Below are 56,348 nucleotides of genomic sequence, written 5' to 3'. Positions count from 1 at the left end.
GCCGGCCTGCTGGACGGCGGCGCGACCGAGATCAGCTCCTTCCACGCCGCCCCGCTGCGCGACGGCCTGAAGTCGCTCCAGCTCGCCTTCCGCGAGGCGTCGGTCGTGCCGGACGAGCCGGGCCAGGGGCCGGGCGAGAAGTACACCGGCCCCGTCTACGGCTAGATCCCCAGAGCAGCCACACAGGCCCGTAGCGCCAGGCGCCCCCTCGGGCGCCCGATTCATCCCCGCACGTACAAGGGCTCGCCCGGAGGCGTCGTCCCGGCCGGCAGCAGTGCCAGGTCGAGGCCGCGCACCAGGCGGGCCCTCAGTGTCTCGTCGGCGGCGAGCCGGCCCGCGATCGCCTGCGCGGTCTCGGCGGGCGGCGCGGACGGGTCGAGGACGAGGGCGAGGGTGCCGTCGGCCGGGCCGGGGACGAGGTGGGCGCTGCGGACCGCGGGCTCGGCCGCCACCGCCGTGCGCACGGCCCCGGTCACGGCCGGGTCGGTGAGCGGGTCGGTGCTGGTGCGGCCCTCGGCGAGGGCGAGCAGCGCGGGCCCGGTCAGCTCGAACGGCACCGGCCCGGCGAGGTCCAGCACCACCGTGTCGGCCTTCTCGTGCGCTGCGGCCTGGAGCGCCTGGTGCAGGGGGACGGCGACCGGGCGGGCCTCGGGGTCCCAGCGGGCGAGGGAGTCGGTGGAGGTGAACGCGGGCAGCGCGGTACGGCCGCCGGCCTTCAGGGTCGGTACGGCCATGTCGCTGGTCTTCTCGCGGCGCAGCCCGCCCACCCGTCTCCCACCACCACCCTTGTGACGAGCTTCGCGCCCTTCTTGATCGCCCTCCTCGACCTCGCCGAGCACGGCGACGACAGGCACCAGCAGCCGGGCGCCCTTCAGCGCCTGGAGGACCGGTCCGACGGCGGTGCGGTCCTCGGCCCACGCGGCGAGCGCGGCGCCGAGCCGGGGGTCGGCGGAGCCGTCGTCGTCGGAGTAGCCGGGGTCGGGGATGTTCTTGTTCGCCACGGTCACCGACCCTATCGGGGGAAACCACCCGGCGGAGCGGCGGGCCGGTGCGCACCCCGGCAGGGCCGGCCGCGCGCTCACCCGGCCCCGCCCGGAAGGACCGCCGGCGGCGGCGCCGCCGGAACCCCGGCCCGTCTCAGAACGGCTGCCGGCGGCCGCGCCACAGGATCACGCCCGCGACCAGCAGCACCCCGCCGACGCTGCCCGCCAGGGGCGCCGCCCAGTCGGTGGCGGAGCCGGTGGCCTTGGGGGCGTCGGGTCCGGGGCCGAAGTACCGGCGGGGGTACGACGCCGGGCTCAGCTTCCGCGGTCCGAGCCGGTCGGCCGCGGCGAGGGCGGCCACCGGGTCGATCGTGCCGTAGCCGCGGGAGTCGTCGCGGCCCCCGGCCGGCGGGTCGTCGGCGGTGTCCTCCAGGAGCGTCTTGATCTGGGCCGGACTCAGCCCCGGACGGGCCGACTCGATCAGGGCGGCCACGCCCGAGACGTAGGCCGAGGCGGCGGAGGTGCCCCAGCCCTCGTAGTACTTGTGGTCGGGGTCGGCGATGACGACGTCGACGCCGGGCGCGCTGACGGCGGCGTACCAGCGGCGGGTGGAGAAGCCGGCGCGGGTGCCGTAGCGGTCCACGGCGGTGGCCACGATGACGCCGGGGTAGGCGGCCGGGTAGGAGACGTGGTCGCCCTTGTCGCCGCCGTTGCCCGCGGAGGCGACGACGACCACGCCCTTCTTCAGGGCGTACTGCACGGCCTCGTCCTCGCCGGGTTCGGGGTGGGCGGAGGCGGAGTCGTCGCCGAGGGAGAGGTTGATGACGCCGGCGCCGTGGTCGGCGGCCCAGCGGATGCCGTCGGCGAGGGCGGTGCCGCGGGTGGTGCGGGCCCTGGCGCGGGCGGGGTCGCCGTCCTCCAGGATCACCCGTACGGGAAGGATCTTCGCCTCGGGGGCGACGCCCATGACGCCGTCGGAGTCGCCGGGGCCGTGGCCGTGTCCGGCGATGATGCCGGCCATGGCGGTGCCGTGCCGGCCCCAGGTCCGGTCGCCTGGCCGGGCACCGAAGCCGATCATGTCCTTGGCGGGCAGCACATTGCCGACGAGGTCGGGGTGGTCCTCCTGGACGCCGGTGTCGAGGACGGCGACGGTGACGCCCTGGCCCCTGGTGGTGCGCCAGGCCTCGTCGAGGCGGAGGGCGGACAGCCCCCACTGCTGGGCCCGGATGCCGTCGGCGTGGGCGGCGGCGGTGGGCAGCAGGGTGAGGGCACCGGCGAGCAGGGCACTCACCGCGGCCCCGCAGGCACGCTTCATGAGGAACTCTTCGTGGTGTTCGGGGCGTTCGTGGCGGCGGAGCCGACGGCCTGGCGCAGCCGCCGTGTCAGCTGTCCGGACAGCCCCAGCGCCTCGTTGCCGAGGCCGGACTGGGCCTGCGCGGTGGCGGCTCCGGCCCGTACGGCGTCGGCGGCGGGCTGGGGAGTGTCCACGCTGCGGCCGTCGGCCCAGCCGGAGACGGCGTACACGACCACGGGGGCGTCGGTGCGCACGGAGATGGTCCAGGTGGCGCGCTGGGCGTCGCCGAAGCCGGCCGCGGGGGTGTCCGGCGCGGCATACGCACGGGGCATCAGGTCGGTGCGTCCGGCGAGGTGCTGGGTGCGGAAGCGGGTGGCGAGCGCGGCCATTTGGGCGGGGTCGGCCGTGGTGAACAGCAGGCCGACGGTGGTCACATAGCTCTGGGTGGCGTCCGTGTAGGTGGCCCGCAGCAGCCGCCGGCAGCCGGTGCCGGCGAGGACCCGCCACAGCAGCGGGTCGAACGCGCCGGCGCAGCCGCTGTCCGGGGCGACGGCGACCCGTGTCCAGGTCCGGTCCGCCCCGCCGGGCCCCTCCCCCGCCCCGTGCACGACGGGCGGGAACAGCGTGTCGACGGGCACGCTGTGCCAGGCGGGCGCGGCCGCGGCGAACCCGCGCGCGGCGCTGTCCTCGTGCTCCTCGGTGAGCCAACTCCCGGCCACGGCACCGCCGATGAGTCCGATCCCCAGCACCAGGCAGATCGCGGCGGCGACGGCCCGCCCCCGCCTGCGGGTCCGGAACAGGTCGGGTTCCCCGAAGGTGACACGGGGCCGCCCGGCGCCCGGCCGGGAGTGGGCGGGGCCGAACGCGGGCGGGGCGGGCGGCTGGTGGTGCCACCGGGTGGCGGGCCGCGTCGCCTGCGAGGGCGCGCTCGCCGGTGGGCGCGCGGAAGCGCCGGGGACCGGACGTCCGGACTGGCGGTCCGACGGTGCGGAACCGCCCGCTCCTGCGCCACCGCCGGTGCCGCCACCCCGCGTCCCCGCACTCCCCCCGTCGGCGGACCCGGCGCCGCCCCCGGTCGTCTCCTCGGTGTGCGCGAGGCGCGGTGCGCCCGTGCCCGTGCGCGCCGTGCGGGGCGGGGCGTCGGGGAAGCGGGCCGACGCGGGGGGCGGCGGGGGGCTCACCGGGCCGGTGGCCTCGGGGACGGGAACGCGCCGGGGCGTCCCGCTCGCCGGGCCGGTGGCCTCGGGGACGGGAACGCGCCGGGGCGTCCCGCTCGCCGGGCCCGTGCCACTGCCCGGCACGCGCCGGGTGAAGACGGACGGCTCGTCGCCGGGGTCCTCCCCCGCAGGCATGTCCGCGCGCGCGGCGGCGGTGGCCCGCGTCCCCTCGGCGCGTCCCGCGCCGGGGCCGAAGGAGGGTGAAGGGCTTGGCGGTACGGAGGAGTGGCGTGCTTCCGTGGTCATGCGTTCCCCGTTTCCTCGCGACCCGGGCCGTCTCCTCGTACCCGTGCGACCGGGCCCGCATCCCAGGGCGGGTCCGCCGTACGTGCGCGTCACTCTACGGGTTGCCGGGGGCCGGGGCGGAACCGGTACGGCAGGCCGGGGCACTTGCCCGGAACGTCCCTCTACCCTGCGGTAATCCGTTCTGGCAGGCTTCCGGCATGACTGCGCGTGCCGCCGACCGGGCCCGGTACGACCGGGCCACCGCCCATCTCGAAGCGCCGCTGGCGCTCGTGGACCTGGAGGACTTCGACGCCAACGCGGCCGATCTGGTCCGCCGCTCCGGCGGCAAACCGGTACGGGTCGCGAGCAAGTCCGTGCGCTGCCGTGCCCTGCTGGAGCGGGTGCTGGCCATGGACGGCTTCCAGGGCATCATGTCGTTCACCCTCGCCGAGTCGCTGTGGCTGGCGCGTTCGGGATTCGACGACATCCTGCTCGCCTACCCGTCCGCCGACCGCTCCGGGTTCGCCGAACTCACCGCGGATCCCAAGCTCGCCGCCGCCGTCACCGTGATGGTGGACGACCCCGCGCAGCTCGACCTCATCGACGCCGCCCGCGACGGCGGACGTGAAGTGGTGCGCGTATGCCTGGAGTTGGACACATCGCTGAGGCTGTTCGGCGGTCGCGTGCGGGTCGGCGCCCGCCGCTCCCCGCTGCACTCCCCCGCCCGGCTCGCCGAGGTGGCACGGGTGGTGACCGGGCGCCCCGGCTTCCGGCTGGTCGGGCTCATGGCGTACGAGGGTCATATCGCGGGCGTCGGGGACGCCGTCGCCGGGCGGCCGCTGCGCTCGCGGGCGATCCGGCTGATGCAGTCCGCCGCGCGCCGGGAGCTGGCCGAGCGGCGCGCGGCGGCCGTGCGCGCGGTGCGGGCCGTCGCACCCGGCCTGGAGTTCGTCAACGGGGGCGGTACCGGCAGTGTGCAGCACACCGCGGCCGAGTCCGCGGTCACCGAGATCGCGGCCGGTTCCGGGCTGTACGTACCGCGGCTGTTCGACAACTACACGTCGTTCAGCGGCCGTCCGGCTGCCCTCTTCGCGCTGCCGGTGGTACGGCGGCCGGGTGTCGGCGTCGTCACCGTGCTCGGCGGCGGTTATCCGGCCTCCGGCGCGGCGGGCCCCGACCGCTCGCCGGTGCCGTACCTGCCGGAGGGGCTGCGGTACGACCCGCAGGAGGGCGCCGGCGAGGTGCAGACCCCGCTGCTCGGCTCGCCCGCCGACGATCTGCTGATCGGCGACCGGGTGTGGTTCCGGCACGCCAAGGCGGGCGAGCTGTGCGAACGGTTCGCGTCGCTGCACCTCGTCGAGGGCGACGAGGTGACGGCGACGGTGCCCACGTACCGGGGTGAGGGGCACACCTTCCTCTGAGCCACCGCGGCGGCGGGCCTACAGGGGCGTGACGTACGCGCCCGCGATCCCCCCGTCCACCAGGAAGTCGGTGGCGTTGACGAAGGAGGAGTCGTCGCTGGCCAGGAAGGCGACCGCGGCGGCGATCTCCTCGGCCTCGGCGAACCGGCCCACCGGGATGTGCACGAGCCGGCGGGCGGCCCGCTCCGGGTCCTTGGCGAACAGCTCCTGGAGCAGGGGGGTGTTGACGGGTCCGGGGCACAGTGCGTTGACCCGGATGCCCTCCCGCGCGAACTGCACGCCCAGTTCACGGGACATGGCGAGGACGCCGCCCTTGGAGGCCGTGTACGAGATCTGGGAGGTGGCGGCGCCCATCCGGGCCACGAAGGACGCGGTGTTGATGATGGACCCCTTGCCCTGGCGCCGCATGTAGGGGATCGCGGCCTTGCAGCACAGGTACACGGAGGTGAGGTTGACCTCCTGGACACGCTTCCACGCCTCCAGGCCGGTCTCCAGGATGGAGTCGTCGTCGGGCGGCGAGATGCCCGCGTTGTTGAAGGCGATGTCGACGCTGCCGTAGGTGTCGTACGCCGTCCGGAACAGCGTCTCGACCTGCTCGGAGTCGGTGACGTCGACCTTCACGAAGAGTCCGCCCACCTCGTCCGCGGCGGCCTTGCCGCGGGTCTCGTCCACGTCCGCGCAGACGACGTGGGCGCCCTCGGCGGCGAGGCGGCGGGCGGTGGCGAGGCCGATGCCGCTGCCGGCTCCGGTCACGACGGCGGTACGGCCGACCAGGCGGCGGCAAACACTGGTGTCGGTCACTGTGCGGGGCCCTCCGTGCTGATGAAGACGTTCTTGGTTTCGGTGAAGGCGGTCAGGGCGTCGGGGCCCAGTTCCCGGCCGAGGCCGGACTGCTTGTAGCCGCCGAACGGGGTCCAGTAGCGGACGCTGGAGTGGGAGTTGACGGACAGGTTGCCCGCACGCACTCCCTCGCAGACGCGCAGGGCGCGGCCGAGGTCGCGGGTCCACACGGACCCGGACAGCCCGTAGGGGGTGTCGTTGGCAAGACGGACCGCGTCCCGTTCGTCGGCGAAGGGGAGCAGGACGGCGACGGGTCCGAAGATCTCCTCGCGGGCGGCCGGGCTGTCGTGCCGCTCCCCGGTGAGGACGGTCGGCGGGAACCAGAAGCCGGGCCCGTCGGGGGCCCTGCCGCGCAGGGCCGGGGCGCCCTCGGGGACGTACGACCGTACGCGTTCGCGCTGCGCCGCGGAGATCAGCGGGCCCATCTGGGTCTTCTCGTCGGCCGGGTCGCCCACGACGACGGCGGCGAGCGCGTCGGCGAGGACGTCGCGGGCCTCGTCGAGGACGGCTTCCTGGACGAGGATCCGGGTGCGGGCGCAGCAGTCCTGCCCGGAGTTGTCCAGGAAGGAGAACGGATCGAGGGCGCTTCGCAGGTCGGCGTCGGCGAAGACGATGTTGGGGCTCTTGCCGCCGAGTTCCAGCGTGACCGGTTTGACCAGCCGGGCGCAGCGCTCCATGATCTCGCGGCCGGTGCGGGTGGACCCGGTGAACACGATCTTGGCGATGTCCGGGTGGTCCACCAGGGCGCGTCCGGCGGTGTGGCCGTGGCCCGGCAGCACCTGGAAGAGGTGCTCGGGCAGGCCCGCGGCCAGGGCGAGTTCGGCCAGGCGCAGGGCGGTGAGCGGGGTGGTCTCGGCGGGCTTGAGGAGGACGGCGTTGCCCGCGGCGAGCGCCGGGAAGGAGCCCCAGGCGGCGATCGGCATGGGGAAGTTCCAGGGGGCGATCACCCCGACCACGCCCAGGGGCTCGGAGAAGGTGATGTTCCAGCCGCCGGGTACCGGGATCTGCTTCCCCAGGAGGCGTTCGACGCCGCCGGCCGCGTATTCCAGCAGGTCGCGGGCGTTGCCGGCCTCCCAGCGGGCGTTGCCGAGAGTGTGCCCGGCCTCGCGGACCTCCAGGCGGGCGAGTTCCTCCAGGTTCGCGTCGACGGTGTCGGCGAAGCGGCGCAGCAGCCGGGCCCGGTCGGCGGGCGCGAGCGCGGCCCACCGCCTCTGGGCGCGGACGGCCCGTACGACGGCGGCGTCGACGTCCTCGGCGGTGGCGGCGGGGACGGTGGCGAGGACCTCTTCCGTGGCGGGGTTGAGGATCTTCAGCTCGTCGGAGTCGGACACGGATCGGCCTTTCACGGGCGGGCGAAGGGGCGGGTGAGCGGACGGCTGAGCGGACCGGACACCGGCGTGCTCACAGGCGTTCGAAGGAGCGGCGCAGCTCCCAGTCGGTGACCGCGGCGTCGAACGCCGCCAGCTCGACGCGGGCCATGTTGCGGTAGTGGTCCACGACCTCGGCGCCGAAGGCGGCCTCGGCGATCGGGCTGTTCTCCCAGAGCTCGGCGGCCTCGCGCAGGCTGGTGGGCACGTGCGCGAAGCCGGCGGTGTAGGCATTGCCGGGGCAGGGCTCGGGGAGTTCGAGCCGGTTCTCGATGCCGTAGAGGCCGGCGGCGACCAGTCCGGCGACGGCGAGGTAGGGGTTCACATCGCCGCCCGGCAGCCGGTTCTCGAAGCGTGTGGAGCGGCCGTGGCCGACCACACGCAGGGCGCAGGTGCGGTTGTCGTGGCCCCAGGCGACGGCGGTGGGGGCGAAGGAGCCGGGCTGGAACCGCTTGTAGGAGTTGATGTTCGGCGCGTACAGGAGGGAGAAGTCGCGCAGCGCGGCGAGCTGTCCGGCGAGGAAGTGCCGCATCACCGGGGACATCCCGTCGGGCCCGGCCATGGCGTTGGCGCCGTCGGCGTCGGTGAGGGAGAGATGGATGTGGCAGGAGTTGCCCTCGCGCTCGTTGTACTTGGCCATGAAGGTGATCGAGACGCCCTCCTGGGCGGCGATCTCCTTGGCGCCGGTCTTGTACAGGGCGTGCTGGTCGCAGGTGGTGAGCGCCTCGTCGTAGCGGAAGACGATCTCGTGCTGGCCGGGATTGCACTCGCCCTTGGCGGACTCGACGGTGAGCCCGGCGCCCGCCATGTCGTTGCGCAGCCGGCGCAGCAGGGGCTCGATGCGGCCGGTACCGAGGATGGAGTAGTCGATGTTGTACTGGTTGGCCGGGGTCAGCCCCCGGTACCCCGCGTCCCACGCCTGTTCGTAGCTGTCCTTGAAGACGATGAACTCCAGCTCGGTGCCGACCTGGGCGGTGTAGCCGAGTTCCGCGAGCCGGTCGAGTTGGCGGCGCAGGATCTGCCGGGGGGCGGCGACGACCGGGGCGCCGTCGTTCCAGGCGAGGTCGGCGACGAGCAGGGCGGTGCCGGGGTGCCAGGGGATGCGGCGCAGGGTGGCGGTGTCGGGGCGCATGGCGAAGTCGCCGTAGCCGCGCTCCCAGGAGGACATCGCGTAGCCGTCGACGGTGTTCATGTCGGGGTCGACGGCGAGCAGGTAGTTGCAGCCCTCGGTGCCGTGTTCCAGGACCTCGTCGAGGAAGAAGCGGGCGGCGAACCGCTTGCCCTGGAGGCGCCCTTGCATATCGGGGAACGCCAGGACGACAGTGTCGATCTCACCGCTTTCCACGAGGGCGCGGAGTTCCTCGACGGGGAGCGGGGCTGTGCGGTCTGCCACGGAAAAGCCTCCTTGGGCGCCTTCGCGCTTCTTCGGCCGGGCCGGGAGCCATAAGGTATTGCTCAGAACCATTGCTTGGGAAGGGGGTACGGCGGATGTCGTCTCGGACGGAGTGGCACGGGGTGGGCGACCGGCTCGCCCCGGTGCTGCGGCCGGTGCGGGCGGGCAACGGCTTCGAGGAGGCCCTGGAGCAGATCCTCCAGGTGGTACGGCTCGGTCTGGTGCCGGGCGGCGAACGGCTGCCCGCGGAGCGGGAGTTGGCGGAGCGGCTGGGGATCAGCCGGGTGACGCTGCGCGAGGTGCTGAAGGTGCTCCAGGACCAGGGCCTGGTGGAGGCGCGGCGCGGACGGTACGGCGGAACGTTCGTGCTGCCCCGCGCGGACGCCGCCGGCGAGGACGAGCTGCGGCGGCGGGTCGCAGCGGTCGACGTCGAGGACGTGCTGCGCTTCCGCGAGGTGCTGGAGGTGGGCGCGGCCGGGCTGTGCGCGGCGCACGGGCTGACGGGCGGGCAGGCCGAGCGGCTGCGTACGGCGCTGGCCGAGACGCACGAGGCGCCGCTGGCCGACTACCGGCGCCTGGACACGCTGCTGCATCTGACCCTGGCCGAGCTGTGCGGCTCACCCTCCCTGACCGCCCAGTACGCGGCGGTACGGGCGCAGGTCAACGAGCTGCTGGACTGCATCCCGCTGCTGGTGCGCAACCTGGAGCACTCCCAGCGGCAGCACACCGCGCTGGTGGAGGCGGTGCTCGACGGGGACGCCGACGGCGCGCGGGAGATGATGCGGGAGCACTGCGCGGGGACGGCGGCGCTGCTGCGGGGCTTCCTGACGTGAGCGCGGGGCTTCCTGGCGCAAGCGGATTCTGCAAAGGTATGAACATATACCTTTCGGGGAGGCTGGCATGGGCGGACGACCGCTGATCGGTGTGAGCACGTATCTGGAGGCCGGGGCCCGCTGGGGGGTCTGGGAGCTGGAGGCCGCGCTGCTGCCGGCCTCGTACCCCCGGCTGGTCCAGCGGGCCGGGGGCCTCGCGTGCATGCTGCCGCCGGACGCGCCCGAGCTGGCCGCGGCGGCGGTCGCCCGGCTCGACGGCCTGGTCGTCGCGGGCGGCCCGGACGTGGACCCCGTGCACTACGGCGCCGAGCGCGATCCCCGCACCGGCCCGCCGGCCCCGGCCCGCGATGCCTGGGAACTCGCCCTGATCCACGCGGCGCTGGCCTTGAGCACACCGCTGCTGGGCATCTGCCGGGGGATGCAGCTGCTGAACGTGGCGCTCGGCGGGACGCTGGTCCAGCACATGGAGGGGCACGCGGAGGTGGTGGGCGTCTTCGGCGGGCACCCGGTGAAACCGGTGCCGGGCACGCGGTACGCCTCCCTCGTCCCGGAGACGGTGTCCGTCCCCACGTACCACCACCAGTGCGTGTCCCGCCTCGGCCGCGGTCTCCTGCCGTCGGCCTTCGCGGAGGACGGCACGGTGGAGGCGGTGGAACTGCCGGCCGAGCGGGGGTGGGTGGTGGGGGTGCAGTGGCACCCGGAGATGGGGGAGGATCCGCGAGTGATGGAGGGACTGATCTCGGCGGCGAGCTGAGCCGACGCGCCACGGAGGCCGGGACCGGCGGACGGCGGACGGCTGCGGGACCGCCGGGGCCGCTCGCGCAGCTCCCCGCGCCCCTTACGGGGCGTTGCAGCCACCGACAATCGCGCCGCCGGTCCCCTCCGGTCGGCGGCAGCTCACGCCCGTGTCAAGGCCAGCAGATCCCGCGCCGGCCCCGTCGGCCGGTGCCCCGTCGGCCACACCGCACGCAAGTCACGCCGTAGCGACACCCCTTCCACCGGCACCGCCACCAACCGGCGCAACGCCAGCTCCTCCCGCACCGCCAATTCGCTGAGCACCGACGGCCCCGCCCCACTCACCGCCGACGCCTTCACCGCCGTCGTGGAGGACAGCTCGATCAACGGCCGGGCCAGCCCCCCGAGCGCCGCGTCCAGCACCTGCCGCGTCCCCGACCCCCGCTCGCGCAGGATCAGCGGCGTCCGCCCCAGCTCCTCCGGCGAGAGCGGCCGGCGGCGCCGCGCCCACGGATGCCCCGGTGCCGTCACCACGATCAGCCGGTCGTGTCCGATCACCACCGCGTCGAGCCCCGAGGGCACGGACAGCCCCTCCACGAACCCCAGATCCGCCTCCCCGGCCAGCAGCAGCTCCGCCACCCTCGCCGAGTTCCCGGCCAGCAGCGACACCGCCGTATCGGGACGCTCCGCGTGCAGCGCGAGCAGCCAGCCCGGCAGCAGGTACTCGGCGATGGTCATGCTCGCCGCCACCCTCAGCCGCGAGTCCCGGCGGTCCCGCAGCGCCCGCGCGCCCGCGTCGAACGCCGCCGCCGCCTCCACCACCCGCCGCGCCCAGTCCGTCACCAGCACCCCCGCGTCGGTCAGCCGGGACCCCCGCGGCGAACGGTCCACCAGCGCGACCCCCAGCTGCCGTTCCATCGACCGGACGCGGCTGCTCGCCGCCGGCTGCGTGACCCCGACCTCCCGCGCCGCCGCGCCGAGGCTGCCGAGCCGCGCCACCGCGAGCAGCAGTTCCAGCGCCGCCAGATCCGGCACCCGGTGCGCCAACGACCCCGTGCCCTCGCGCCGTCCTCCGGACCCCTCCACCTCGCTCATAAGACCAGCTTATGCCCTCATAGAGAGGAACTCCCTGGTCAGGGGCGATGCGCGAAGGCACGGTGGATGTCATGGTCACCGCTGCCCCGCCCCTCCCCGTCGCGCGCGCACCCCGCGCCGCCCTGGTCCGCCACCTCGGACCCAACTGGTACGCCTCCGTCATGGGCACCGCCGCCGTCGGCACGGCCGGCACCGCACTGCCGGTGAGCCTGCCGCCTGGCGCGCACACGCTCCTCGCGGCGGTGTGGGCGCTGTCGCTGCTGATGCTGGTGACCCTGCTGGCGGCCCGCGCCCTGCACTGGATCCACCACCGCGACCAGGCCCGCGCCCACCTCCTCGACCCGGCGATGGCCCCGTTCTACGGCTGTCTCGCCATGGCCCTGCTGGCCGTGGGCGGGGGCGCGGCGACCGCGGGCCGCGACTGGCTCGGCACGCGCACGGCCGTCGCACTGGACGGTGTGCTGTACACGGCGGGCACCGCGATCGGTCTGGGGGCCGCCGTGGCCGTGCCGTACCTGATGTCCGTACGGCACCGCGTCGAGCCCTCCCAGGCCTCCCCCGTGTGGCTGCTGCCGCTGGTCGCGCCGATGGTGTCGGCCGCGCTCGGCCCGCTGCTGGTGCCGCAGCTGCCGCCGGGCCAGCCCCGCGCGACCCTGCTGCTGGCCTGTCTGGCGATGTTCGGGCTGAGCCTGTTCGCCACGCTGCTGATGCTGCCGCTGGTCCTCGGCCGGCTGATCACCTCGGGCCCGCTGCCGCTCGCGCTCACCCCGACCCTGTTCCTGGTCCTCGGTCCGCTCGGGCAGTCCACCACCGCCCTCGGCTCGGTCGCGAACGCCGCCCCCGGTGTCGTACCGGCCTCCTACGCGCACGGCCTCACGGTGTTCTCCGTGCTGTACGGCGTGCCGGTGATGGGCTTCGCGCTGATGTGGCTGGCGCTGTCCCTCGCCCATCTGCTGCGGGCCCGCCGCCGGGGCATGGGGTTCGCGATGACCTGGTGGGGCGCCACCTTCCCGGTGGGGACCTGCGTCACCGGGGCGGCCGCCCTCGCCCGGCACACCTCCCTCACCGCGTTCCAGGCGCTGTCCGTCGCGCTGTACGTCCTGCTCGTGGCGGCCTGGCTCGCGGCCGCGTCCGGCACGGTGCGCGGGCTGCTCAGCGGCGAACTGCTCGCAGGGCCTCGCCCAGCGCCCGCGGCGCCCACGCCAGGGACGGGCCGTACCACGTCAGATCCCGCCCGCTGACCAGGGCGCAGGCCAGTCCGGGGAAGGCCTCCGGGCCGTCGTCGGCGGTGAAGCGGTAGGGCTCGTCCGGCAGGACGACCACGTCCGGGGCCGCCGCCCGCAGCTCGTCCAGGGGTATGCGGAGGTAGCGCTCCGGGTGGTCGGCGTACAGGTGGTCGACGCCGAGGCGGGCCAGCACATCGCCCGCGAAGGTGTCGCGGCCGACGACCATCCAGGGCCTGCGCCAGATCGGCACGACCGCCGTCCGCCGCTCCCCCGGCTCCGGCAGCGCGCCCCAGGCCGTCTCGGCCTCCCGCAGCCAGGCCGGCCGCTCGGGCGCCCCGCACGCGGCCAGCACCCGCGCCAGCTCCGTGAAGGCCCGAGACACGGTCCGCACCTCGGTGACCAGCACCTCGAGCCCCGCCGCACGCAGCGCGTCGAGGTCCGGGACGCGGTTCTCCTCCTCGTTGGCGATCACCACGTCCGGCGCGAGCTCGACGATGCGCTCCACCTTCGGGTTCTTGGTCCCGCCGATCCGGACGACGTCCAGCTCCCCCGGATGACTGCACCAGTCCGTGGCGCCGACGAGCGCGCCGGGCAGCGTCTCGGCCACGGCCTCGGTGAGCGAGGGGACCAGGGAGACGACGCGCTTCACCGGGTCCGGTCCTGCACGGCCTCGATGTGCTCGGCCACCGCCACCACGACGATCCGGGTGTCCGGCACGGTCGCCCGCCAGCGGTGCCTGACCCCGCCGGTGAGATAGAGCGTGTCGCCCCGGCCGAGGCGGTAGGCGCGGCCCTCGGCCTCGATCTCGACGGCGCCGTCGGCCACGTACATCAATTCGTCGTTGCGGTGCTGGAACTCGCGGCCCGCGTCGTGGTCGCCGGTGAACTCGGAGGCGTGCAGCTGGTGGTGGCCGCGGACCAGGTTGCGGGTGCGGGGGGTGAAGTCGTCCTCGGGGAGCGGCTCGGCGCGCACCAGGTCGACGCTGGCGGCCGGGTCCGCCGCGGCGAGGAGCTCGACGGCGGTGGTGCGCAGCGCGTCGGCCAGCTTCTCCAGGGAGGTGCTGCTCGGCCGCGCCCGGTCGTTCTCCACCTGGCTGAGGAAGGGCACGGACAGGCCGGTGCGCTCGGCGACGACCGCGAGGGTCAACTCCAGCGCACGCCGGCGCCGCCGGACCGCCGCGCCCACCCGTACGGGCTGCTGCTCTTTGTGGTCGCCCATCGCTCCGGCTCCCTCCCCCGCTCGTCGTGCTCTCGTGCGTTTCGTGAATGGCTTCACTGCACCCTACGCATGTTCGGCAAACGGTTTCATGCGCGTGTCACATCCCCGTCTCACCGAATACCCCCTACCCTCGCGTTCTCGCCAGGTGTCGGCGTCCCGGAGGGCTCCGCCGTGAACGTCCTCCCTGGGGATGAACATGCCCTGCGACCGGAGTCATCACGCTGGGTGATTGGCCGGATTCCTCCCGTAAGGGAAGCGGAGGCGTCCCCCGAGGGGAAAACCGCCGGAAAACCCGAGGGGCGGACGGCCCCGTACCCCATTGTCGTACGGTGCCGTCCGCCCCTCGGGTGGCGGTCCGGGTGGTCAGGTCACCCGGCCGCCCGGCGGCGGGTCACCCCGCCGCCTGGCTCTGGGCGTGCTCGCCGGAGACCGGCGCCCACGTGTCGACCAGGCCGGGGTTCTCCCGCAGCCAGGAGCGGACCGCGTCCTGCTCCTTGCCCTTGCCGGCCCCCTGGATCTTCGCCTCCAGCCCGGTGAGCTGCTTCTCGGTCATGGAGAAGTCCTTCAGCCAGCGGGCGACCTGCGGGTTGTCCCCGGCGAACCCCTTGCGGGACAGGGTGTGCACGCCGTCGCCCCTGCCCCAGGCGCCCTTCGGGTCCTTGAGCTTCTTCAGGCCGTAGCTGCTGTAGGCCCAGTGCGGGGACCACAGGGTGACGAGGACCGGCTGCTTGCGGGCGTAGGCGCGCTTGAGCTCGGCGAGCATGGCCGGGGTCGAACCGTCGATCACCTGATAGGTGCCGTTGAGCCCGTACTCCTTGAGGACCTTCGTCTTGAGCAGGCTCATCTCGCCGGCGCTGGGCTCGATGCCGACGATCTTCCCGCCGAACTCGGATGCGTGCGCCTTGAGGTCGGCCAGGGAATCGACGCCCTTCACGTAGGAAGGCACGGTCAGCTCCAGAGAGGTGGGGCCGTACCACTTGCCCAGGTCGTCGAGCTGCTTGCCGTACTTCTTCCAGTACTCGGCGTGCGTGGTCGGCAGCCAGGAGTCGGTCTCGAAGTCGATCTGCCCGGTGGCGAGGCCGGTGTAGAGGGGGCCGGCCGCGTACTGGGTAGTGGTGACCTTGAAGCCCCGCTCCTGGAGGATCTCCTTCCACAGGTAGGTGGAGGCGATGCCCTCGTCCCAGGGGATGTAGCCGATCTTGATCTCCTTGCCCTTGCCGACGTCGGTGCCGGAGGCCTCGGAGGTGGTGCCGTTGGGACCGAAGACGCCGATCCCGCCCGCGGCGAGCGCGAGGGCGACGATCCCGGCGACCGCGACGACCGGGCGCGGCCGGTACGACCACGCGCGCCGGGGCGCCTTGGCGGCGGCCCTGCGCCCGGACGGGGAGAGCTGGGTGCCCAGGGCGCCGGTGACGCGGTCCAGGTAGATGGCGAGGACGACGATGCCGACGCCGGCCTCGAAGCCGTACCCGATGTCGAGCTGGCCGATGGCCTCGTTCACGGCGCCGCCGAGGCCGCCGGTGCCGACCATGCCGGCGATGACGACCATGGACAGGCCCAGCATGATCACCTGGTTGACGCCGGCCATGATGGTCGGCAGGGCGAGCGGCAGCTGGACCCGCCACAGGATGTCGCGCGGGCTCGTGCCGAACGCCTCGGCGGCCTCGACCAGTTCGGGGTCGACCTGGCGGATGCCCAGTTCGGTCATGCGGACGCCGGGGGCGAGCGCGAAGATCAGGGTGGCCACCACGCCGGCCGCGGTGCCGAGGCCGAAGAACAGCATGGCCGGGATCAGCAGGACCATCGAGGGCATCGTCTGGAGCAGGTCCAGGACGGGCCGTACGGCGGCGCCGACCGCCTTGGAGCGGGCCGCCCAGATGCCCAGCGGGATGGAGATCACCAGGGCGATCACGGTGGCCACCAGGACCAGGGCGAGCGTGGACATCGCCTGGTCCCACAGCTGGAGCGAGTCGACCAGAGCGAATCCGGCGAAGGCGAGGACACCGGCGAGCAGGCCGCGCAGCCACCAGGCGAGGACGGCGAGGATGCCGGCCATGAGCAGCGGCGCGGGGGCGCCGAGGACGGCGTCGATGCCGTTGTACATGCCCTCCATGACGGCCTTGACGGCGTCGAAAAGCCAGGAGAGGTGGCCGACCAGCCAGTTCACACCGGAGTCGACCCAGTTGCCGAGGGGCAGCCTAGGCACGGCCGATCACCTTCTTCCCGTCCCGGTCGAAGCCGTCGCAGGCGGCGGGCTCGCCCTGTTCGTCGCCGAGGAAGCCCACCAGGCGCTGCCGGCGCACCACGCCGACGAGGGTGCGGTCGGCGTCCAGGACGGCGACCGGGTGCGGCAGCCGGGCGCTGATCGCGCACAGCTCGGTGAACGGCGTGTCGGGCGTCGCCGTCTCGCAGCCGCAGTCGGCCTCGTCGCCGCGCGGATCGGTGTCCATGACGGCGGCGGCGGTGAGCACCCGCGAGCGGTCGACGTCCTTGATGAAGGAGGCCACGTAGTCGTTCGCGGGGCGCAGCAGGATGTCCTCGGCGGTGCCGGTCTGCACGATGCGGCCGTCGCGCATGACGGCGATCCGGTCGCCCAGGCGCATGGCCTCGTTGAGGTCGTGGGTGATGAAGACGATGGTCTTCTTCAGCGTCTTCTGCAGTTCCAGGAGCTGGTCCTGCATATCGCGCCGGATCAGCGGGTCCAGGGCGCTGAAGGACTCGTCCATGAGCAGCAGATCGGCGTCGGTGGCCAGGGCGCGGGCGAGGCCGACGCGCTGCTGCATGCCGCCGGACAGCTCGTCGGGCCAGGACTTCTCCCAGCCGGCCAGGCCGCACAGAGCGAGCGCCTCGTCGGCGCGGCGTTCGCGCTCGGCGCGGGGCACGCCCTGCACTTCCAGGCCGTAGGCGGCGTTGTCGCGGACGCTGCGGTGCGGGAACAGCGCGAAGTGCTGGAAGACCATGCTGATCTTGTTCGAGCGCAGTTCGCGCAGGCCGCGGTCGCCGAGCGCGGTCAGCTCCGCGCCGTCGAAGCGCACGCTGCCGGCGGTCGGCTCCAGCAGACCGTTGAGCATCCGCAGCAGGGTGGACTTGCCGGAGCCCGACAGGCCCATGACGACGAAGATCTCACCCGCCTCGACCCGGAAGGAGGCGTCGATCACGGCGGCGGTGGTGCCGTCGGCGCGCAGCTCCTCCCGGTCGGCACCCTTCCTCAGGCGCTCCACTGCGTCGTCCGGTCGTCTGCCGAACACCTTGAACAGGTGCTCCGCCTCAAGCCTGGCTTGCACGCGAACCTCTTGTCTCGGGAACAGGGGACGGGAGACGAAGTCCCGGCGACCGCCGGAAGGCCGGCGACAAAGGCCACCGACCGGTTGAAAAGCGCACTACTTCGCTCCCGACGGCGCCCCTGCCCAGGTCAAGCAGAGGCAAACTCAGAGGTGGCCGGGCTCACTGCGATGCGCAGCACGCAACACGTTCCAGGACGAAAGGTGCGCGAGGGTGACGCGGGAGTGACTGTCAGTGGCGTACGGCATGATGCGAAGCGTGACCGGACGACTGATGCTCCTCGACACCGCCTCGCTGTACTTCCGCGCCTACTTCGGCGTACCCGACTCCGTGCGGGCACCGGACGGCACCCCGGTGAACGCGGTGCGCGGACTGCTGGACTTCGTCGACCGCCTGGTCAGGGACCACCGCCCCACCCACCTGGTGGCCTGCATGGACGCCGACTGGCGGCCGAAGTGGCGGGTCGAGCTGATCCCCACCTACAAGGCGCACCGGGTCGCCGAGGAGCACACCGGCGCCCCGGACGCGGAGGAGGTGCCGGACACCCTCGCCCCACAGGTGCCCGTCATCGAGTCCGTGCTGGACGCGCTCGGCATCGCCCGCGTCGGAGTCGCCGGCTACGAGGCGGACGACGTCATCGGCACCTTCACCGCCCGCGCCACGGGCCCGGTCGACATCGTCACGGGCGACCGCGATCTGTACCAGTTGGTGGACGACGGGCGCGGGGTGCGGGTGCTGTATCCACTCAAGGGCGTGGGCACCCTCCAGATGACCGACGAGGCGGTGCTGCGCGAGAAGTACGGCGTCGACGGACGGGGGTACGCGGACCTGGCGCTGCTGCGCGGCGACCCGAGCGACGGACTGCCGGGCGTGGCCGGGATCGGCGAGAAGACGGCCGCCAAGCTGCTCGCCGAGTTCGGCGACCTGGCCGGGATCATGGCGGCCGTGGACGACCCGAAGGCGAAGCTCACCCCCTCGCAGCGGCGGCGGCTGACCGAGGCGCGGCCGTATCTCGCGGTGGCGCCGAAGGTGGTGCGGGTGGCCGGTGACGTACCGCTGCCCCGTGTGGACACCGCGCTGCCGGGTGCCCCGCGCGATCCGGCGGCCCTGGAGGAACTGGCGGCCCGCTGGGGCCTGGGCGGCTCGCTCCAGCGGCTGCTGGCCACGCTGAGCGCGTAGGACTGCGGAGACCGGGCCGTCAGGTCGGCAATATTCGGGCAAAGGGCGGCGGTTGAATCACAAAGGAAGATCGGGCCGAAAGGAGAGATGTTAACTTAGGTATACCTAACCCAGTTCGCAGGAGGCCGTGATGGCAGAGCGTCCGGAACGAAAGCCGCGCAAGGTCCACGCCGCCCGTGTGGTGCGCACCGAGCGGCTGACCCCGCACATGCAGCGCGTGGTGCTCGGCGGCGACGGGCTCGCCGGGTTCGCGGCCGACACCTGCACCGATCACTATGTGAAGCTCCTGTTCGGTCCGCCGGGCGTGACCTATCCGGAACCCTTCGACCTGGAGCGGATCCGCGCCGAGTTCCCGCGCGAGCAGTGGCCGGTGACCCGCACCTACACCGTGCGCGACTGGGACGCCGAACACCGCGAGCTGACCCTGGACTTCGTGATCCACGGCGACGAGGGCCTGGCCGGTCCCTGGGCGCTGCGGGCACAGCCCGGCGACACCCTGCGCTTCATGGGCCCCGGCGGCGCCTACGCCCCCGACCCGGACGCCGACTGGCATCTGCTCGTCGGCGACGAGAGCGCGCTGCCCGCCATCGCCCGCGCCCTGGAGTCCCTGCCCGCCGGCGCCCCGGCGCACGCCTTCGTGGAGGTCTCCGGGCCCGAGGAGGAGCAGAAGATCGACTCCGCCGCGGAGATCGTCTGGGTGCACCGCGGGGACCGCCCGGTCGGCACCGCCCTGCTGGCGGCCGTCCGCGCGCTGGAGTTCCCCGAGGGCCGCCCGCACGCCTTCGTGCACGGCGAGGCCGGGTTCGTGAAGGAGCTGCGCCGGCTGCTCCGGGTCGACCTGCGGCTCCCGCGTGAGGACCTCTCGATCTCCGGCTACTGGCGCCTCGGTCACAACGAGGACGGCTGGCAGGCGTCCAAGCGCGAGTGGAACGCCCGCATCGAGGCGGAGCAGGAGGGCGGCGCGCAGGCCGCCTGAGCCCCGCGGCCCCGAGCCGGTCCGTCCGGACCGGCGTCAGCGCGCGTTGATCCGGCCGAACGGCACGTGCACGCTCGGCGTGGTCCGCGCGGTGCTCTCCAGGTGCGTCACCTGGTCGTCGAAGAAAATGTGCGGATCCAGCACCTCCATCACGGCGCCCTTGTCGACGCCGCCCAGGAAGAACGCGCCGTTGACCCGCACGCCCCACTGCTTGAGGCTGTTCACGGCCCGCTCGTGCGCCGGGGCGTTGCGCGCGGTCACGATGGAGACGTGGACCCGCAGCTCGTACTCCGGGTCCGCCCTGCGCCGTTCCTCCTCCCGGTTCTGGATCCGGTTCACCCCGGCCAGGAAGTCGCGCAGCGGCCCGGCGTCGTGCGGGGTCGCCGCGTTGCGCGCCTCGTGCGCCCGGAACTCCTCCAGCCCCTGCGACTGGTAGACCTGTTCGGCCGCGTCTCCGGCGAGCACCCCGTCGAAGTCGAACGCGATCCGCAGCTCCCGGTCCGCGGCGTCGTCCGGATACGCCGCTCCCAGCACATGCCCCGCGGGCAGGCCCGCCGCGACGGCCTCGCGTACGTCGTCGCCGTTCGCCGACAGGAACAGCGACATGTTCAGCGCCGGCATGAACCTGTACGGGGAGCGGCCCTGCATGAACACGGCCCGGCTGATGGGCAGTTCGCGGGCCTGTATCGAGCGCATGACCCGCAGCCCGGTGTCGGGGTCGTTGCGGGAGAGGATGATGACCTCGACCAGCGGATCGCCCGGCTCCCCGAGGTCGTTGAGCGACAGCAGCCTGCGGATGAACGCGAACGCCACTCCGGGACGCAGCGTGTCGTCCCGCTTCTCCTCCTGGTAGGCCCGGTACGCCTCCTCGCCCTGCTCCCTGAACACCGCGTCGGATTCCCGCAGATCGAACAGGGCGCTGGAGGCGACGCCGACGACGAGCCGGTTCGCGAGGTCATAGGCAGGCATGCGCCCATCTTCACACCGGCCCGCACCGGCACGACGGCGCGGCCGCCCGCTCGGAGTTCAGTCCCCGCGCACCCGTGCGTGCAGATGCATGTCGTGCCAGCCGTCCGGGTGCAGGTACGCCTTGCGCCGGGTGCCCTCCGCGGCGAAGCCGGCCTTGGCGGCGACCCGGCAGGACGCCTCGTTGGCGGTGGAGTGCATCAACTCCAGCCGGTGGAAGCCGATCTCCTCGAACGCCCAGTGCGTCAGCGCGACGGCGGACCGGGTCGCCACACTGCGGCCGCGGGCCTGCGCCACGGTCCAGTAGGCGAGTTCGGCCAGCCCGTCGGCCAGCTCGATCTGCCGCAGCGCCACCCGGCCCATCAGCCGCCCGGTGTCCTGCGCCACGACCGCCCACTGCGGCTCCCGCTCCCCGGCCCACGCCCGCCGCCACCGCGTGATCCATTCGGCGGCCTCCGCCTCCGACTCGCAGGACTTGCCGTGGAAGCGGTGCATCAGCGGGTCCTGGAACGCCGCGTGCACGGCGGGCGCGTCCCCCTCCTGCCAGGGACGCAGCACCAGCCCGTCACCGGTGGGGATGACGGGCTGCTCGGTACGGGCGAGGGCGCCGGGGGTCAGCACCGGACGGGTGAGAACGGGCATGATCCCCATACTGCCGCGCCGGCGGCCCGCTTCCCCGGCCCGGGCACGACGACCACCCCTCGCACCCCTGACCGTCACCTCACCCGCCGCCCTCGACCGCTCCCCCCGGCCCCCTCGTACCCTTGACCGGGTGAGACGCCGTACGCCGCCCCCACCCGCTCCGCTCCCCCAGCGCGACGGGGTCGATCCCGTACGGGTGCGGCTGCCCGCGGACGGCGGGTGGACCACCGTGCGTGAGCACCTGGTGGCGCGGCTCACCGGTGCCGGGCCCGGCGTGATCGAGGAAATGTTCGCGGCCGGGCGGATCGTGGGCGCCGACGGGCGGCCGGTGCCGGCGGACGCGCCCTATCGGCCGGGGATGTTCGTCTGGTTCCACCGCGAGCCGCCCGCCGAGGTACCGGTGCCGTTCCCGCTGCCGGTGGTGTACCGGGACGAGCACATCGTCGTGGCCGACAAGCCGCACTTCCTCGCCACCACCCCGCGCGGGGGCCATGTCGCCCAGACCGCGCTCGCCCGGCTCCGCCACACCCTGGGCATCCCGGCCCTGACCGCCGCGCACCGCCTGGACCGGCTCACCGCCGGGCTGGTGCTGTTCACGGTACGGCCCGAGGAACGCGGCGCGTACCAGAGGCTGTTCGGCGAACGCCGGGTGGCCAAGGAGTACGAGGCCGTCGCCCCCTACGACGCCGCGCTCGCCCTGCCCCGGACCGTGCGCAGCCGGATCCTGAAGGAGCGCGGGGTGCACGCGGCCCGCGAGGTCGAGGGCGAGCCCAACGCCGAGACGCGGGTGGAGCTGGTGGAGCGGCGCGGCGGGCTCGGCCGGTACCGGCTGCTCCCGCGCACCGGGCAGACCCACCAGCTGCGGGTGCACCTGAACGCGCTCGGCGTGCCCATCCTCGGCGACCCGCTCTACCCGCGGGTGACCGCCCCGGTGCCGCCCGGCGACTTCCGCCGCCCCCTGCAACTGCTCGCCCGCAGGCTGGAGTTCACCGACCCGGTCACCGGCGTCGCGCACACCTTCACGAGCGGGCGTACCCTTCAGGCCTGGTCCGCCTACTCCGAGTGGGCGGCGGACTGACCCGGCCCGCTCACTCCCCGCGCCACCAGCGCAGCAGCCGCTGCCAGAGCCCCCGCACCGGGACCGAGACCGGGACCGGGAGGACCGGCGGCGGCACCGGGCGGGCCGGCGGCACGGCCGCGGGGAGCGCCGTGCCCTGTGCCTCCCGGCGTTCGGCGGCCAGCCGCAGGTCGGCGGGGAGTCCGGGGCTCGCGTAGGCGCGCGGCGGCATGTCCGTGTCCTGCTGCGGCTTGGGTTCGAACCGCACCGGCAGCGCCACCAGGTGCCGGGAGGCGATGGAGGAGCGCCAGCGCAGATCGTCCTCGGCGCAGGCCAGCTGCACGTCCGGCAGCCGGGTCAGCAGGGCGTCGACGCCGACGTCGGCGATGGCACGCCCGATGTCCTGTCCCGGACACTCGTGCGGGCCGCCGCCGAAGGCGAGGTGGGAGCGGTTGCCCTGCATGCTCGCGGCCAGGTCGGGCCGTACCCTCGGGTCGATGTTGCCCGGCGCGGGCGCGAACAGCAGCCCGTCGCCCCTGGTGATGCGCTGCCCGCCCAGTTCGGTGTCCTGCTTGGCGTAGTAGCCGAAGACGGTGCTGAACGGCGGTTCGTCCCACAGGGACTGCTCGATCGCCTCCGGTACGGTCATCTGCCCGCCGTTGAGCCGGGCGCGGAAACCGGGCTCGGTCAGCACCATGCGCAGCGCGTTGGCGAGCAGGTTGGCCGTGGCCTCGTAGGCGGCGAACAGGACGAGCCGCAGGTGTTCGCGGACCTCGTCGTCGGTGAGCCCGGCCTCGTGCAGGACGAGGTGGCTGGTGAAGTCGTCCTCGGGCCGGGCGCGGCGGCGCAGGGTGAGCCGGTTCAGCGCGTCCATGACGTAGGCATGGCTCTGGATGGCGGTCTCGGTGCCCTTGAGGGCGTCGCGGGCGGCCTGCACCATCCGGTCGTTGTACTCCTCGGGCATGCCGAGGATCTCGCACAGCACCGCCATCGGCAGATGCTCGGCGAACTGGGCGACCAGGTCGGCCCGGCCGCGCTCGCAGAAGCCGTTGACCAGGTGCTGGGTGTGGCCGCCGATGTGCCGGCGGACGCTGCGGTGGTCGATGGTGGCCATGGCGGAGGTGACCGCGTTGCGCAGCCGCAGGTGTTCGTCGCCCTCCACGTGGGAGCAGATGGGCTGCCAGGCGATGTGCGGCATCAGCGGGTGGTCCGGCTTGACCCGGCCGTCGAGCAGCGGGGCCCAGATCCGGCTGTCGCGGGTGTACTGCGAGGGGCTGCGCACCACCTGGAGGTTCTCGGCGTGCCCGAGCACCACCCACATCGGTACGTCGTCGTGCAGCAGTACGGGGGCGACCGCGCCGTACTGTTCGCGCAGCCGTTCGTAGAGGTCGTCCAGGTCCTCCGCGCCCGCGCCGTAGAGCCGGTGCAGTCCGCCGGGGCCGAGGCCGTGCGCGGGGCAGCCGGGCGGCGGGCCTGACAGGGGGGCGTCGGGGGCCGAGAGGGCGGTCGGAGGCTGGGGTTCAGGCGTCACAGTGATCGCTCCGGAACGGAAAAGGGAGTGCGGGTGAGTCAGGTGAGGGCGCCGGAGAGGGCGAGGGAGTGCAGGAACCGCATCAGGGTGAGCAGCACGTCCTTGCTGGAGGCCCGGCGGCGCACATCGCATTCGATGATCGGGATGTCCGGGGTCAGGTCGAGCGCGGTGCGCAGTTCCTCCAGGGGGTAACGGGGCGCGTCCGGGAAGGAGTTGACGGCCACCACGAAGGGCACGCCGCGTTCCTCCAGGCGGCCCATGACGTCGAAGCTGACCTCCAGGCGCCGGGTGTCGACGAGGACGACCGCGCCGAGCGCCCCCTCGAACAGTCCGTTCCACAGGAACCAGAAGCGCTCCTGGCCGGGGGTGCCGAACAGGTAGAGCACCAGCTTGTCGGTGATGCTGATCCGGCCGAAGTCCATGGCGACGGTGGTGGCCGTCTTCGACTCGGAGCCGTAGTTGTCGTCGATCCCGATGCCGGCCTGGGTCATGGTCTCCTCGGTGGTCAGCGGTTTGATCTCGCTGACGGAGCCGACCATGGTGGTCTTGCCGACGCCGAAGCCGCCCACGATCACGATCTTCACCGCGGCCTGGGCCGTGTGCGGCAGCTGGTCCGCGGCGCGCGGTCCGGGGATCGTGTCAGAGCCGTTGAAGTCCATGCATCACCGCTTCGAGGAGGGAACGGTCGGGAGCCGTGCGGCGGGTGACCGGGGCGCGCGCCTGCACCAGCTCGGCCGTGATCATCTCCGTGATCAGTACCGTCATCGCGCTGAACGGCAGGGAGAGGTAGGCCGACAGCTCGGCCAGGGACAGCGGGGCGGTGCACAGATCGAGCACCGCCGTGTGCTCCGGCGAGGCGCCGGGCGGCGGGGTCCGGCGGGCCACGATCAGGGTCACGAGGTCGAGTTCGGCGCGTCCGCCGTCGGCGGTCCCGGTGACGGCGTAGAGCCGCTCGGGGTTGCGGGGCGGCGGCTGGCCGTCCGGGGTGCCGTGTGCGCCCGGTCCGTCCACGGCGCCGTGCGGGGTACGGCCGTCCGCCGCACCGGCGTGCAGAGGGGGCCGTAACCGCGGTGCGGAGGGGGACGGTGACGGCGAGCCCGGCGGGTTCGGCAGGCGCCGTTGTCGTCGTGGAGGGGTCATACGGTCTGCCCGTCCCGCCGGGGCGGACTGGTGAGGTGGGCGCCGATCCGCACCACGAGATCGCGCATCATGCCGCTCATCCGGCCCGGTTCGCAGGTGACGTCGGCGAGCACGGCGAGGTAGGCGTTGGCGCCCGCGTTCATCAGGTAGAAGTAGCCGCCCTCGATCTCCACGACGACGACCTTCATCTCGCCCGCGCCGGGGATCTCCTGGATGATGGCGCCGGCCAGGCTCTGCACGCCCGCGCAGGCGGCGGCCACCCGGTCGGCGGCGTCGGGGTCGCCGCCGTAGCGGGCGATGCGCAGGCCGTCGGAGGACAGCACCACGATCATCTCGATGCCCGGCACTCCGTCGTTGAGCTGCTTGAGCATCCAGTCGAAGTTGCCTCGCTGCTGGATCACTGGACGGTCCCCTCGTCGTCGGCCTCGGTGGGGGCGGCCGAGTCATCGATCAGATGCAGGTACTTGGTGGGGTTGAGCGTGAAGTCGGTCAGCTCGGGGGCGGTGGCGCCCTCCGGCATGCCCTTGCGCAGTCCGTCGAAGAAGTCGTCGATCCACATGCCCGGCGGGCGTTCGATGAGCTTCTTGCGCTCGGGGTCCATCTCCGGCTCGGGCTCGGGCTCCCGGCGGGTCTGGGACCAGATGGTGGGCCGGCCCTCGCGTTCGGCCCGCTCGATGGCGGCCTCCTCGGCCCAGCGCTGGCTCAGCGGGACCTTCACCCGGCTGCGGCGCTGCGGCAGTCCGCCCGCCGTCCACTCGGTGACCTCGGGGACGTCGTCCTCCATGGAGATCCCGGCGGGGATCTTGGGGCTGGTGGGGCGGCGCGTCTTCGGCCGCCGCTTGGGGCCCTCGACGGCACCGAGTTCCGGCATCGGGATGCCGGTCGCGCCGATGCCGTGGGCGACGCCGACGCCGGGCTCGGTGGTGGTCATCACGCGCGGCACGATGAGGATCGCGCGCAGCCCGCCGTAGGCGGAGGTGCGCAGCGAGACCTCCATGTCGAACTGCTTGCACAGCCGGCCGACGACGGCGAGCCCGAGGCGCGGGTTGTCGCCGAGGTTGTGCGCGTCGTCGCCGTTCTTGGCGTCCTCGATCATCTTCTCGATGCGGATCCGGGACTCCTCGTTGAGGCTGACCCCGGCGTCCTCGATCTCGATGACGATGCCCGTCTGCACCTCCACGGCGGTGACGTGCACCTTGGTGGTGGGCGGCGAGTAGCGGGTGGCGTTGTCGAAGAGTTCGGCCGCCGCGTGGATGACCGGCTCGACCGCGGTGCCCTTGATGTTGATGTTGCAGATGGACGCCAGGTGGATGCGGTGGTAGTCCAGGATCCGGGACATGGCGCCGCGCAGGGTGCTGTAGAGGGACACCGGCAGCGGCCACTGGCGGCCGGGCCGGCCGCCGCCGAGGACGCCGATGGTGTCGGCGAGCCGCCCGATCAGCGAGCTGCCGTGGTCCAGGCGCAGCAGGTCGTCGAAGACCTCGGGATTGCGGCCGTGGTCCTCCTCCATCTCCCGCAGTTCCACGGCCTGCTGGTGGACGATGGCCTGGACGCGGCGGGCGATGCTGACGAAGGAGCGCTCGGTGGCGATCCGCATGGTGATCTCGTGGTCGGCGCCGCGCAGCGCGACATGGGTCAGCTCGCGGTAGACGTCGGGCAGGACCCGCAGGTCGGGGTCGGCGTCGTAGACGTTCGCCATGACGTCGCGGAGCATCTCGCCGCGGGCGAGCCGGGCGAAACCCCACGGCAGGATGTCCTTGGCGAAGCGGTGGACCAGCGCCTGGTGTTCGGCGAGCCGCTGCTCCAGGGCGGCGCGGTCGCGGGCGCGCGCGGCCTGCTCCTCGCGGAGCAGGCGGCCGCGGCGGGCGGCCTCGGCGCCGGTGACCAGGACGAGGAGTACGGCGAGGGCCCCGCACAGGCCGACGGCGACGCGGGCCGGCTCCGGCACCAGGGCGACGGCGGCCCCGCTCGCCACGGCCATCACTATGGCGGGCGGCAACAGGACGCGGGCGTAGGGACGTTCCCGGCGACCGGGCGGCTTCGGAACACTCACCATGGATGCCTTCTGGGACGGATCGGCTGGGTGTCGGGAGGGTTGTCGGGGGGAAGATGCATGGCACAGACCGGATCTTCGGCATGTTTGGGAACAGGCGCGCGAATCAGCTCAACGTGGTGCGCCGCGGGCGAGCTTAGTCCGACCGGATCATCGCCGTGTCATATTCAGCGACCGCCTGAAATCACCCCGACACCAGGAGTACGCTCGACCCCATTTGCACGCAGCGCTTCTGTTCGAACACGTTCGGTCATGGCGTACGGACATACGAAAACCGGCCCACCCCGAAGGGTGAGCCGGTCGATCTCCGGGATGCCGGTCAGGCCACCGACGAGTAGGCCACCACGCCCCGCAGCAACTGATCGACGGCCTTGCGCGCCGCCTTGGCCACGGTCGACCCCTCGCCCGGCGCCGCCGCCGAGATCTGCCCCAGTACGTCGATCACCTGCTTGCACCAGCGCACGAAGTCGCCCGCGGGCATCTCCGCTTCCCGCAGCACCTCGTCCAGGCCCTTGCCCGATGCCCACATGTAGGCGGCCCAGGCGAACCCGAGATCGGGCTCGCGCTGGCCCACGCCCTCGGTCTGGCTGATCCGGAAGTCCTCCTCCAGACCGTCGAGCCGGCCCCAGATCCGCACCATCTCCCCCAGCGCGGCCTTCGCCTTGCCGGAGGGCACCTTGGGCGCCATGGCGTCGTCACTGAGCCGCGCTTCGTACACCAACGCCGATACGCACGCGGCGAGTTCGGCGGGCGCGAGGCCCTCCCAGACGCCCTCGCGCAGGCATTCGCTGGCCAGCAGGTCCAGTTCGCCGTACAGCCGGGCGAGCCGCCGGCCGTGCTCGGTGACCTCGTCGCCCCGCAGGTAGTCCAGCTCGGTCAGCAGGGCGACGATCCGGTCGAAGGTCCGCGCGATGGTGTTCGTACGGCCCTCGATCCGGCGCTCCAGCTGCGAGGTGTCGCGCAGCAGCCGGTGGTAGCGCTCGGCCCAGCGGGCGTGGTCCTCACGGTCGTCGCACCCGTGGCAGGGGTGCGCGCGCAGGGCGGTGCGCAGCCGGGCGATCTCCCGGTCGTCGGCCGCCTGCGAGCGCTTCTTGCGGGCCCGCTCCGGCGGGATGTGCCCGGCCTTGGAGCGCAGCGCGGACGCCAGGTCGCGGCGCGACTGCGGCGAGCGCGCGTTGAACGTCTTCGGGATCCGCATCCGGTCGAGCGGCTCCACCGGCACCGGGAAGTCCATCGATGCCAGCCGCTTGACCTGCCGCTCGGCCGTCAGCACCAGCGGGCGCGGCCCGTCCTGGTGGTCGAAACCGCGATGCCCGTTGGACCGGCCGGCCGGCAGACCCGGATCCAGCACCAGCGCGAGCCCCGCGTACTTGCCCGTGGGCACATGGATGACATCGCCCGGCCTGAGCTTCTCCAGGGCCGCGGCCGCCTCGGCGCGCCGCTGGTGGGCGCCCTGCCGGGCCAGCTCCGTCTCCCGGTCCTTCAGCTCGCGGCGCAGCCGCGCGTACTCCTCGAAGTCGCCGAGGTGACAGGTCATGGACGCCCGGTAACCGGCCAGACCCTCCTCGTTGCGCTGCACCTGCCGGGAGATGCCGACCACCGAACGGTCCGCCTGGAACTGCGCGAACGACGTCTCCAGCAGCTCACGCGAGCGATGCCGCCCGAACTGCTCGACCAGGTTGACCGCCATGTTGTACGACGGCCGGAAGCTGGAGCGCAGCGGATACGTACGGGTGCCCGCGAGCCCGGCCAGGTGCTCGGGGCTCATCCCGCGCTGCCAGAGCACCACCGCGTGGCCCTCGACATCGATGCCGCGCCGGCCCGCACGCCCCGTCAGCTGGGTGTACTCGCCCGGCGTGATGTCCGCGTGCTGCTCGCCGTTCCACTTGACGAGCTTCTCCAGCACCACCGAACGGGCGGGCATGTTGATGCCGAGCGCGAGGGTCTCGGTCGCGAACACGGCCTTGACCAGACCGCGCACGAACAGCTCCTCCACGACCTCCTTGAAGGTCGGCAGCATGCCCGCGTGATGAGCGGCGATGCCCCGCTCCAGGCCCTCCAGCCACTCGTAGTACCCGAGGACGTGCAGGTCCTCGGAGGCGATGTGGGCGGTGCGCTCCTCGACCAGGGCCCGGACCCGGTCCCGCGCCTCCTCGTCGTTCAGCCGCAGCCCCGCGTACAGGCACTGCTGAACGGCGGCCTCGCAGCCGGCCCGGCTGAAGATGAAGGTGATCGCCGGCAGCAGCCCCTCCGCGTCCAGCCGCTCGATGACCTCGGGCCGGCCCGGCGTCCACATCCGCGAGCGCTGCCTGCGCTCCCGCTCCCGGTCGGCCTCCCGCATCGCCCTCCCCCGGCGGCGGTCCTGGTACGACGGCCGGGTCGCCTCCATCCGCGCGAGGCGCACCAGATCGGGGTTGACGGACTTCCTGTGGCCCTCGCCCTCCTCGAACAGGTCGTACATCCGCCGCCCGGCCAGCACATGCTGGAACAGCGGCACGGGCCGGTGCTCGGAGACGATCACCTCGGTGTCGCCGCGGACGGTGTCCAGCCAGTCGCCGAACTCCTCCGCGTTCGACACGGTCGCCGACAGTGACACCAGGGTCACCGAGGCGGGCAGGTGGATGATCACCTCTTCCCAGACGGCGCCGCGGAAGCGGTCGGAGAGGTAGTGCACCTCGTCCATGACCACGTGTCCGAGGCCCAGCAGGGTCTGGGAGCCCGCGTACAGCATGTTCCTGAGCACCTCGGTGGTCATCACGACCACCGGTGCCTCGGAGTTCACGCTGTTGTCGCCGGTGAGCAGGCCGACCTTGTCCGCGCCGTAGCGGCGGCACAGGTCGGCGTACTTCTGGTTCGACAGCGCCTTGATGGGTGTCGTGTAGAAGCACTTCTTGCCCTGGAGCAGGGCGAGGTGGACGGCGAATTCGCCGACGATCGTCTTGCCGGAGCCGGTGGGGGCGGCCACCAGCACGCCCTTTCCGGCTTCGAGTGCCTGGCATGCCTCGATCTGGAAGGGGTCGAGGCCGAAGTCGTACATCTCGCGGAAGGACGCGAGCGCGGTGGCCTGCTCGGCTGCCCGCTGGCGGGCCGCCGCGTACCGCTCGGCCGGTGAGAGGTCCTCTGTCATCGTGCTTTCGAGCGTACCGGGCCCCACCGACAACAGGACGATCATTATCCGGAACGTGCGCTGAGCAGAGAAATGCCCCCGGCACCGGGAGAGCCCGGTGCCGGGGGCGGGTCGCCTCGCCTGTGATGTGGGTCAGGTCACGTCGTCGTAGCCGTTGACGTGGTCCCTGCCCCGCGGCTCCGGGGCCGGGCTCGCGCTCACGGCCTCCACCTCGCCGACCGCCTCGGGCGTGAGGTCCAGCTCCGATGCCTCGTCGTCGGACAGCCCGTCACCCGCGCGGCGGGCCCGACGCCGGTCGTTGACCAGCGAGAAGGCCACCGCGATGAAGAACAGCGCCCAGATCGGCGTCGCCAGCGCCAGCATCGACATCGGGTCCGCGCCGGGCGTGGCCACCGCCGCGAAGGCGGCGATACCGACGACCATGGCCCGCCACCAGCCGAGCATGCGCTTGCCGGACAGGATGCCCGTCAGATTGAGCATCACCAGCAGCAGCGGCATCTCGAAGGCGAGGCCGAAGACCACCACCATGCGCGTGACCAGGTCGAGCAGCTTGTCCAGCGACAGCAGGTTCTCCACCCCGGAGGGGGTGAGGTCGATCATCACCTTCGCCGTGACGGGCAGCACGTGGTACGCGAGGAAGCCGCCGCCGAGGAACAGCGGCACGCCGAAGCCGACGAACGCGTACGCGTACTTCTTCTCGTGCCGGTGCAGGCCCGGCGCGACGAATGCCCACAGCTGGTAGAGCCAGACCGGGGAGGCCAGCACCACGCCGGCGGTCAGCGACGCCTTCAGCGCCAGTGTGAACGGGCCCAGCAGGTCACCGATCGTGATGTGCGCGCAGTGGGTGTCCTTGCTGGCCTTCGACAGTTCGCCGAAGGACTGGTGGCAGCCCACCGAGCGCAGCAGCGGCGCGGTGATGAAGTCGATGATGTCCTTGTAGAAGAAGGCGGAGACGATCGTGACGACGACGATCGCCAGGACACCCTTGGTGAGCCGGTTGCGCAGCTCACGCAAGTGATCCCCGAGTGGCATGCGCCCCTCGGGGTCCCTCTCCGTGCGGGCGGACTTGAGCAACCCACATCCTCATCTCGTGCAGCGGACCGGGGCCCCGGCCCTCGCGTCAGCGCTGGGTGGAGTCGGTCGGCTCGTTGACCGGGCGGGAGCTGGTCACATCGCCGGGCGCGGCCTGGATGGTGCGCTGCGCGGGAGCCGGCTCCTCCGCGGGCTGGGCGGAGGTGGCGTTCTGCTTGCCGCCGTCGTCCTTCATCGCCTTGGCCTCGCTCTTGAGGATACGAGCGGACTTGCCGAGGGAACGGGCCATGTCCGGGAGCTTCTTGGAACCGAACACGAGGACGATGACCAGCACCAGAAGCACCAGGTGCCACGGCTCAAGTGCGTTGCGGAACATAAGTCTTCACCTTCTCACTGAGGCGGGGCGACGGCTTGTCCGACCGATCGGACAGGTGTCCGACCATCGTGCCGGCAGCGATCGTATCGTCCGGGGGTGAACGTGGGACACACCCCGTGCGTACTCCAGCTCTGCGGACCGCGCCTCGTTCTTCGGGCCGCGACCAGCAGCGTACCTGCCCGGAGCGGCAAGGTGACAGGGCGAAGTGACCCAAAGCGCATCACAAGACGACATCACAGGGCGTCCACGGCCCGTGCCGCGCTCACCGCCGACCGCTCCAGGTCCTCGGCGGCCCGGTTGATGCGCTGCGCGGACTCCGTGACCTGTCGCCCGAGGCGCCGCGCCTCCACGAACACCCGGACAGCGAGCACTCCCAGGACGGCGAGGCCCAGGAACCCCATGGCTACGGCGAGCATCGGCCAGAACATGACGTCGAGCCTAGACCGTCCGGCGGCCCGGTCCGCACCCGGCCGCACCGGGGGCGGCGGCCGGCTACACGGTCGAGTGGAGCCGCAGGGTCCGCACCCCGCCCCCGGTGAGCAGTTCCACGATGCGCTCGCCGGCCGGTTTGCGGACCGAGGCCCCGCAGTCGGGGCAGGTGAAGGAGTAGAACGTGGTGCGGTGGCTCGCGCCGATGGCCAGGCGCAGCGCGCTCGCGGCCAGCTCGAAGCGGCCCCGGCAGTCCGGGCAGCCGGCCCGGAACACCACCGGAGCCACCCCCCGCATCCCCGCGAACGCGGTCGCCACCGTCATCCCGCTCGCACCGGACACCGCCGTCCCGTTCGCACCGGACACCGCGGACTCGTTCACAGCCGTCACTCCTCTTCCGCCGGTCGCTCCACCGGCCGGTCCGCCGACCGGTCCATGAGCCGATCCATCAACCGGGCCGCCGACCCGCCCGCGGGCCGGTCCGCCGCCCGCCCGCGTCCCCGCCGGCCCGGCCCCGCACAGCGGGCACGCCCTAAGGAGCGGACGGGCCCACTCGCCCGGCGGCTCACCCGCGCACCGCCGTGGCGTCCGGCGCCGGATCCGACGGGACGTCGTACGCCGCCAGCGCCTCGGCCGCCGCCCGGCGGGCGCTGTCGGCCAGCTCGGGCGGGGAGACGATCCGGCCGTCCCGGCCCAGGCGCAGCGCCAGGCGGCGCAGCGAGGCCGGCTCGGGGGTGCGCAGGGTGATGCGCAGCCCGCCGTCGGGCAGCTCCTCGGCGCTGTCGTGCGGGTAGTACTCGGCGACCCAGCGCCCGCCGGGCCCGACCTCGACGACCACCTCGGGGTCCTCGGCGGCCGGCTGCACCAGCGCCTCGGACAGGTCCCGCAGCTCCACCTCGGGCGGCGCGGACGGCTCGTCCAGGATGCGGATCTCGGCGACCCGGTCCAGCCGGAAGGTGCGCCGCGCCTCGGAGCGCCGGCACCAGGCCTCGACGTACGTGTGGCCGACGCTGACCAGGCGGATGGGATCGATCTCGCGCTCGGTGACCTCGTCGCGGGCCGGGGAGTAGTAGCGGATCCACAGCCGGCGGCGCTCGGAGATGGCGCGGTCCACGTCCGCGAAGACGCCGCCCTCGGACTCGAAGGTCACCGACAGCCGGGAGCTGGCGCCCGCGGCCTCGCCCGCCGCGGTCTCCACCTTGGCGGTGGCCCGCAGCAGCGCCTGCCGGTCGCCCTCGCGCAGCCCCGGCAGGGTGGCGACCGCGCGGGCGGCCACCAGCAGGGCGGTGGCCTCGTCGGCGGCCAGCCGCAGCGGCTCGGCGGCCTCCTCGCCGAGCGCGGCCGGGTTGTGCCACCAGATGCGCTCGCCGTCGGTGTCGATGTCCAGCAGATCGCCGCCGCGGAAGCTGGTGCCGCACATCGGCAGCAGATCGAGGTCGGCGACCAGCTCGTCCTCGGTGATCCCGAAGGCGCGGGCCACGTCCGCGATCCGGGCGCCGGGCCGCTCGCGCAGATACGTCACCAGGGAGAGCATCCGCCGGGTCTGGTCGATGGCGTTGACGGTTCTGGCCGGTTTGCCTGCCACAGTCCTGCTCCCCCTCAGCCCTTGGCCACGGCGCGCAGCCGGTCCACCACGTCGGCCCGCAGCTCGGCCGGCTCCACGACCACCACATCGGGCCCGAACTCCACCAGCCAGGCGTCCAGACCGTGGCCGTACGGGATCTCCAACTCGTCCCAGCCGTCCCCGAGTTCCCGGACCTTGGCGGCCTTCGCGCGCAGCGGGTACCCGGCGCCGGAGCGCAGCCGGATCAGCGCCGAGCGGTCGGCCGTCTCGCCGGCCCAGCCCGCCACCGTCTCCCGCACGGTGACCACGTCCGGCACGGGCGCGGTGAAGCCCGTACCGCGCGAGCGGACCTTGCCGGTGATCCGGGACAGCCGGAAGACGCGCTCGGCGCCCCGGCCCCGGTCGAAACCGGCCAGGTACCAGTGGCCGCGCCAGCACTCCAGCGCCCACGGCTCGACATGCCGGGGCTCGGGGTGGACGGCCGAGGCCTTGCGGTAGTCGAACAGGACCGGGCGGCGGTCGCGGCAGGCCAGCATCAGCGGCTCGAAGGCGGCCTCGTGAACCGGGATGCGCGGCTCCAGCGCGGCGTGCCCCTCGTACGGGTCGACCTCCTCGGGCAGCCCGGCGGCGCGCAGCTTCTGGAGGGCGCCGCTGGCGGCACCGGCGAGCCGGGCCTGCTGCCAGACCTTGGCCGCCAGGCCCAGCGCGGCGGCCTCCTCGGCATCCAGGGTGATGGGCGGCAGCCGGTTGCTGTCGCGGCGGGCGAGATAGCCGACCTCGCCGTCGAGGTTCTCGACGGTCTCGATGACCAGGCCCAGCTCGCGCAGATCGTCCTTGTCGCGCTCGAACATCCGGTTGAAGGAATCGTCGCTGCCGGTGGCACCCTTGTCGGGCCGCGCCGCTTCGACGTACGCCTCGATGGAGTCGCGCAGCTCGCGCTTGCTGAGCGGCCGCCGTGCGCCGAGCAGGCACAGCGCGAGGTTCATCAGCCGCTCGGCCTTGGCAATGGCCATCGACGCCCTTCACCTTCTGTTGTGTGCTTCCGACCGTCGACCGTACCGCTCTCGGGCGGCGTGGCAAAAGCCGAGGGCCCATGCCCGGACAGGCATGGGCCCCAGACGGTCGGATCCGGTCGGAAACGGCCGATGGCTCGGGTACGGCTCAGACCGCGAGCAGGTCCACGACGAAGATCAGCGTCTCGCCCGGCTTGATCGCCGGGGTCGGGCTCTGGTCGCCGTAGGCGAGGTGCGCCGGAATGGTCAGCTGGCGGCGGCCACCGACCTTCATGCCCTGCACACCGCGGTCCCAGCCCGCGATGACCCGGCCGCCACCCAGCGGGAAGCGGAACGGGGCGTCCCGGTTCCAGCTGGCGTCGAACTCCTCGCCGGTGCTGAAGGCCACGCCGACGTAGTGCACGGTCACCATCTGGCCCGCCTGCGCGACCGGCCCGTCGCCCTCCCAGATGTCCTTGATCTCAAGGTCCTTCGGGGCCTCGCCCTCGGGGAAGTCGATCTCGGGCTTCTCGATGTTCACGTCAAAAGCTCCTGCGTAGGTACGACACGAAACACGCACAGTCTGTCATCTCCGCACGCCAACCGCCCGGCACCGGTCCCCGCTACATCGCGGCCAGGATGTCCACCGTGAACACCAGCGTCGCACCCTTGCCGATCGGGCCGCCGCTCGGCGGGGTGTCGCCGTACCCCAGCTGCGGCGGCACCACGACCAGCACCCGGCTGCCCACCTTCTTGCCGACCAGCCCCTGCGCCAGACCCTTGACCGTGTCCTGCATCTGCGCCAGCGAGAACTGGCTCAGCCGCCCCGAACCATAGGTGCGCTGGAACGTCTTGCCGCCCTCCCACACCAGACCCTGGAACTGGCACAGCACCGTCTGGTCCGCCTTCAGCCGCGGACCGTCGCCCTCCAGCACATACGTGGAGACCAGCTTGTCCGGCGGGCTCGAGTGCGGCACCGACACCACCGGAACCGTGCCATTGGTGACCGTGGAGACCTTCGGCAGCGCCGGATCGTTCTGCGGGACGGCCCGGCCGCGCGCCGAACTCTTCGAGTTGAACGAATCGATCACATCGATCACGAACACCAGCGTGTCCGTCCCCTTGATCCCCGCCTGCGGATTGCCCGACTTGCCATAACCCCAGGCCGGCGGCACCGCGATCAGCACCCGGCTGCCCGTCTTCCTCCCGGCCAGCGCATAGCGCCAGCCATCGATCAGACTGCCCTGCGCCAACTGCATCACCAGCGGCGCATGCCGGTCGTACGAATTGTCGAACACCTTGCCGGTGTCCCAGATCTGACCCAGATAGTTCGCCTGGACGAAGTCGTTCTCCGCGACCGTACGACCCGTCCCCGCGATCACCGTCCGCACCGCCAGATTCTTCGACGGCGCCCCCGGCCCCTTGGCCACGGTCGGCTTCTCACCGAACCGCCGACCCGCCGTGATCGCCGGCAACGGACCGTCCACGATCTTCGGCGGCGGCACACTCGCCGCCGAAGGCGACGGAGACTCACCGGCCCGGCTCGAACCGGACGAACCACCACACCCGGCGAGCGTGACCAGTCCAGCGGGAACGGCGGCGAGAACAAGCGAACGTCGGCGCACGGAAGCCTCGTAATCGGTCGGTCTTGCGGATGACGTGCGCGCAACTCTACGACCGACACGGGCGCCGCACACGAAACGCACGACACGCGTGTGGCGCCGCGGCACTCCACCACCGCGACGCCACACCCGCCGAAACCCGACCGACGCCTACATTCCGGCGATCAGCTTCTCCACCCGGTCGTCCACCGAACGGAACGGGTCCTTGCACAACACGGTGCGCTGTGCCTGGTCGTTGAGCTTCAGATGCACCCAGTCCACCGTGAAGTCCCGGCGCTGCTCCTGCGCCCGCCGGATGAAGTCACCGCGCAACCGCGCCCGAGTCGTCTGCGGCGGAACCGACTTGCCCTCGAAGATCCGCACGTCATTGCAGACCCGCGCCGCCTGCCCCTTCTTCTCCAGCAGGTAGTACAACCCACGCCGACGGTGGATGTCGTGATACGCGAGGTCTATCTGCGCGACCCGCGGATGCGACATCGTCATGTTGTGCTTGGCCCGGTACCGCTCGATGAGCTTGTACTTCATCACCCAGTCGATCTCGGTCTCGATCCGGTCCAACTCCTCCGTCTCGATCGCGTCCAGGGTGCGGCCCCACAACTCCAGGACCCGCGCGACCGTACCCGTACGGATCCCGCGGCGCTCGCAGAAATCCACCGCCTTGTCGAAGTACTCGCGCTGCACCTCGAGCGCCGACGCCTCCCGGCCGCTGGCCAGACGCACCTTGCGCCGCCCCGTGATGTCATGGCTGACCTCACGGATCGCCCGGATCGGGTTCTCCAGCGTCAGATCCCGCATCACCGTGCCCGCCTCGATCATCCGCAGCACCAGGTCGGTCGCGCCGACCTTCAGCAGCATCGTCGTCTCCGACATGTTCGAGTCGCCCACGATGACATGCAGGCGGCGGTAACGCTCCGCGTCCGCGTGCGGCTCGTCACGGGTGTTGATGATCGGCCTGGAACGCGTCGTCGCCGACGACACGCCCTCCCAGATGTGCTCGGCACGCTGACTCACGCAGTACACGGCGCCGCGCGGCGTCTGCAGCACCTTGCCCGCGCCGCACAGCAACTGCCGCGTGACCAGGAACGGGATCAGAATGTCCGCGAGACGGGAGAACTCGCCGTGCCGCGCCACCAGATAGTTCTCATGGCAGCCGTACGAGTTACCCGCCGAATCGGTGTTGTTCTTGAACAGGTAGACGTCGCCCGCGATTCCCTCCTCGTGCAGGCGTCGTTCCGCGTCCACCAGGAGTCCCTCGAGAATGCGCTCGCCGGCCTTGTCGTGGGTGACCAGTTCGATCACATTGTCACACTCGGGTGTCGCGTATTCCGGATGTGAACCCACGTCGAGATACAGCCGGGCGCCGTTCCGCAGAAAGACATTGCTGCTGCGGCCCCATGACACGACACGGCGGAAGAGGTACCGCGCCACCTCGTCAGGCGACAGGCGGCGCTGTCCCCTGAACGTGCACGTGACGCCGTACTCGTTCTCCAGCCCGAAAATGCGGCGGTCCATGAGGGAACATTACGCCTGATCCGTTGAGCTGAAACGGGGTTCGACAGCACGATTTGGATCATTTTCCGATGAAGCCGCAACCACCGCCCCCCGCACAGGAGCTGCGAGGACCCGCCCCGTCGCCAGCAACACCAGCAACGACACCACCCCCGCCGCGCCCGGCACCGCGAAACCCCACACCGTGCCACCGGCCTGCACCACCGGCCCCGCAAGGCCCGTCCCCACCGACGCACCCACCGTGAACGTCGTCACCAGCCACGAAAAAGCCTCCGTGACCGTCCCCCGCGGCGCATACCGGTCCACCAGGATGAACGCACACGCGATACACGGCGCCAGGAACACCCCCGCCACCACCGACAGCACCACCATCGCCACCGCACCCGGCACCAGCATCAGCGGCAGATAACACACCGCCAGAAGCGCCACCAGCACCCGCAGTCGCCGCTCCGGCGCCCCCGCCCACCGCCGCGCCCCGTACACCGAACCACCCACCAGCGCACCCAGCCCCAGCCCCGCCATCAGCCAGCCGTACACCACGTCCCCGCCATGACCGTCCGCGTACGACACCGACGCCACCGTGATCGAACCCAGCGCGATCCCCACGAACAGGAACGCGCCCAGCAGCACCAGCAGCCCCGGCGAACGCAACGCACCCAGCCAATGCGCCTCCCGCGGCGCCGACCGCCACGCCCGCGACGGCGCCGACACCACCACCGACAGCGCGCCCAGCACCCCCAGCGCATTCGGCACCAGCAGCGCTGCCCGCGCGTCCCACACCGCCGCGCACACCGTCACCAGCAACGGCCCCACCGTGAACATGACCTCCTGGGCCACCGCGTCCATCGCGTACGCCGAGTGCACCTGCTCCTCGCCCCGCAGCACCGACGGCCACAACGCCCGCAACCCGCCCTCCAGCGGCGGCGCGCACAGCCCCGCCGCCGCCACCGCCGCATACGCCAGCGGCAGCGGATCCGTCCCCGCGCACGCGAACACCGTCATCGACAGCGCCGCCAGCACCGCCGCGGGCAACTGCACCCGCGGCTGCCCGCACAGATCCACCAGCCGGCCCAGCACCGGCTGCCCCACCGCGTTCGCCACGCCGTACACCGCCGCCAGCGCACCGGCCAGGCTGTACGTCCCGCCCGAGGCGCGCACGAACAGCACCAGGGCGATCGGGGCCGTCGCATTCGGCAGCCGGCCCACCAACGTGCCCGTCAGCAGCCGCAGCGCATGCCGCGCCCGGAGTATCTCCAGATAACCCGTGGCCATGTCGCGGCGCCTCCCTGGCTCGCACCGGGCGCCTCGACGCCCAAGTTTTACGTATAACTTCCTCTCCCATACGTACCATGTGCGCTGTTCAGGCGTCCAGGCGAAGGAGCAGCCCCACCCGTGGCACGCAGCAGCACCCGACCCACCAGCCGCGACGTGGCCCACGCCGCTGGCGTCTCCCAGGCCGCCGTCTCCCTCGTCCTCGGCGACAAATGGCGCGGCCGCGTCTCCGAGGCCACCGCCGAACGCGTCCGCCAGGCCGCCCGCGCCCTCGACTACCGGCCCAACCTCGCCGCCCGCAACCTCCGGCTCGGCCGCACCCGCACCGTCCTCCTCGTCGTCCCCGCCCTCACCACCGAATTCTTCGCCGGCGTCTACACCGGCGCCGCCCGCGTCGCCGCCCAGCACGGCTTCGGCGTCGTCCTCTACCCCTCCCCCGAAGGCATCGGCCCGGCCCGCGACCCCTTCGCCTCCGCCCAGGCCGCCCTCGACGGCGTCCTCGCCTCCTCCATGGCCGCCGACGCCCTCACCGCCATCCGCGGCGACCGCCTCCCCCTCGTCATGCTCGACAGCGACCCCGCCGCCGGCCCCGGCGCCGCCACCGTCAACCTCGACATCGCCGACGGCATCCGCCAGGTCGCCGACCACCTCCTCGGCCTCGGCCACCGCCACGTCCTGCACCTCGCCGCCGACGTACCCTCCTGGACCTTCGAGGCCCGCGCCCACGCACTCCGCACCCGCCTCGCCACCACCCCCGGCACCGAACTGCGCACCGCCCGCGCACCCATCTCCATCGACGGCGCCCGCACCGCCACCGAATCCGCCCTCACCGCCCCCGGCCCCCGCCCCACCGCCATCGTCTGCGACGACGACAAACTCGCCGCCGGCGCCTACAAAGCCGCCCGCCGCCTCGGCCTGCGCATCCCCGACGACCTCTCCGTCACCGGCCTCGACGACCTCGCCCTCGCCACCGCCCTCGACCCCGAACTCACCACCGTCCACCTCGACGCCGAACTCTTCGGCGAACGCGGCATGCACGCCCTGCTCGCCGTCCTCGAAGGCCACCCGCCCACCGGGGGCGACATCCCCGTCCACCTCGTCGTACGCGGCTCCACCGCACCCCCACGCCCCCACCACGGCTGAACGCGGAGTGCCCCGGCCGAAACGGCCGGGGCACTCCAAGGCGGGAAAGGCGGCGGACTACTCCGCGTCGTCGGACTCCTCCGAGCCGTCCGACACCGCGGCCGCACCGTCCGCCTCCAGCAGACGCGCCAGCTGACGGCCGGCGATCCGCTTGAACTTCCGCTTCTGCGGACGCGTACGATCCAGCACCGCGACCTCCAGCCGCTCGGCCGGAATCTCCCGCTCACCGCCGTTCGTGTCCCGCGACAGCGCCTGCACCGCCAGCTTCAGCGCCTCGGCCAGGCTCATCCCGTCCCGGTGCCGCTGGTCCAGGAAGTTGCTGATCTGCTCGGCATTGCCACCCACCGCGACCGAACCATGCTCGTCCACGATGGAGCCGTCGTGCGGCAGCCGGTAGATCTGATCGCCCTCCGGGGTCTCCCCCACCTCCGCCACCACCAGCTCCACCTCGTAGGGCTTCTCGGCCGCCGAGGAGAAGATGGTGCCCAGCGTCTGGGCGTACACATTGGCCAGACCGCGGGCCGTCACATCGTCCCGGTCATAGGTGTAGCCGCGCAGATCGGCGTAACGGACACCGCCGATGCGCAGATTCTCGTACTCGTTGTACTTACCGGCCGCCGCGAAGCCGATCCGGTCGTAGATCTCGCTGAACTTGTGCAGCGCGCGGGACGGGTTCTCGCCGACGAACACGATGCCGTCGGCATACTGCATGACCACCAGACTGCGGCCACGCGCGATGCCCTTGCGGGCGTACTCCGCCCGGTCGGCCATCGCCTGCTGAGGTGAGACATAGAACGGCGTCGACACCGGTTATCCGTCCCTTTCTGTCATGGTCACTGTGATCACCTTGTCAAGAACCGGGCCGCGCTCAGAGCAGAGCGGCCTTGGGACCGTCCGGCTCCTCCAGGCGGCGCTGGAGCACCGAACGCGAGATCTCGGAAGCCTCGTCCCCGGTGAGCCGGCGGAAACCGTCCTCGGTGATCACGGTGATGATCGGGTAGATCCGGCGGGCGACATCGGGACCACCGGTCGCCGAGTCGTCGTCAGCCGCGTCATAGAGGGCCTGGACCACCAGCGTCGTGGCCTGCTCCTCCGTCAGGTCGTCACGGAACAGCTTCTTCATCGCGCCACGGGCGAAGATCGAGCCCGAGCCCGTCGCCGCGAAGTGGTGCTCCTCGGAACGGCCGCCCGTCACGTCGTACGAGAAGATCCGACCCTTCGCCCGGTCCACGTCGTACCCCGCGAACAGGGGGACCACGGCGAGGCCCTGCATGGCCATGCCGAGGTTGGAGCGGATCATCGTCGACAGCCGGTTGGCCTTGCCCTCCAGGGAAAGCTGGGCGCCCTCGACCTTCTCGAAGTGCTCCAGCTCCAGCTGGAAGAGCTTGACCATCTCCACGGCGAGACCTGCGGTGCCCGCGATACCCACGGCGGAGTACTCGTCCGCCGGGAACACCTTCTCGATGTCCCGCTGCGCGATCATGTTGCCCATGGTCGCCCGGCGGTCACCGGCGAGCACCACGCCGCCGGGGAAGGTCGCCGCCACGATGGTGGTGCCGTGCGGCGCCTCGATCACTCCCTGCGTCGGCGGCAGCTGCCGGTTCCCCGGCAGCATCTCCGGCTGGTGCCCGGCGAGGAAATCCATGAAGGAGGACGACCCGGGCGTCAGGAAGGCAGCTGGTAGACGCCCGGTGCCACGAGTATTGGCTTCCACGAGATTCCTTCCAGATAGGCGGCGGCCCGGCGTACGGCGTCGGGATCGTCTCCCAACTTGCCGATGGCCGAATTGCAGTTGAAGCACAGTACGCCACGGACCTTACCCGTCTTGTGACAGTGATCCACATGCGCGGCCGGAGCCTTCAGGCAGATCACACACAACCCCCGCTGCGAGGCGACCATCGCATCCCGCTCGGCTTCGGTGAGGCCGTACTGGCGCTTCAGGTGGTCCGCGCGCCCCTTGACCGCCCGACAGGCCTTGCAGCTCGTCGAGAGGCCGTCGGACGCCCTCGCGTTGCGATGCCATTCACTGTGCGGCTTGATTTCTCCGCAGCGACGGCAGAACTTGTGCCCTTCGGGCGCCACGACCCGAGGGCGGACGTTCTTGCCCCTGGCCAGTTGGCGGGCTTGGTGATACTCGGCCGCGCATTCCCGGCAGTAGCACTGAAGCCCGTCTCGCATCGCCCTGTTCCGCGCGAACGCTGCCCGCGGCCTGTACTGCTTGCACCGCGAGCAACGCTTCACGCCCTCTTCACTTCCCAAGCCAATCCCCCGAAGTGCCTTCACTTAAAAGGCGAAGCCTACTGTCCACCCTTCTGAACGAAGGACCTCACGAAGTCCTCGGCATTCTCCTCGAGCACATCATCGATTTCGTCCAGGACGGAGTCCACGTCGTCCGACAGCTTCTCCTGTCGTTCCTTGAGGTCCTCCGAGGCCTGGGCGTCCTGTGCCTGTTCCTCGACCTCTTCGGTGGACCGTGTGGCCTTCTGCTGGCCGCCGCCGGTGTCCTTGGTTGCCATAACCTCACCCCGCTCAGTTAGCCTGCCGATCGGTGATGATCAGACCCTACAAGCCGGGTCCGACATCGGCCCCGCAGTTTCTCCAACGTACGGGGGCCATCTCGATGATTCCCGGACGGCGGGATTTCCACCCGCCGCCACGGACCGCACCGAGTACCCCCCTGGCCCCGCTCACCCGCCCGACAGCACCCTGACCAGGTCTTCCGCGGTACGGCAGCGGTCCAGTAGCTCCTTGACGTGATTTCGCGTTCCGCGTAGCGGTTCCAGGGTTGGGACGCGCTGGAGGGAGTCCCGGCCGGGGAGGTCGAAGATGACCGAGTCCCAGCTGGCCGCGGCGACGTCGTCGGCGTACTGCTCCAGGCAGCGGCCGCGGAAGTAGGCCCGCGTGTCCTCCGGCGGCTTCGTACGCGCCCGCTCGACCTCGGACTCGTCCAGCAGCCGCTTCATCCGCCCGCGGGCCGCCAGGCGGTTGTAGAGGCCCTTGTCGGGCCGCACGTCCGCGTACTGGAGGTCGACCAGGTGCAGCCGGGCGGCGTCCCAGTCGAGGCCGTCGCGGCGGCGGTAGCCCTCCATGAGTTCGCGCTTGGCGACCCAGTCCAGTTCGCCGGCCAGGCTCATGGGGTCGTTCTCGAGCCGGGTGAGGGTGTCCTCCCAGCGGCTGAGGACGTCCCTGGTCTGGTCGTCGGCGTCGGTTCCGTGGCGTTCCTCGACGTATTTGCGGGCCAGCTCGTAGTACTCCATCTGGAGCTGTACGGCGGTGAGAGTGCGGCCGCTGCGGAGGGTGACCAGGTGCTTGAGGCTGGGGTCGTGGGAGACCTGGTGGAGGGTGCGGACGGGCTGGTCCACGGCCAGGTCGACGGCGATGAAGCCGTCCTCGATCATGGCGAGGACCAGGGAGGTGGTGCCGAGTTTGAGGTAGGTCGAGATCTCCGAGAGGTTGGCGTCGCCGATGATCACATGGAGGCGGCGGTACTTCTCGGCGTCCGCGTGGGGCTCGTCGCGGGTGTTGATGATGGGGCGCTTGAGGGTGGTCTCCAGACCGACTTCCACCTCGAAGTAGTCGGCGCGCTGGCTGAGCTGGAAGCCGTGTTCGTGGCCGTCCTGGCCGATGCCGACGCGGCCCGCGCCGGCGAAGACCTGGCGGGAGACGAAGAAGGGCGTCAGGTGGCGCACGATGTCCGAGAACGGGGTCTCGCGCCGCATGAGGTAGTTCTCGTGGGTGCCGTAGGAGGCGCCCTTGTTGTCGGTGTTGTTCTTGTAGAGGTGGATGGGCTGGGCGCCGGGGAGCTGGGCGGCTCGTTCGGCGGCCTCGGCCATGATGCGTTCGCCGGCCTTGTCCCACAGGACGGCGTCGCGGGGGTTGGTGACCTCGGGAGCGCTGTATTCGGGGTGGGCGTGGTCGACGTAGAGCCGGGCGCCGTTGGTGAGGATCACGTTGGCGAGGCCGATGTCCTCGTCGGTGAGCTGGCTGGCGTCGGCGGCCTCCCGCGCGAGGTCGAAGCCCCGCGCGTCGCGTAGCGGGTTCTCCTCCTCGAAGTCCCAGCGGGCCCGGCGGGCCCGGTGCATCGCCGCCGCGTAGGCGTTGACGATCTGGGACGAGGTGAGCATGGCATTGGCGTTGGGGTGGCCGGGGACGGAGATGCCGTACTCCGTCTCGATGCCCATTACTCGCCGTACGGTCATGCGGCCCTCCTTGCCCGGCGGCGCCCTCGGTGATGGGCGCCGCTCACGTACCGCTGGCGCTCCGGTGCGTGTGCGGTGCCCGTGCCCGCACTGCGCGACTCGGCGGTAGGAAAGAGCCTAGAACGCCTTTGCGCTGGTGGGGAGATCATTTGCGTCATTGCCTGCTCCGGTCGTGGCCGGAAAAGCAGTCGGCTGCGGGTACCCGCCGTGGGCACCCGCAGCCGCCCCGCTTTTACAGGTACTGACCGGTGTTGGCCACCGTGTCGATGGAGCGTCCGGTGTCGGCGCCCTGCTTCCCGGTGATGAGGGTGCGGATGTAGACGATCCGCTCGCCCTTCTTTCCGGAGATCCGGGCCCAGTCGTCGGGGTTGGTGGTGTTGGGCAGGTCTTCGTTCTCCTTGAACTCGTCCACGCAGGCCTGGAGGAGGTGGGAGACGCGGAGGCCCTTCTGGTTCTTTTCGAGGAAGTCCTTGATGGCCATTTTCTTGGCGCGGCCGACGATGTTCTCGATCATGGCGCCGGAGTTGAAGTCCTTGAAGTAGAGGACTTCCTTGTCTCCGTTGGCGTAGGTGACTTCCAGGAAGCGGTTCTCCTCGGATTCGGCGTACATCTGCTCGACCGCGGTCTGGATCATGGCCTGGACCGTGGCGTTCTTGTCGCCGCTGTGTTCGCCGAGGTCGTCCGTGTGGAGGGGGAGTCGCTCGGTGAGGTACTTGCCGAAGATGTCCTTGGCGGCCTCGGCGTCGGGACGTTCGATCTTGATCTTCACGTCGAGGCGGCCGGGGCGCAGGATGGCGGGGTCGATCATGTCCTCGCGGTTGGACGCGCCGATGACGACCACGTTCTGGAGGCCTTCGACGCCGTCGATCTCGGCGAGGAGCTGGGGGACGATGGTGTTCTCGACGTCGGAGCTGACGCCGGAGCCGCGGGTGCGGAAGAGGGATTCCATCTCGTCGAAGAAGACGATGACGGGGGTTCCTTCGCTGGCCTTCTCGCGGGCGCGCTGGAAGACGAGGCGGATCTGGCGTTCGGTTTCGCCGACGTACTTGTTGAGGAGCTCGGGGCCCTTGATGTTGAGGAAGAAGCTCTTGCCGGCGGCCTGGCCGGTGACTTCGGCGACCTTCTTGGCGAGCGAGTTGGCGACGGCCTTGGCGATGAGTGTCTTGCCGCAGCCGGGGGGGCCGTAGAGCAGGACGCCCTTGGGCGGGCGCAGCTCGTGCTCCTTGAAGAGGTCGGGGTAGAGGTAGGGAAGTTCGACGGCGTCGCGGATGGCTTCGATCTGGTTGCCGAGGCCGCCGATGGCTTCGTAGCCGATGTCGGGGACTTCTTCGAGGACGAGTTCCTCGACCTCGCTCTTGGGGACGACTTCGTAGACGTATCCGGAGCGGGGTTCGAGCAGGAGGGCGTCGCCGGGTCGGATGGTGACGTCGAGGAGGGGTTCGGCGAGGCGGACCACTCGTTCTTCGTCGGTGTGACCGAGGACGAGGGCGCGTTCGCCGTCCTCGAGGATCTCCTTGAGGGTGACGATGTCGCCGACGCGCTCGAATTCCATGGCCTCGACCACGTTGAGCGCTTCGTTGAGCATGACTTCCTGGCCGCGCCGCATGTCGTCGAGGTCGACGCTGGGGCTGACGTTCACACGGAGTTTGCGGCCGCCGGTGAAGATGTCGGCGGTGCCGTCCTCGTTGGCTTGCAGGAAGACTCCGAAGCCGGCCGGCGGCTGGGCGAGCCGGTCGACTTCTTCCTTGAGGGCCACGATCTGGTCGCGGGCCTCGCGGAGGGTGTTGGCCAGTCGTTCGTTCTGGGCGGACACGCCGGCCAGGTTGGTCTGTAGCTCGACGATCCGCTCTTCGAGAATCCTCGTGTGCCGCGGAGAGTCGGCGAGCTTGCGTCGCAGGACGGCGATCTCCTGCTCAAGGTAGGCGATCTGCCCGGCCGGGTCGTCGGACCCGCGTCCCGAGCGGATGCCGCGGTTCATGTCGTCGTCGTTGGCTGCCACGGTCCTCACCTCCTCCAAGGGGAGCTGGACGCTTCCAGACCCTACCTGGGTGGGTGTCGATTGAAACCCCTAGATCACATTGACTGTCAAGGTGTGTCGTCGGTCACCCGGTGCGCACTCCCTCGCACGGAGGGGATACCCACTCAACGTGATGGGGAAGCGGGTTGTTCCTTGGTTGGCGTGGTCGAAACCCTCCGGGGGCGGGCGGAGTTGTCGGCTCCGGGCCGGGTGGGCGGGTTCTTGGGCAGGTCGGGGCCCGCTCGGGCGGTCGTCACGTAGAGCGACGGTGCGGTGGGGTGATGTCATCGTGCGGGTGGCTGGAAATGTGTGTACGGGGTCTGGGGCGTGCTGTTTCCGGTCGAGCGCTCGTACCCGAGCCGGTGGGGGTGGAAACCCGTTGGTGGCCGGAGGTGGCCGGTCGCGGGGGCGGGGGTAGGGTCGGGCGTGTTCGACTGCCGCTGGTGTGGTCCCGGCCGGTGTGTGCCGTGCCGGGGTGCGGCGTACCGATGTCAGGAGAGGTGACCGTGCAGCAGGAGGCCCCGGCCGGGGAGGCGCTGGAGGTCTGGATCGACCAGGACCTGTGTACCGGCGACGGGATCTGTGCCCAGTACGCCCCGGAGGTGTTCGAGCTGGACATCGACGGTCTGGCGTATGTGAAGGGTGCGGACGACGAGCTGCTCCAGGAGGCGGGGGCGGTGACTCCGGTGCCGTTGCCGTTGCTCACGGATGTGGTGGATTCGGCCAGGGAGTGTCCTGGTGAGTGCATCCATGTGCGGAGGGTTTCGGACGGGGTGGAGGTTTACGGTCCCGACGCGGGGTGAGCCGCGTTTTCCGGACATCGTGTCGTCAGACGCTGTGGGCCCCGGCCGGGGTGGTGCGCAGGAAGGCTTTGCCGTCCCAGTGCCATGCGGCCGGGGTCTTCGTGTCGGGGCAGCAGCGGGGTACGGCGTCGGAGGAGTAGCCGAGGAGGGTGGCGCTGACGGTCCCGGTGCGTATCGCGAGGTCGGTGACGGTGAGGCGGTCCTTGGGGTCGACGAGGGTGGCGACGAGGCGGGGGGTGTGGCCGTCGGCGGCGCGGGTGAGGACGTAGACGCCGTCGGGCGGGGTGCCCATGGCGCTGTCGCAGTGGACGACGGCGGTGGTTTCGGGACGCCCGTCGCCGTCGAGGTCGCCGGTGGCCTTTTTGACGACGATGGCCTTCTCGGGTCCGCAGGCGAGGGGGAAGGTGACGCCGGTGGTGCCGGGGGGTGCGGCGGCGGTGCCGGGAGCGGCCGCGCTGTGGGCGGGCGGCTGGGCGGCGGTGGCCGGTCCGGGGCGTACGAGGGAGGAGAGGGCGACGACGCCGGCGAGCGCGGTGGCTGTGGCGAGCCAGTGGATGGGGCGGGTGTGGGTGTGAGCGAGCTCCGGAACGGCGGATTGCTGCACGAGGAGTGTCTCCTGTGAGGGCTGTGCCGGGGGGGTGTGGCCTGCATGGTGCCACACGTCACAGGGCGTGGGGAACGGTGGGGTGCCGATTCCCGGTGGTGGCGGGCCCGCGGGGGTGGGTTGCCGGTGTTCCGGGAGTCTGGTGCCCTGTCAACGAGTGGGCGCCGTGCTCCAGTTCCCGGATCGGCCGGGGAACGGGGGCACGGCGCCGTGGTGTTGTGCGGGGTGGGGGTGGTTCAGCGGGCGGTGCCGCCGTCGGCGTTGGGGCCGGCGTAGTCCTCGCCGTAGGCGCCCTTGGCGGGGCGGCGGCGGCGCATGGGGGGTTCGACGCCGTCGGCGAGGCGGCGGGCGGTGAGCAGGAAGCCGGTGTGGCCGATCATGCGGTGGTCGGGGCGGACGGCGAGGCCCTCGATGTGCCAGTTGCGGATCATGGTCTCCCAGGCGGTCGGCTCGTTGAAGCAGCCGATCTCGCGGATGGATTCCACGGTGCGCGCGAGCTGGGTGGTGGTGGCCACGTAGCAGCACAGGATGCCGCCGGGGACGAGTGCCTTGGAGACGGCTTCCAGGCATTCCCAGGGGGCGAGCATGTCGAGGATGACGCGGTCGACGTCGGTGTCGGACAGGTTGTCCTGGAGGTCGCCGACGGTGAGCTGCCAGGCGGGGTGGGGGCCGCCGAAGTAGCGTTCGACGTTTTGCCGGGCGATGTCGGCGAAGTCGTCGCGGCGCTCGTAGGAGTGCAGCATGCCCTGGTCGCCGATGGCCCGCAGCAGGAAGCTGCTGAGGGAGCCGGAGCCGACGCCGGCTTCCACGACGCGGGCGCCGGGGAAGATGTCGGCGAAGGCGAGGATCTGTCCCGCGTCCTTCGGGTAGACGACGGCTGCCCCGCGGGGCATGGACAGGACGTAGTCGGGGAGCAGGGGGCGCAGCGCGAGGTAGGCCACGTTGCCGGTGGTGCGGACAACGCTGCCCTCGGGAGCACCGATCAGTTCGTCGTGCGGGAAGGAACCCTTGTGGGTGTGGAAGTTCTTTCCGGCTTCGAGCGTGAACGTGTAGTGGCGGCCCTTGGGGTCGGTCAGCTGTACCTGGTCCCCGACCTTGAAGGGCCCGCGCCTGCGGGCGGCACCGGTCGGTTCGGACATGTGACCAGACTACCGGGTTCCCGCCGGGGCCTTGACCGGCCGCGGGGTGGGGGCCGCGGTCGGGTCAGGCGGGTCGGGCCATGGCTTTGACGAAGGCGCGTTCGACGTCGGCGGCGGAGAGGACGCCGTAGATCTCGCCGGTGTTCTCGACGACGAGGTATTCGGTGGCGGGGGCGGCGCGCAGGGCGTCGAGGAGTTCTTCGCCGGAGAGTTCGGCGGAGACGCGCATGTCGTCGGTGAGGTCCTGGGCGAGGCTCCCGACGGGGACCCAGGGGCGGCGGTGTTCGGGGACGCCGACGATGGCGGATTCGCGGACGAGGGAGAGGGGGTGGCCGTCGGCGTCCACGACGACGAGGGCGCGGGCGCCGGCGGCGTTGGCGCGGCGCAGGGCTTCGGAGAGGGGGGTGTCGGTCTCGACGGGTACGGCGCGGCGGGTGAGGGTGCGGGCGCGCAGTTCGGGGAGGTGTTCGCGGAGCCTGGCCATGCGCAGGCTGTTTCCGGCGCCGGTCCAGATGATCGCGGCGAGGATGGCGGCGAGCAGGGCGTCGGTGACGGTGTCCATGCCGCCGGTGTCCTCGGTGCCGCCGCCGAGGGCGCCGGAGGAGTTGAGCAGGGGCAGTCCGATGAGGACGGCGACGGCGAGGGCGCGGCCGACCCAGGCGGCGGCGACGGTGCCGCTCATGGGTTTGCCGGTGATCTTCCAGACGACGGCGCGGAGCATGCGGCCGCCGTCGAGGGGGAGGCCGGGGAGGAGGTTGAAGACGGCCACGATGAGGTTGGAGACCATGAGGCCGGCGAGGAGGACGCCGGGGACGGTGCCGGGCTGCACGGGCTTCATGGCGAGGTAGAAGAGTCCGGCGAGGACGAGGGAGAGCAGGGGGCCGACGAAGGCCAGGACGAATTCGCGGCCGGGTGTCTCGGCTTCCTTCTCGATCTCGGAGACGCCGCCGAAGAACTGGAGCTGGATGCGGCGGACGGGGAGTTTGAAGCGGATCGCGGCGATGGTGTGGGCGAGTTCGTGGACGAGTACGGAGGCGTAGAAGGCGACCGCGAAGAACAGGGAGACCAGGTAGCGGGCGGCGCCGAGTTCGGGCAGTACGCGGTCGAGTTGTCCGCCGAAGACCCAGGTGATCAGGGCGGCGACGAGGAACCAGCTGGGGGCGACGTAGACGGGCACGCCGAAGGGGCGGCCCATGAGGATGCCGCCGCCGGGTTCCTTGGGCGGCCGCGGGGGTGCGCCCTTGGCGATGCCGGGGCCGGCGGGGGGGCCGGGGTGGGGTTCGGTGTGGGCGAGCGTGCGGTGGGTTTCGGGGGCGGGGTGGGGCGGGCGGTCGCCGGGGGTGTCGCCGCGAGCCTTGTCCGCCTCGGTCTCGTCCGCCTCGGTCTGGTCCGTCCCGGTCTCGTCCGCACCGCCCCGGTGCGTGCCGGTGTCCGGCGCGGCCTTCCCGGTGGTGCCGGGGCCGTCCTGCGTCGGTGCCGGGCCCTCGGGGGCCGGCGGCGGGGGCGTTGGGACTGCGGGGTGGTCGGTCGGCTGGTCGTCGCCGGACCGCGGCTGCCCGCTCGCGCCGCTCACGTCCACGGTGTCCCCTCGTTCGAAGCGTCTTCCGCGCCTCTTGGGGCGGAAGGGTCTCTGATCGATGGTATGCGGCCGTGGTGGCACGTTTCGCCCCGGCACCCCTGGCGTCCGCCCCGTGGCCGGGCGGCCCGGTCGGGCCGTGGCGCGGGTCACTGTCAGTGGTGGGCCGTATGGTTTCTGGACATGGACACCAGCTTCGAGGAGGCGGGAGCCGCGGCGTGCGGTCCCGAGCCGACGGATCCGCATGCGGCGGACGCGACGACAGCCGTGGTGACGGCCGCCGTGGTGACGGCCGCCGTGGACGCGGGCGCCGTGGCCGCGGGCGCCGTGGACGCGGAGCCGCCCGCCGCCGCGGCCGTACCGGGTCCTTCGGCCGCGCCGGATGCGGTGGTGGCGCCGAGCCCGGCTCCCACGGAGGCCACCGAAGCTGCCGAAGCCGCCGGAACCGGCGAAGCCACCGTGGCCACGGGTGCCGGTGCCGGTGGCGCCACCGTGTCCCCCGCGGTCCCCGCCCCCCGCCCGGCCGCGCCGCCCACCTCGCTCTCCCCCTCCCGCGCCGGTGACTTCATGCAGTGCCCGTTGCTGTACCGGTTCCGGGTGATCGACCGGCTGCCGGAGAAGCCGAGCGAGGCGGCGACGCGGGGCACGCTGGTGCACGCGGTGCTGGAGCGGTTGTTCGACGTGCCCGCCGGGGAGCGGACCGCGCCGCGGGCCAGGGCGCTGGTGCCGGGCCAGTGGGAGCGGCTGCGCGAGAGCCGCCCGGAGCTGGCCGAGCTGTTCGCGGACGATCCGGACGGGCAGCGGCTGGCGCGCTGGCTGGGCGAGGCGGAGCGGCTGGTGGAGCGCTGGTTCACGCTGGAGGACCCGACGCGGCTGGAGCCGGCCGAGCGGGAGCTGTTCGTGGAGGCCGAGCTGGAGTCGGGGCCCCGGTTGCGCGGCATCATCGACCGGGTGGACGTGGCGCCGACCGGCGAGGTGCGGATCGTCGACTACAAGACGGGCAAGGCGCCGCGGCCGGAGTACGCCGAGGGCGCGCTGTTCCAGATGAAGTTCTACGCGCTGGTGGTGTGGCGGCTGAAGGGGATCGTGCCGCGCCGGCTCCAGCTGGTGTATCTCGGCAGCGGCGAGGTGCGGACGTACGATCCGGTGCTCGCCGACCTGGAGCGGATGGAGCGCAGGCTGCGCGCGCTGTGGGAGGCCATCCGGGAGGCCACGGAGAGCGGGGAGTGGCGGCCGCGGCCGACGAAGCTGTGCGGTTGGTGCGATCACCAGGCGCATTGCCCGGAGTTCGGGGGCACTCCCCCGCCGTATCCGCTGCCGGTGAGGGTGCGGGAGTCGGGTGGTGGGCCGCAGGGCAGAATGGGCGCGGACTAGCGAAGGAGTGTCACGTGGCCATCCGCGTCCTACTGGTCGACGACCAGCCCCTGCTGCGTACGGGTTTCCGGATGATCCTGGAGGCCGAGCGGGATCTCGCGGTCGTGGGCGAGGCCGGTGACGGCCTTCAGGCTCTCGATCAGGTGCGGGCCCTGCAACCGGACGTCGTGCTGATGGACATCCGTATGCCGCGGATGGACGGGGTGGAGGCGACCCGGCAGATCAGTGGTCCGGAGCGGGACGGTCCGGCGAAGGTGCTGGTGCTGACGACCTTCGATCTGGACGAGTACGTGGTGGAGGCGCTGCGCGCCGGTGCCAGCGGTTTCCTGCTCAAGGACGCCCCGGCGGACGAGCTGGTGCAGGCGATCCGGGTGGTGGCGAACGGCGAGGCCATGCTGGCGCCGAGTGTCACGCGCCGGCTGCTGGACAAGTACGCGACGCATCTGCCCTCGGGCGAGGAGCCGGTTCCGGACACCCTGCACACGCTCACGGACCGTGAGGTGGAGGTGCTGAAGCTGGTGGCGCGGGGGCTGTCCAACGCGGAGATCGCGGCGGATCTGTTCGTCAGCGAGACGACCGTCAAGACGCATGTCGGGCATGTGCTGACCAAGCTGGGTCTGCGGGACCGGGTGCAGGCGGCGGTGTACGCGTACGAGAGCGGTCTGGTGCGTCCCGGCGCGCAGTAGGCCGCGGAGCGTCCCGGCGGCCCGTCGCCGGCGGCCCGTCAGCCCGTTCGATACGACGCCTGTTCGGTACGACGCGAAGGGCGCCCTTCTCCCGCGAGGAGAGGGGCGCCCTTCGCCGTTGCCGGTGCCGACGCTGGCGGTGTGTCAGCCGCTGACGCCCCGGCCGAGCTCCCAGAGCTGGAGCGTGGAGGAGGAGTTGACGGCGTAGGAGACGCCGGTGATGTCGTCGCGGGCGGCGATGTACTGCTTGCCCTGCCACAGCGGGAGCACCGGGACGTCGTCGGCGACGATGTCCTGGATCTTGGTGAGGCTGTCCGCGGCGGAGAGCCGGTTGGCTTCGCGGCGGGACTGCGGGATCAGGGTGCGCTGGATCTCGCTGTTGGAGTACGGCGAGCTGAGGAAGTTGTCCTTGTCGAGGAACGGCGCGAGGAAGTTGTCGGCGTCCGGGAAGTCGGGGAACCAGCCCATGCCGTAGACGTCGTACTGGCCCTTCTCCTCCGCGGGGCGGAAGGCGGCCCAGGGGTGGCCCTGGATGGTGACGTCGAACAGGCCCGTGTCGTTGAGCTGCTTCTGCAGGATCTCGAACTCCTGCTTGGTGGCGGAGCCGTAGTGGTCGGTGGTGTAGTGCAGGGTCAGCTTCACCGGGGTGGTGATGCCGGCCTTGGTGAGCAGGTCCTTGGCCTTGGCGGCGCTGGGGTTGCCGTACTTGTTGAAGAACGAGTTGGAGTGCCCGGTGACGGTGGCGGGGACCAGCGAGTAGAGCGGCTCGGCCTCGGTGCCGTAGACCTTGGAGACCAGTTCGCCGCGGTTGATGACCTGGGCCATGGCCTGGCGTACGGCCTTGGACTTCACCGTGGGGGCGTTGGTGTTGAAGGCGAGGTAGCGGATCTCGAGGCCCGGCATGTCGACGAGGTCGACGTTGTCGTCGCTGCCGGAGTCCAGCTTCTGGATCTGGGCGGGCGACATGGTGCGGGTCATGACGTCGATGTCACCCTTGTCGATGGCGGCGCCCATGGCGTCGGCGTCGGCGAAGGAGCGCAGCACGACCTTGGCGTTGTTCACCGTCTGGGCCCCCTTGTAGCGGGGGTTCTTGGTGAAGGTGATGCTGACGATCGCGTCGTTCTTGACCTCGGGCTGGAAGGTGTACGGGCCGGAGCCGTCCAGGTGGAAGCCGTCGCGCAGGGAGCCCTTGGGGTAGTCCTTGGGGTCGAGGATGCCCGCGACCGGGGTGGACAGCTTGTAGGGGAAGGTGGCGTCGGCCGTCTTGAGGTGGAAGACGACCTCGCGGTCGCCCTGCGTCTCGATGGTGTCGATGGTGTTCAGCAGCGAGGAGACACCGCTGTCGGCCTTGATGTGCAGGGCGCGTTCGATGGAGAACTTGACGTCCTGGGCGGTCACCGGGTCGCCGTTGGCGAACGTGAGGCCCTCGCGCAGCTTGCAGACGTAGCGTTCGCTGCCGCTGTCGGTGAAGCCGCAGCTTTCGGCGGCGTCCGGCACCGGGTCGCCCTCGCCCTTGGGCTCGGCCATGAGGGTTTGGACGGTCTGGCGCAGGATGTTCCAGCTGCCGACGTCGTAGGCGTAGGCCGGGTCGATGGGCGCGGGGGCGTCCTTGGTGACGGTGAACCGGTCCGTGGTGCCGACGACGATGGCGTCGCCGCCCTTGCTGCCGCTGCCCGATCCGCCGCACGCGGCGAGGACCGGGGTGAGCAGGCCGGCCACCGCCGGCAGCACCAAAGTCTTGCGGTTCATGCGGGGGTTTCTCCAGAGCTGTTCGGGTCCGTGTTTCCGGCGTGCATGGGTGGCGCGCGGCGGAGCACGGGGGTTTCTTCGGCGATGTTCTCGCGATGAGATTAGTCCGCACCCCGTGGGGCGTTCACAGCCGCGTGAGTTGACTCTTCATCACGCTGTGAAACCGGGCGTGGACACACCGAAAACCCGACAGCGGCAGGATTAGTGCAGCGTCTCATCAATCGGGACACAAGGTCCCGTCACTCTCGGTCGCACCGGGGCGGTCTGCACACTCGCCAGCTCTTGTCGAGGGCTTGACGGGTGGCGAACGTCACATCTTCCACTGTCCGGGGTGGTAGCCGAATTCGACCGTGCGGGCGTGCCGTGAATTCCGCGGGATGTACTTCCGCGGATATTCGACCGCCGCGACCAATGGCCTTTGCACGCTGGGTGAACGGCTAGGGCATTTCCGTCATCAGGCCGCGCAGAAATGCGAGGTCGACGTGTTCCAGGGAGGGGACGACGGTGCGTCGTTCGGCCGGGTCGATGGAGGCGAGGGAGGGTACGGCGACGACGCGGCAGCCGGCGGCCTCGGCGGCGGCGACGCCGGTGGCGGTGTCCTCGACGACGGCGCATCTGGCGGGGTGGGCACCGAGCCCGGCGGCGGCCAGGAGGTAGGGGTCGGGGAAGGGCTTGGTGCGGCTGACCTCGTCGCCGGCGATGGACAGGGCGAAGTGGTGCGGGCCGAGGACGGCGAGGACGCGGTCGATGATGCGCCGGTGGGAGGCGGAGACCAGGGCGGTGGGGATGCGGTGCTGGTGCAGTTCGGCGAGCAGCCGGGCGGCGCCGGGCTTGAGGGGCAGGCCGGTGCTGATGCGGGCCTCGAAGCCGTCGTTGAGCAGGACGCTGAGTTCGGCGAGGGTGATGTCGGCGCCGGTGGCGTCGATGAGGAAGCCGGCGCTGCGGGTCATCGGGCCGCCGACCACGACGTGCTTCCAGGAGTCGTCCAGGGTGTGGCCGAGGGCGGCGAAGACCTCCATCTCGACGTCCCACCAGAAGCCCTCGGTGTCCACCAGGGTGCCGTCCATGTCGAGGAGGACCGCTTGCAATGCGGAATCCTCGGCCGAACGGGTTCCGAGCGCGGGGACCGTGCTGGTCATCCGGGCGCACCTCCTTGAGGGACGTGCAGGCCGGTTCCCGTGCGGGAACCGGCCTGCGGTGGACCGACCAGTCTACGACTCCGTGCGGCGAAGCGCTTCGTTTGCCGCTTGTCACCTGGGGTATGCCGGATGGCACCCCCGGTGTGGCCCGGAGGGCGGTTCCCCATGCCCTCGGCGGATGCCTCAGCGGGCGTTGAAGTACTTCGCCTCCGGGTGGTGGATCACGATGGCGTCCGTGGACTGCTCCGGGTGAAGCTGGAACTCCTCGGAGAGGTGGACGCCGATCCGCTCGGGATCCAGCAGGTCCGCGATCTTGGCGCGGTCCTCCAGGTCGGGGCAGGCGCCGTAGCCGAGGGAGAAGCGGGCACCGCGGTACTTGAGGGCGAACATGTCCTCGATGTCGGCGGGGTCCTCGCCGCCGAAACCGAGTTCGCCGCGCACGCGGGCGTGCCAGTACTCGGCCAGCGCCTCGGCCAACTGGACGGACAGGCCGTGCAGTTCGAGGTAGTCGCGGTAGGCGTTGGCCTCGAACAGCTTGGCGGTCTCCGCGCCGATGCGGGAGCCGACGGTGACGACCTGGAAGCCGACGACGTCCCGCTCGCCTGACTCCTCCGGGCGGAAGAAGTCGGCCAGGCACAGGCGCCGGCCGCGGCGCTGACGGGGGAAGGTGAACCGGGTGCGCTCGTTGCCCTGCTCGTCCAGGACGATCAGGTCGTCGTCCTTCGAGACGCAGGGGAAGTAGCCGTAGACCACGGCGGCTTCGAGGAGGTTCTCCGTCTGGAGCCGGTCCAGCAGCCCGCGCAGCCGGGGCCGGCCCTCGGTCTCGGCCAGTTCCTCGTACGACGGTCCCTCGCCGGTGCGGACCTGCTTGAGTCCCCACTGGCCCTTGAAGAGGGCGCCCTCGTCGAGCCAGGAGGCGTACTCCCTGAGCTGGATGCCCTTGACGACACGGGTGCCCCAGAAGGGGGGCTCGGGCACGGGGTTGTCGGTGGCGACATCGGAGCGGACGTGCCCCTCCTCCGGACGCTCGACCACCTCCACGGCCGCCGTGGCACGGACCCGCCGCTGCTTCAGTTCGGGTAGTTTCGCGCCGGGCACGCCACGCTTGACGCCGATCAACGCGTCCATCAGACGCAGACCCTCGAACGCGTCACGGGCGTAGCGGACCTCTCCCTGGTAGATCTCGTGGAGGTCCTGTTCGACGTACGCCCTGGTCAGTGCGGCGCCACCGAGGATGACGGGGTAGGTGCCGGCCAGGTCGCGCTGGTTGAGTTCCTCCAGGTTCTCCTTCATGATCACCGTGGACTTCACCAGCAGCCCGGA

Annotated in this window: 53 protein-coding genes (1 of these 53 running past the window's edge); 12 read left to right on the top strand and 41 right to left on the bottom strand. The window is 71.7% G+C overall.

The annotated features are described in order from the left end of the window. On the top strand, window positions 1-165 hold the end of the coding sequence (locus ACZ7EC_RS24985; protein ID WP_471065862.1) for a DUF1844 domain-containing protein. The gene continues 192 nt to the left of window position 1, outside the view; only the last 165 of its 357 coding nucleotides appear in the window; its start codon lies beyond the left edge, outside the window; it ends in the stop codon at window positions 163-165. Between the two features lie 56 nt (window positions 166-221). Here ACZ7EC_RS24985 and ACZ7EC_RS24980 read toward each other — a convergent pair whose 3' ends face one another. The 3 genes from ACZ7EC_RS24980 to ACZ7EC_RS24970 all read right to left on the bottom strand — a co-directional run bounded on the left by ACZ7EC_RS24980 (window position 222) and on the right by ACZ7EC_RS24970 (window position 3,740). Further along, complete coding sequence (locus ACZ7EC_RS24980) at window positions 222-1,001, bottom strand: SseB family protein (RefSeq protein ID WP_471065861.1); 780 nt, start codon at window positions 999-1,001, stop codon at window positions 222-224. A 136-nt stretch (window positions 1,002-1,137) separates the two neighbouring features. After that, window positions 1,138-2,298 (bottom strand): type VII secretion-associated serine protease mycosin, encoded by a 1,161-nt coding sequence (gene mycP, locus ACZ7EC_RS24975; protein ID WP_471065859.1) that lies wholly within the window; start codon window positions 2,296-2,298, stop codon window positions 1,138-1,140. Continuing rightward, window positions 2,295-3,740, bottom strand: a complete 1,446-nt coding sequence (locus tag ACZ7EC_RS24970) for a hypothetical protein (protein ID WP_471065857.1) — start codon at window positions 3,738-3,740, stop codon at window positions 2,295-2,297. Before ACZ7EC_RS24970 ends, mycP begins: the two co-directional genes overlap by 4 nt. A gap of 197 nt (window positions 3,741-3,937) precedes the next feature. On the opposite strand from ACZ7EC_RS24970, the gene ACZ7EC_RS24965 reads away from it, so the two are divergent. Next, the gene (locus tag ACZ7EC_RS24965) at window positions 3,938-5,140 is read left to right on the top strand and encodes an amino acid deaminase/aldolase (RefSeq protein WP_471065855.1); all 1,203 of its coding nucleotides are present in this window, start codon (window positions 3,938-3,940) and stop codon (window positions 5,138-5,140) included. Window positions 5,141-5,158: 18 nt separating this feature from the next. Here the strand turns inward: ACZ7EC_RS24965 and ACZ7EC_RS24960 are convergent, their stop codons facing one another. The 3 genes from ACZ7EC_RS24960 to ACZ7EC_RS24950 form a co-directional block, all read right to left on the bottom strand. After that, entirely contained in the window at window positions 5,159-5,941 is a 783-nt protein-coding gene (locus ACZ7EC_RS24960; RefSeq protein ID WP_471065854.1) for a 3-oxoacyl-ACP reductase, read from the bottom strand. Further along, window positions 5,938-7,311, bottom strand: a complete 1,374-nt coding sequence (locus ACZ7EC_RS24955) for an aldehyde dehydrogenase family protein (protein WP_471065852.1) — start codon at window positions 7,309-7,311, stop codon at window positions 5,938-5,940. The genes ACZ7EC_RS24960 and ACZ7EC_RS24955 overlap by 4 nt, the downstream gene beginning before the upstream one ends. 70 nt (window positions 7,312-7,381) lie before the next feature. Then, the gene (locus ACZ7EC_RS24950) at window positions 7,382-8,740 is read right to left on the bottom strand and encodes a glutamine synthetase family protein (protein ID WP_471065850.1); all 1,359 of its coding nucleotides are present in this window, start codon (window positions 8,738-8,740) and stop codon (window positions 7,382-7,384) included. Window positions 8,741-8,835: 95 nt separating this feature from the next. Between ACZ7EC_RS24950 and ACZ7EC_RS24945 the strand changes: the two genes are divergently transcribed. Beyond that, a complete protein-coding gene (locus ACZ7EC_RS24945; protein WP_471065848.1) occupies window positions 8,836-9,573 on the top strand; it encodes a FadR/GntR family transcriptional regulator in 738 nt (245 codons plus the stop codon). Between the two features lie 67 nt (window positions 9,574-9,640). After that, entirely contained in the window at window positions 9,641-10,327 is a 687-nt protein-coding gene (locus tag ACZ7EC_RS24940) for a gamma-glutamyl-gamma-aminobutyrate hydrolase family protein (RefSeq protein ID WP_471065846.1), read from the top strand. 143 nt (window positions 10,328-10,470) lie between these two features. Here ACZ7EC_RS24940 and ACZ7EC_RS24935 read toward each other — a convergent pair whose 3' ends face one another. After that, window positions 10,471-11,403 carry a LysR family transcriptional regulator gene (locus ACZ7EC_RS24935; protein WP_471065845.1) on the bottom strand — a complete coding sequence of 311 codons (933 nt, stop codon included), beginning with the start codon at window positions 11,401-11,403 and terminating at the stop codon, window positions 10,471-10,473. Window positions 11,404-11,474: 71 nt separating this feature from the next. Here ACZ7EC_RS24935 and ACZ7EC_RS24930 point away from each other — a divergent pair, with 71 nt between their 5' ends. Then, window positions 11,475-12,644 (top strand): TDT family transporter, encoded by a 1,170-nt coding sequence (locus tag ACZ7EC_RS24930; protein ID WP_471065843.1) that lies wholly within the window; start codon window positions 11,475-11,477, stop codon window positions 12,642-12,644. Here ACZ7EC_RS24930 and ACZ7EC_RS24925 read toward each other — a convergent pair. From ACZ7EC_RS24925 to ACZ7EC_RS24910, 4 genes are all read right to left on the bottom strand, one after another. Next, on the bottom strand, window positions 12,556-13,278 hold the full coding sequence (locus ACZ7EC_RS24925; protein ID WP_471065841.1) for a helical backbone metal receptor: 723 nt from the start codon (window positions 13,276-13,278) through the stop codon (window positions 12,556-12,558). The genes ACZ7EC_RS24930 and ACZ7EC_RS24925 overlap by 89 nt on opposite strands. Further along, on the bottom strand, window positions 13,275-13,847 hold the full coding sequence (locus ACZ7EC_RS24920; protein WP_471065839.1) for a helix-turn-helix domain-containing protein: 573 nt from the start codon (window positions 13,845-13,847) through the stop codon (window positions 13,275-13,277). Before ACZ7EC_RS24920 ends, ACZ7EC_RS24925 begins: the two co-directional genes overlap by 4 nt. 391 nt (window positions 13,848-14,238) lie before the next feature. Continuing rightward, window positions 14,239-16,053: an ABC transporter permease/substrate binding protein gene (locus tag ACZ7EC_RS24915; protein WP_471065837.1), complete on the bottom strand. Its 1,815-nt coding sequence runs from the start codon at window positions 16,051-16,053 to the stop codon at window positions 14,239-14,241. After that, window positions 16,046-17,131 (bottom strand): quaternary amine ABC transporter ATP-binding protein, encoded by a 1,086-nt coding sequence (locus ACZ7EC_RS24910; RefSeq protein WP_471065836.1) that lies wholly within the window; start codon window positions 17,129-17,131, stop codon window positions 16,046-16,048. Before ACZ7EC_RS24910 ends, ACZ7EC_RS24915 begins: the two co-directional genes overlap by 8 nt. Window positions 17,132-17,378: 247 nt before the next feature. Here ACZ7EC_RS24910 and ACZ7EC_RS24905 point away from each other — a divergent pair, with 247 nt between their 5' ends. Together ACZ7EC_RS24905 and ACZ7EC_RS24900 are read left to right on the top strand one after the other, a co-directional pair. Next, window positions 17,379-18,308, top strand: a complete 930-nt coding sequence (locus tag ACZ7EC_RS24905; RefSeq protein WP_471066193.1) for a 5'-3' exonuclease — start codon at window positions 17,379-17,381, stop codon at window positions 18,306-18,308. A gap of 130 nt (window positions 18,309-18,438) precedes the next feature. After that, complete coding sequence (locus tag ACZ7EC_RS24900) at window positions 18,439-19,284, top strand: siderophore-interacting protein (protein WP_471065835.1); 846 nt, start codon at window positions 18,439-18,441, stop codon at window positions 19,282-19,284. 36 nt (window positions 19,285-19,320) lie between these two features. On the opposite strand, the gene ACZ7EC_RS24895 is transcribed toward ACZ7EC_RS24900, so the two are convergent. After that, window positions 19,321-20,253, bottom strand: a complete 933-nt coding sequence (locus ACZ7EC_RS24895; RefSeq protein ID WP_471065833.1) for a 5'-nucleotidase — start codon at window positions 20,251-20,253, stop codon at window positions 19,321-19,323. Window positions 20,254-20,310: 57 nt separating this feature from the next. Then, complete coding sequence (locus ACZ7EC_RS24890; protein ID WP_471065831.1) at window positions 20,311-20,892, bottom strand: GNAT family N-acetyltransferase; 582 nt, start codon at window positions 20,890-20,892, stop codon at window positions 20,311-20,313. A gap of 130 nt (window positions 20,893-21,022) precedes the next feature. Between ACZ7EC_RS24890 and ACZ7EC_RS24885 the strand changes: the two genes are divergently transcribed. Beyond that, complete coding sequence (locus tag ACZ7EC_RS24885) at window positions 21,023-21,970, top strand: pseudouridine synthase (RefSeq protein ID WP_471065829.1); 948 nt, start codon at window positions 21,023-21,025, stop codon at window positions 21,968-21,970. A 10-nt stretch (window positions 21,971-21,980) separates the two neighbouring features. Here the strand turns inward: ACZ7EC_RS24885 and ACZ7EC_RS24880 are convergent, their stop codons facing one another. From ACZ7EC_RS24880 to ACZ7EC_RS24805, 16 genes are all read right to left on the bottom strand, one after another. Then, a complete protein-coding gene (locus ACZ7EC_RS24880; protein ID WP_471065828.1) occupies window positions 21,981-23,480 on the bottom strand; it encodes a cytochrome P450 in 1,500 nt (499 codons plus the stop codon). A 38-nt stretch (window positions 23,481-23,518) separates the two neighbouring features. Further along, entirely contained in the window at window positions 23,519-24,139 is a 621-nt protein-coding gene (locus tag ACZ7EC_RS24875; protein ID WP_471065826.1) for a GTP-binding protein, read from the bottom strand. Further along, window positions 24,120-24,620 carry a DUF742 domain-containing protein gene (locus tag ACZ7EC_RS24870; RefSeq protein WP_471065824.1) on the bottom strand — a complete coding sequence of 167 codons (501 nt, stop codon included), beginning with the start codon at window positions 24,618-24,620 and terminating at the stop codon, window positions 24,120-24,122. The genes ACZ7EC_RS24875 and ACZ7EC_RS24870 overlap by 20 nt, the downstream gene beginning before the upstream one ends. After that, the gene (locus tag ACZ7EC_RS24865) at window positions 24,617-25,021 is read right to left on the bottom strand and encodes a roadblock/LC7 domain-containing protein (RefSeq protein WP_037651243.1); all 405 of its coding nucleotides are present in this window, start codon (window positions 25,019-25,021) and stop codon (window positions 24,617-24,619) included. Before ACZ7EC_RS24865 ends, ACZ7EC_RS24870 begins: the two co-directional genes overlap by 4 nt. After that, entirely contained in the window at window positions 25,018-26,676 is a 1,659-nt protein-coding gene (locus ACZ7EC_RS24860) for an ATP-binding protein (RefSeq protein WP_471065821.1), read from the bottom strand. The genes ACZ7EC_RS24865 and ACZ7EC_RS24860 overlap by 4 nt, the downstream gene beginning before the upstream one ends. A gap of 316 nt (window positions 26,677-26,992) precedes the next feature. Beyond that, window positions 26,993-29,845: a DEAD/DEAH box helicase gene (locus ACZ7EC_RS24855; RefSeq protein WP_471065820.1), complete on the bottom strand. Its 2,853-nt coding sequence runs from the start codon at window positions 29,843-29,845 to the stop codon at window positions 26,993-26,995. Window positions 29,846-29,932: 87 nt separating this feature from the next. Beyond that, window positions 29,933-30,874 (bottom strand): twin-arginine translocase subunit TatC, encoded by a 942-nt coding sequence (gene tatC / locus ACZ7EC_RS24850; RefSeq protein WP_471065818.1) that lies wholly within the window; start codon window positions 30,872-30,874, stop codon window positions 29,933-29,935. A gap of 46 nt (window positions 30,875-30,920) precedes the next feature. Continuing rightward, the gene (tatA, locus tag ACZ7EC_RS24845; RefSeq protein ID WP_397986788.1) at window positions 30,921-31,208 is read right to left on the bottom strand and encodes a Sec-independent protein translocase subunit TatA; all 288 of its coding nucleotides are present in this window, start codon (window positions 31,206-31,208) and stop codon (window positions 30,921-30,923) included. A 233-nt stretch (window positions 31,209-31,441) separates the two neighbouring features. Next, a complete protein-coding gene (locus ACZ7EC_RS24840) occupies window positions 31,442-31,636 on the bottom strand; it encodes a hypothetical protein (protein WP_471065815.1) in 195 nt (64 codons plus the stop codon). Between the two features lie 64 nt (window positions 31,637-31,700). Then, on the bottom strand, window positions 31,701-31,961 hold the full coding sequence (locus ACZ7EC_RS24835) for a hypothetical protein (RefSeq protein WP_397987337.1): 261 nt from the start codon (window positions 31,959-31,961) through the stop codon (window positions 31,701-31,703). Between the two features lie 241 nt (window positions 31,962-32,202). Further along, window positions 32,203-33,222 (bottom strand): helix-turn-helix transcriptional regulator, encoded by a 1,020-nt coding sequence (locus ACZ7EC_RS24830; protein WP_471065813.1) that lies wholly within the window; start codon window positions 33,220-33,222, stop codon window positions 32,203-32,205. A 14-nt stretch (window positions 33,223-33,236) separates the two neighbouring features. Next, window positions 33,237-34,214 (bottom strand): helix-turn-helix transcriptional regulator, encoded by a 978-nt coding sequence (locus ACZ7EC_RS24825; protein ID WP_397986785.1) that lies wholly within the window; start codon window positions 34,212-34,214, stop codon window positions 33,237-33,239. 148 nt (window positions 34,215-34,362) lie between these two features. Further along, the gene (locus ACZ7EC_RS24820; RefSeq protein WP_471065812.1) at window positions 34,363-34,734 is read right to left on the bottom strand and encodes an FKBP-type peptidyl-prolyl cis-trans isomerase; all 372 of its coding nucleotides are present in this window, start codon (window positions 34,732-34,734) and stop codon (window positions 34,363-34,365) included. A gap of 82 nt (window positions 34,735-34,816) precedes the next feature. Beyond that, window positions 34,817-35,818, bottom strand: a complete 1,002-nt coding sequence (locus ACZ7EC_RS24815) for an FKBP-type peptidyl-prolyl cis-trans isomerase (protein ID WP_471065810.1) — start codon at window positions 35,816-35,818, stop codon at window positions 34,817-34,819. A gap of 147 nt (window positions 35,819-35,965) precedes the next feature. Beyond that, complete coding sequence (gene pafA, locus ACZ7EC_RS24810; protein ID WP_397986783.1) at window positions 35,966-37,327, bottom strand: Pup--protein ligase; 1,362 nt, start codon at window positions 37,325-37,327, stop codon at window positions 35,966-35,968. A gap of 9 nt (window positions 37,328-37,336) precedes the next feature. After that, entirely contained in the window at window positions 37,337-38,596 is a 1,260-nt protein-coding gene (locus ACZ7EC_RS24805) for an MFS transporter (protein WP_471065808.1), read from the bottom strand. A 120-nt stretch (window positions 38,597-38,716) separates the two neighbouring features. Here ACZ7EC_RS24805 and ACZ7EC_RS24800 point away from each other — a divergent pair, with 120 nt between their 5' ends. Then, a complete protein-coding gene (locus ACZ7EC_RS24800) occupies window positions 38,717-39,739 on the top strand; it encodes a LacI family DNA-binding transcriptional regulator (RefSeq protein WP_471065806.1) in 1,023 nt (340 codons plus the stop codon). 57 nt (window positions 39,740-39,796) lie between these two features. Here the strand turns inward: ACZ7EC_RS24800 and prcA are convergent, their stop codons facing one another. The 6 genes from prcA to arc form a co-directional block, all read right to left on the bottom strand. Further along, on the bottom strand, window positions 39,797-40,546 hold the full coding sequence (prcA, locus tag ACZ7EC_RS24795; protein ID WP_471065804.1) for a proteasome subunit alpha: 750 nt from the start codon (window positions 40,544-40,546) through the stop codon (window positions 39,797-39,799). A 61-nt stretch (window positions 40,547-40,607) separates the two neighbouring features. Further along, entirely contained in the window at window positions 40,608-41,453 is an 846-nt protein-coding gene (gene prcB / locus ACZ7EC_RS24790; protein ID WP_397986779.1) for a proteasome subunit beta, read from the bottom strand. Beyond that, window positions 41,405-41,998: an endonuclease VII domain-containing protein gene (locus ACZ7EC_RS24785; protein ID WP_471065802.1), complete on the bottom strand. Its 594-nt coding sequence runs from the start codon at window positions 41,996-41,998 to the stop codon at window positions 41,405-41,407. Before ACZ7EC_RS24785 ends, prcB begins: the two co-directional genes overlap by 49 nt. Before the next feature lie 38 nt (window positions 41,999-42,036). Beyond that, window positions 42,037-42,255, bottom strand: coding sequence for a ubiquitin-like protein Pup (locus ACZ7EC_RS24780; RefSeq protein ID WP_016325855.1), 219 nt, complete (start codon window positions 42,253-42,255; stop codon window positions 42,037-42,039). A 171-nt stretch (window positions 42,256-42,426) separates the two neighbouring features. Next, window positions 42,427-43,938, bottom strand: coding sequence for a depupylase/deamidase Dop (gene dop, locus ACZ7EC_RS24775; protein ID WP_471065800.1), 1,512 nt, complete (start codon window positions 43,936-43,938; stop codon window positions 42,427-42,429). 232 nt (window positions 43,939-44,170) lie between these two features. Further along, window positions 44,171-45,937 carry a proteasome ATPase gene (gene arc, locus ACZ7EC_RS24770; protein WP_471065798.1) on the bottom strand — a complete coding sequence of 589 codons (1,767 nt, stop codon included), beginning with the start codon at window positions 45,935-45,937 and terminating at the stop codon, window positions 44,171-44,173. Window positions 45,938-46,455: 518 nt separating this feature from the next. Between arc and ACZ7EC_RS24765 the strand changes: the two genes are divergently transcribed. Then, window positions 46,456-46,758: a ferredoxin gene (locus ACZ7EC_RS24765; RefSeq protein ID WP_471066191.1), complete on the top strand. Its 303-nt coding sequence runs from the start codon at window positions 46,456-46,458 to the stop codon at window positions 46,756-46,758. A gap of 25 nt (window positions 46,759-46,783) precedes the next feature. On the opposite strand, the gene ACZ7EC_RS24760 is transcribed toward ACZ7EC_RS24765, so the two are convergent. From ACZ7EC_RS24760 to ACZ7EC_RS24750, 3 genes are all read right to left on the bottom strand, one after another. Next, the gene (locus ACZ7EC_RS24760) at window positions 46,784-47,362 is read right to left on the bottom strand and encodes a hypothetical protein (RefSeq protein ID WP_471065796.1); all 579 of its coding nucleotides are present in this window, start codon (window positions 47,360-47,362) and stop codon (window positions 46,784-46,786) included. Between the two features lie 236 nt (window positions 47,363-47,598). After that, window positions 47,599-48,501 (bottom strand): tRNA (adenine-N1)-methyltransferase, encoded by a 903-nt coding sequence (locus ACZ7EC_RS24755; protein WP_111585200.1) that lies wholly within the window; start codon window positions 48,499-48,501, stop codon window positions 47,599-47,601. A 64-nt stretch (window positions 48,502-48,565) separates the two neighbouring features. Then, window positions 48,566-50,080, bottom strand: a complete 1,515-nt coding sequence (locus ACZ7EC_RS24750) for a site-2 protease family protein (RefSeq protein WP_471065794.1) — start codon at window positions 50,078-50,080, stop codon at window positions 48,566-48,568. A 180-nt stretch (window positions 50,081-50,260) separates the two neighbouring features. On the opposite strand from ACZ7EC_RS24750, the gene ACZ7EC_RS24745 reads away from it, so the two are divergent. Beyond that, on the top strand, window positions 50,261-51,451 hold the full coding sequence (locus ACZ7EC_RS24745) for a RecB family exonuclease (protein ID WP_471065792.1): 1,191 nt from the start codon (window positions 50,261-50,263) through the stop codon (window positions 51,449-51,451). A 14-nt stretch (window positions 51,452-51,465) separates the two neighbouring features. Further along, window positions 51,466-52,137 (top strand): response regulator, encoded by a 672-nt coding sequence (locus tag ACZ7EC_RS24740; RefSeq protein WP_471065790.1) that lies wholly within the window; start codon window positions 51,466-51,468, stop codon window positions 52,135-52,137. 144 nt (window positions 52,138-52,281) lie between these two features. Here the strand turns inward: ACZ7EC_RS24740 and ACZ7EC_RS24735 are convergent, their stop codons facing one another. From ACZ7EC_RS24735 to ACZ7EC_RS24725, 3 genes are all read right to left on the bottom strand, one after another. Further along, window positions 52,282-53,886, bottom strand: coding sequence for an ABC transporter substrate-binding protein (locus ACZ7EC_RS24735; protein ID WP_471065788.1), 1,605 nt, complete (start codon window positions 53,884-53,886; stop codon window positions 52,282-52,284). A gap of 437 nt (window positions 53,887-54,323) precedes the next feature. Then, entirely contained in the window at window positions 54,324-55,025 is a 702-nt protein-coding gene (locus ACZ7EC_RS24730) for an HAD family hydrolase (RefSeq protein ID WP_471065786.1), read from the bottom strand. A gap of 183 nt (window positions 55,026-55,208) precedes the next feature. After that, window positions 55,209-56,348: vitamin B12 dependent-methionine synthase activation domain-containing protein (locus ACZ7EC_RS24725; RefSeq protein WP_471065784.1), on the bottom strand; the 1,140-nt coding region annotated here is incomplete at its 5' end.

Source organism: Streptomyces sp. NPDC037203 (assembly GCF_055605065.1).
Note: the sequence above shows the minus strand (reverse complement) of the source record. Positions and strands in the feature narration are given on the sequence as shown.

Bases quoted from the DNA above. Each gene is read 5' to 3' on its own strand.
- mycP (WP_471065859.1), bottom strand. From the start codon at position 2,298: ATGAAGCGTGCCTGCGGGGCCGCGGTGAGTGCCCTGCTCGCCGGTGCC.
- ACZ7EC_RS24970 (WP_471065857.1), bottom strand. From the start codon at position 3,740: ATGACCACGGAAGCACGCCACTCCTCCGTACCGCCAAGCCCTTCACCC.
- ACZ7EC_RS24965 (WP_471065855.1), top strand. From the start codon at position 3,938: ATGACTGCGCGTGCCGCCGACCGGGCCCGGTACGACCGGGCCACCGCC.
- ACZ7EC_RS24945 (WP_471065848.1), top strand. From the start codon at position 8,836: ATGTCGTCTCGGACGGAGTGGCACGGGGTGGGCGACCGGCTCGCCCCG.
- ACZ7EC_RS24940 (WP_471065846.1), top strand. From the start codon at position 9,641: ATGGGCGGACGACCGCTGATCGGTGTGAGCACGTATCTGGAGGCCGGG.
- ACZ7EC_RS24935 (WP_471065845.1), bottom strand. From the start codon at position 11,403: ATGAGCGAGGTGGAGGGGTCCGGAGGACGGCGCGAGGGCACGGGGTCG.
- ACZ7EC_RS24930 (WP_471065843.1), top strand. From the start codon at position 11,475: ATGGTCACCGCTGCCCCGCCCCTCCCCGTCGCGCGCGCACCCCGCGCC.
- ACZ7EC_RS24920 (WP_471065839.1), bottom strand. From the start codon at position 13,847: ATGGGCGACCACAAAGAGCAGCAGCCCGTACGGGTGGGCGCGGCGGTC.
- ACZ7EC_RS24905 (WP_471066193.1), top strand. From the start codon at position 17,379: ATGCGAAGCGTGACCGGACGACTGATGCTCCTCGACACCGCCTCGCTG.
- ACZ7EC_RS24900 (WP_471065835.1), top strand. From the start codon at position 18,439: ATGGCAGAGCGTCCGGAACGAAAGCCGCGCAAGGTCCACGCCGCCCGT.
- ACZ7EC_RS24895 (WP_471065833.1), bottom strand. From the start codon at position 20,253: ATGCCTGCCTATGACCTCGCGAACCGGCTCGTCGTCGGCGTCGCCTCC.
- ACZ7EC_RS24890 (WP_471065831.1), bottom strand. From the start codon at position 20,892: ATGCCCGTTCTCACCCGTCCGGTGCTGACCCCCGGCGCCCTCGCCCGT.
- ACZ7EC_RS24875 (WP_471065826.1), bottom strand. From the start codon at position 24,139: ATGGACTTCAACGGCTCTGACACGATCCCCGGACCGCGCGCCGCGGAC.
- ACZ7EC_RS24870 (WP_471065824.1), bottom strand. From the start codon at position 24,620: ATGACCCCTCCACGACGACAACGGCGCCTGCCGAACCCGCCGGGCTCG.
- ACZ7EC_RS24860 (WP_471065821.1), bottom strand. From the start codon at position 26,676: ATGGTGAGTGTTCCGAAGCCGCCCGGTCGCCGGGAACGTCCCTACGCC.
- ACZ7EC_RS24855 (WP_471065820.1), bottom strand. From the start codon at position 29,845: ATGATCGTCCTGTTGTCGGTGGGGCCCGGTACGCTCGAAAGCACGATG.
- tatA (WP_397986788.1), bottom strand. From the start codon at position 31,208: ATGTTCCGCAACGCACTTGAGCCGTGGCACCTGGTGCTTCTGGTGCTG.
- ACZ7EC_RS24840 (WP_471065815.1), bottom strand. From the start codon at position 31,636: ATGTTCTGGCCGATGCTCGCCGTAGCCATGGGGTTCCTGGGCCTCGCC.
- ACZ7EC_RS24835 (WP_397987337.1), bottom strand. From the start codon at position 31,961: ATGACGGTGGCGACCGCGTTCGCGGGGATGCGGGGGGTGGCTCCGGTG.
- ACZ7EC_RS24825 (WP_397986785.1), bottom strand. From the start codon at position 34,214: ATGGCCATTGCCAAGGCCGAGCGGCTGATGAACCTCGCGCTGTGCCTG.
- pafA (WP_397986783.1), bottom strand. From the start codon at position 37,327: ATGGACCGCCGCATTTTCGGGCTGGAGAACGAGTACGGCGTCACGTGC.
- ACZ7EC_RS24805 (WP_471065808.1), bottom strand. From the start codon at position 38,596: ATGGCCACGGGTTATCTGGAGATACTCCGGGCGCGGCATGCGCTGCGG.
- ACZ7EC_RS24780 (WP_016325855.1), bottom strand. From the start codon at position 42,255: ATGGCAACCAAGGACACCGGCGGCGGCCAGCAGAAGGCCACACGGTCC.
- dop (WP_471065800.1), bottom strand. From the start codon at position 43,938: ATGACCGTACGGCGAGTAATGGGCATCGAGACGGAGTACGGCATCTCC.
- ACZ7EC_RS24755 (WP_111585200.1), bottom strand. From the start codon at position 48,501: ATGTCCGAACCGACCGGTGCCGCCCGCAGGCGCGGGCCCTTCAAGGTC.
- ACZ7EC_RS24745 (WP_471065792.1), top strand. From the start codon at position 50,261: ATGGACACCAGCTTCGAGGAGGCGGGAGCCGCGGCGTGCGGTCCCGAG.
- ACZ7EC_RS24735 (WP_471065788.1), bottom strand. From the start codon at position 53,886: ATGAACCGCAAGACTTTGGTGCTGCCGGCGGTGGCCGGCCTGCTCACC.
- ACZ7EC_RS24730 (WP_471065786.1), bottom strand. From the start codon at position 55,025: ATGACCAGCACGGTCCCCGCGCTCGGAACCCGTTCGGCCGAGGATTCC.